This window comes from Xanthomonas sp. DAR 34887 (assembly GCF_041245805.1).
Lineage (GTDB): Bacteria > Pseudomonadota > Gammaproteobacteria > Xanthomonadales > Xanthomonadaceae > Xanthomonas_A > Xanthomonas_A tesorieronis.
Map to the genome: position 1 here is coordinate 112,149 of NZ_CP162490.1, position 56,648 is coordinate 168,796.

A 56,648-nucleotide genomic window follows, 5' to 3' on the forward strand; every position below is an offset into this window, starting at 1 on the left:
CCACGACCGGAGGTCATGCAGACCGACGCATGCGGCGGCCCGGGCGAACGCGCCGCCCGCTACCAGCGCAGCAGGCGCGGGCCCAGCGCGGCCCCCAGCGCGGTCGGCAGCGCCATCCCCAGCACGTACCAGAGCGCCCAGAACGGCACCGCCATTTCCGGGCAATGGATGCAATAGGCCATGGTCGCCAGGGCGCCGCCGAGCAGCCCGCCGCTGGCCCCGGCCGCGCGCAGGCGGGTCGGTGCCAGCCCGCGCAAGACCCAGAACACGCTGGCGAAGGTCGGAATCGACAACAGCGCGATATTGAACGGGCAGCTGCGCCAACTCTGGCCCAGCAGCAACGGCAGGCGCAGTTCCGCCGGCGCCGTCCACAGCGCGGCGATGGCCGCGATCCACACTGCCGCGAGCGGAACGCCGATCGCGATGGCGGCTGCGCCGACCCGCCGCCCCGGCGTGGCCAGGCGCCAGGTCGCCAGGCCGGCGCCGGCGGCCATGCAGGCGGCGAAACCGAGCTTCGCCCAGAATGCCGGATCGGCGGCCGCCGCGGCCAGATCCGGGCGCACACCGAACACCGCCGCCGCCAGCAGCAGCGCCCCCAGCATCCCGCACGGCAGCGCCAACGCGAACCGCCGGGCGGGGACATGCCGATCCACGCGCAACGGTTCCTGCGCCAGCAGCGCGATCAGCTCATCTGTCTTCATGCCGTACTCCCGATCTTCCGTGCCAGTGCCTTGAGCCCGCGATGCACGCCGATCTTGACCGCCGATTCGGACATGCCGGTCAGCCTGGCGGTCTCGCTGACCGACAGGCCTTGCAGCTTCACGTGCACGATCGGCAGGCGGTGCCGGTCCGGCAATTGCTCGAGCAGTCGGCCGATGTCATGGCGGGCGTGCGCCGGCGCGTCGTCGGCATGCGCGAACAGATCGTCGGCGGCATCCAGCGGCAACGGCGGCGGGCCCTTGCGCGCGTGCGCGCGGTAGAAATCCAATAGCTTGTAGCGGGCAACCGCATACACCCACGCGGTCAGCGGTTCGTCGCGGCGGTAGGTATGGCGGCTGTTGTGGATGGCCAGCAGGGTCTCTTGCAAGATGTCCTCCACGTCATCGGGTGCGTGGTGCAGGCGGCGGCGCAGGAAACCGCGCAAGTGCGCGCCGAGTTCCTCCAGGAACGCGCGGTAGTCGCGCGCTCCGCCGTCCAGGCCGGCCAAGAACAACAGGCGCAGCCGCACTTCCACCGCCTGCAGCGCATCCAGGCGGCTCATCGCGCCACGCGGCCCAGGGTCTGGGGACAGGCGCGGCGGAAACGGCGGACGGGCATGCGGCGCTCTCCAGGGCGGCCCGACGGACGCCGGACCGGCAGGATACGACGGCGCCGGCCCGTCATCGCCGCCAACTTGCAGCGCCGCGCGCCGCAGCCCGCCGTGCCGCACAGCCGCCCGTGGCCGCGACGCATGTCATCGCAGGCACAGCCCACCCCCACGGCCGCCACCGGCGTCTGATTGCTCACGATCGCGTTCCCGTCTGTCGACATGTCGGCGGTAGTTCGACGTATCCGCCAGGGCGGTTACAGCCCAGGGCGAAGTATTTTTCGCCCGCAGCGGCGATCGGCTGTAACCGCTGCGGCGTTCACCGCGAATGCAGAACGGTGCCGGCCGCAACGTGCTTGCGGCTGGTGCGTCCCTTCCCTTTTCCGCAGGAGCATTCCCATGAACGTACGCAATGCCGCAACGGCGGCCTTGACCCTGGCTGCCCTCGTCGCCGGCGCCGCGATGGCGCAGGGCGCCGATCCCTCCGCCCAGCCCAAGCCGATGGAGAAGTGCTACGGCATCGCCAAGGCCGGCCAGAACGATTGCAAGGCCGGCGCGGGCACGAGTTGCGCGGGCACGTCGAAGCGCGACTATCAAGGCAATGCCTGGAAGAACGTGCCGGCCGGCACCTGCGTCGGCATCAAGACGCCGAAGGGCCACGGCACGCTGACCCCGGTCGGCGCCTGAGCGCGGCGCCGCGGCCATGCAGCTCGGCGCCGGCATCGGCCTGAAGCCGCAGCACTACGCGCAGGCGCTGGACTGCACTGCGCCAGGGCTGTGGTTCGAGGTGCACCCCGAGAACTACCTGGTGCAGGGCGGGCCGCGGCTCGCCTGGCTGGAGGCGATCGCCGGGCGCCACCCGCTGTCGCTGCATGGCGTGTCGCTGTCGCTGGCGGCCGATGCCGATCCGGACCCGCGGCACCTGCGCCGTCTGGCCGCCCTCGCCGAGCGCGTCCAGCCGTGGCAGGTGTCCGAGCACCTGGCCTGGTCGGCCTGGCGCGGCCGCTACCATCCGGAACTGTTGCCGGTACCGCGCAGCGCCGCGGCGCTGGCGCGCGTGGAGAGCAATGTGCAGCGGGCGCAGGAGGCGCTAGGTCGCACCGTGGCGATCGAGAACCCGAGTCACTACCTGGCGCTGCCCGGACATGCGTGGAGCGAGCCGGATTTCCTGTCCGAACTGGTGCGGCGCAGCGGTTGCCGGCTGCTGCTGGACCTCAACAATGTCCATGTCAGCGCGCACAACCTGGGTTTCGATGCCTATGCCTACCTGCACGCCTTCCCTGCCGACGCGGTGGTGGAAGTCCATCTGGCCGGCTATGCCACGGACGCCGCGGATGCCGGGGACGCACGGACGCTGCTGATCGATTCGCACGACGCGCCGGTGGACGATGCCGTCTGGGACATGTACGCGCATTTCCTGGACATCGCCGGGCCGCGGCCCACCTTGATCGAGCGCGATGGCGCCATTCCGGATTTCGACTCGCTGCTGCTGGAACGCGATCGCGCGCAGCGGCTGCTGGAGCGGGCCGCGGCGTGCCGGCGCCAGGCGGCATGAGCGCGTTGGCGCAGTTCCAGGACGGGTTCGCGCTTGCGCTGTACGGCGATGGCGACGCCGGCGGGCTGACCGCGCAGCCGGGATTTCGCGTCTATCGCAACACCGTGCTGCGCGCCTGCATCGACGCGTTGCAAGCGAATTTTCCAAGCGTGCAGCGGCTGGTGGGAGAGGCCTGGTTCGAGGAAGTGGCGCGTGCCTATGTCCAGCGTCACCCACCGGAGGATGTGCGTCTGCTGCACTACGGCGCCGACTTCGATGCGTTCCTGGCCGCGCTTCCCGAGGCAGGGCAATGGCCCTACCTGCCGGGCGTGGCGCAGCTGGATCGCAGCTGGCGCGAAGCGCATGTCGCCGCCGATGCCGCCATCCTCGATCCGCGGGACGTGGCGGCATTGCCCCCCGAACGACTGGCGCGCCTGCGCGTGACCGTGCATCCGAGCGTGCGCTGGCATTGGTTCGAGGCGTTGCCGGTGTATTCGATCTGGTGCGCGCAGCGCGATGCGGCGCCCCTGTCCGAGCTTGCGTGGAATGGCGAAGGCGTCGTGCTGCTGCGGCGCGCCGGCCAGGTGTCCTGGCATGCGCTGGGCGTGGGCGGTTGCGCGCTGCTGGAGGCGTGCCGCGGCGGCGCCACCTTGCATGCCGCGGCAGAGCAGGCGCAGCAGGCCGAGCCCACGCTGGCGCTGGCGGACACGTTCGCGATGCTGCTGGGCGCCGGCGCCTTTTCTTCCCTCGACCTTTCTTCTGAGCAAGGAATTCCATGACCTCCACCCCCGCTTCCCCAGACCTGCGCACCGCGTGGAATCGTCTCGCCACCGCGCTATCGCAGCGGGTCGGCCACTCCGCGCTGGCACTGATGTTCCGGTTGTCGATCGCCGCGATCTTCTTCCTGTCCGGACGCACCAAGGTCACCGGTGTGCTGACCATCAGCGACAGCACCTACGCGCTGTTTCGCGAAGACTACCGCGTGCCGCTGCTTGCGCCGGATCTGGCCGCGCACCTTGCCACGTATTCGGAGCACCTGTTCCCGCTGCTGTTGGTGCTGGGCCTGTGCACGCGGCTGTCGGCGCTTGCGTTGCTGGGCATGACCGCGGTGATCGAGATCTTCGTTTATCCCGATGCTTGGCCCACGCACCTGAGCTGGGCCGCGCTGCTGTCGTACCTGCTGGTGCGCGGCGCGGGCGCGCTGTCGCTGGACCGGCTATTGCGCATCGCGTGACCAGTGCAGCGAGGTGTAACCGTGGCGACGCTGGCGGCGAAGTACCTGCCGCCATTTCGGCATTTGTCCACTCCTAGGAACGTCCATGATCGCTACCCGCACCGCTACCGGTTTCGCCGCCACCGCCGCCCTGCTCGCCATCGCCGCCGCCAGCGTTCCGGCCACCGCCAGCGCCGCCGCCAAGGGCGATGCCAAGCTCGTCGCCTGCTACGGCATCAACAGCTGCAAGGGCCAGTCCGATTGCAAATCCGGCAGTCACGAATGCAAGGGTCAGAACGCCTGCAAGGGCCAGGGCTTCAAGGATGTGACCGTGAAGCAATGCAAGTCGGCCGGCGGCTCGCTGACCGCCCCTGCCGCCTGAGGCGATGCCCCGTTCCGGCCGGCGCCGCGCGCCGGCCGGGACGCCGAACGAGACCTTGTGCCACATGGACACGATCGCGCCTTTCCACGGCTTCGGGCTGGGCCTGCGCCCGCCGCACTATCCGCTGTATCTCGAGGACCCGCCCGCGCTGGATTTCGTCGAGGCGATTTCGGAAAACTTCATGGTGTCCGGCGGCCGGCCGCTGTACGTGCTGGATCGCGTGCGCGAACGCTATCCGGTGGCGCTGCATGGCGTCTCCCTGTCGGTGGGCTCGGCCGATGGCCTTGATCGCGCGTATCTGCTGCGGCTCAAGCGCCTCGCGCAGCGCGTGCGTCCGCTGTGGGTTTCCGACCATCTGAGCTGGAGCGCGGTCGCAGGATTCAACGCCCACGATCTGTTGCCCTTGCCTTACGACGACGAAGCGCTGGACGTGGTCTGCGCCAACATCGCCCACGCCCAGGACGTGCTGGAGCGGCCACTGCTGCTCGAAAATCCTTCCACCTATCTGGCCTTCGCGGGCGCCACCATGAGCGAAGCCGCCTTCCTGCGCGAGGTATGCGCGCGCACCGGCTGCTATCTGCTGCTCGACGTCAACAACGTCTACGTCAGCGCGGTCAACCACGGCGCCGATCCGCATACCTATCTGGACGCGCTGCCGTGGGAGCGCGTCCGTCAGGTGCATCTGGCCGGACATAGCCAGGGCCGCGAGCTGCTGATCGATACCCACGACCAACCGGTCTGCGATCCGGTGTGGGCGCTGTACGCGCGGGTGTGCCGGCGCATCGGCGCGGTGGCGACCATGATCGAGCGCGACGACCGGATTCCGCCGCTGCCGGCGTTGCTGGACGAGCTGCAGATCGCGCGGCGTATCGCCGCCGACGCGGCCCGCATGGCGGCATGAGCCTGCTGTCGCTGCAGCGCCGCTTCTCTGGCTGGTTGCGCGACCCTGCGGCCGATGCGGACGCCTGTCTGGACGCGGAGCAGCGTCCGGGTCTGCGCGTCTATCGGCATGCCTACCGCGCGCAGCTCGGCGACGCCTTGCGCGACACCTACGCCACCACCCTGGCCTGGCTGGGCGAAGCGGCGTTCGACGCGGCTGCGGCCGGCTACGTGACGCAGCATCCGCCCTCGGCCTGGAACCTCGGCGCCTACGGCGACCGGTTCGGCGCCTACCTGGCCGCGCGCCATCCCGCGCGGCCGGAACTGGCGGACCTGGCCTGGCTCGACCTGGCCCTGCGCCGCGCCTTCGATGGCACCGATGCGGCACCGGTGACGCTGGCGGCCTTGGCCGGCGTGGACTGGGAGCAGGCACGCCTGCGCTTCGTGCCGACCTTGCGCCGCCGCCGCATGCGCAGCAACGCCGCCGCGATCTGGTCGGCGCTGTCGGAAGGGCATGCGCCGGCTGTGGCAGTGCGCCTGCCCGGGGTGGCGATCCGGGTCTGGCGCAAGGGCTTGTCGCCCTATTTCCAGAGCATGTCGCCGCTGGAAGCGCGCATGCTGCACCAGGCGCTCGCCGGCATGCCCTTCGGCGAGGTGTGCCGGCGCGCGCCCGGCGCCGATCCGGCGGCGATCGGGCGGGTGCTGGAGCAGTGGTTGCGCGACGAACTGCTGGAAGCCATCGCGCCAGCGTGAGCGGTGCACGCTGGCGCCGGCGCGACCTCAGAAGTTGTTGTCGCCGTCCAGCATCCGGCCCAGGCCGCCGAGCACCGAGCCTTCGCCGCGGTTCTGCCCGCCGCCCTGCGGCGCGGCGGCGAACATGCGCCCGGCCAGGCGCGAGAACGGCAGCGACTGCAGCCACACCTTGCCCGGGCCGGTCAGCGTGGCCAGGAACATGCCTTCGCCGCCGAAGAACATGCTCTTGATGCCGCTGACCGGGCGCACGTCCATGTCCACCGTGGAATGGAACGCGACCACGCAGCCGGTGTCCACGTCCAGGCGTTCGCCGGCGGCCAGCTCGCGTTCGACCACGCAGCCGCCGGCATGCACGAACACCCAGCCGTCGCCTTCCAGCTTCTGCATGATGAAGCCCTCGCCGCCGAACAGGCCGGTCATGATCTTGCGCTGGAAGTGGATGCCCAGCGACACGCCGCGCGCGCCGGCCAGGAAGCTGTCCTTCTGGCAGATCAGGCGGCCGCCGTGCTGGTCCAGTTTCATCGCCAGCACCGTGCCGGGATACGGCGCGGCGAAGGCGACCTTGGCCTTGCCCTGGCCCTGATGGGTGAACACGGTGGTGAACAGGCTCTCGCCGGTGACCAGGCGCTTGCCGGCCGAGAACAGCTTGCCCATCAGGCCGCCGCCCTGGCTGTTGGAGCCGTCGCCGAACACGGTGTCCATCTGCACCACGGCGTCCTTGAACATCAGCGCGCCGGCCTCGGCGACCGCGCTCTCGCCCGGATCCAGCTCGATCTCCACGAACTGCATCTCGTGGCCGACGATGCGGAAATCGATGTCGTCGGCGCGGCCGCCGCCGCCCGGCGGGGGCGGCAGGCCCGGCGGCAGGCTGGTCGCGCTCGCGCCGCGCAGCTCGTCGATCTGGTTGGCCGGCCTCCAGCCGCTCTGGCCCTGGCGCCAGGCCATGGCGCTGGGATTGTTGCGGGCGAAGGCGATGGCGTCGGCATCGTCGAACGGGCCGGAGCGGGTTTGTTCGCCGCCGGTGAGGAAGTACCACTGGGTCATGGCGAAGCTCCTGATGGACCTGATGGGCAAAAATCCTTGCCGAGTCTAGCCCGTGCGCCGGGGGCGTCCGCATCTGTCTCAAGCCATGGACGGCCTTTGGAGGCCGGCCGCCTCAGGGACCATGGCCTGGCTCGATCGACCCTACGCGCAAGGCGACGTCGCCCACGAACGGCGCGTGGCCGCCCGCGCCCGGGGTAGGCATTCAGGCAGGGCGTGGAGAACGAAAACCGGTGGCGAGCACGTCGATGCCTTTGCCCAGTACGGGGCGCGACATGAAGCGCACGGATTCCGCCGGCCACAGCAAGCATCGATTCAATCGCTTGGATCGTTCCAAACACGAATTGCATCACATTTATCATTTGTTTATCTGACGTATGTTCGCCGCGGGGGATCGACGACACACGGCTGACATCTCGCACCTCGAGCGAACGCGGCAATCGGGGTGGAGCTGCCCAGCGTGTCGGACCGTTTAGGCCTTTCAACGTCGGAGGGGACACATGCATCACTCAACACTCCATCGCAACGCCATGGCGAGCGCGCTCGCACTGGCGTTGTCTTCGCCGCTGGCCGCGCTGGCGCAGGACGCGCCGCCGCCGCCCACGGAACGGACCGACCCGTCCGCCACAGCCGGGACCAACGAAAAGGCGAAGACGCTGGACTCGGTCATGGTCACCGGCTCGCGCATCAAGCGCGCGGAGGTCGAAGGCCCGGCGCCGGTCACGGTCATCACCGGCGCGCAGATCATGAAGGAAGGCTTCACCACGGTGTACGAAGCGCTCGGCTCGCTCACCGAGGTCACCGGCAACGTGCAGAACGACTACGACTGGGGCCAAAGTTCGGTCAACGCCAGCCCGCTCAACCTGCGCAATCTCGGCCCCGGCCGCAGCCTGTTGCTGATCAACGGCCACCGCGTGGCCGATTACCCGATGCCGTACCAGGGCAAGAGCAACTTCGCCAACTACAACAACATTCCCACCGGCATCGTCGATCGCATCGAGGTGCTGTCCACCGGCGCCTCGGCGATCTACGGCTCCGATGCGGTGGCCGGCGTGGTCAACGTCATCCTGAAGAAGGACATCGACGGCGATACCCTGCGCGCGCGCTACGGCACCACCACCGAGGGCGGGCGCGACGTCCGCGATGTCTCCTGGTCCGGTGGCCGTCACGGCGAGGACTGGAGCGTCGCGTACACGATGCAGTACTTCGACCGCAAACCGTTGTGGTCGCATGAACGCCCCTTCATGGACGAGGAGTCCGATTCGCCCCGCCGCAACTGGAGCTATGGCGGCGTGCGGCAAAACACCGCGACCAATACCCCCCAATCCGGCATCCGTCTCTACGACGTGACCAACGATGTCCGGATCAGGCCGCCGACCGGCGCCTGCGACCGGTTCGGCGGCGAGTTCTACGAGCACAACCGCATTCTGTACAACGACTTCAGCGGCGCGCAGACCGATACCGGCTGGCAATGCGCCAATCGCTCCGTGTTCCAGCACTGGACGCTGCGCAATGGCAGCAAGGACCTTTCGCTCTACTTGTACGGCACCAAGCAGTTCGGCGACGTCGAAGCCTGGGCGACCTACGGCTACTGGGATTCGACCGGCAAGAGCAATACCTTCATGCCGGCCTGGGGCAGCCAGGATTACATCGACCGCGACAGCGGCCAGCGCCGCAGCCTGTTGCGCTACTTCACGCCCGGCGAGATCGGCGGCGAAGACCGCGCGCTGACCAAATCCAAGGAGAAGAACTGGGATTTCAGCGCCGGCCTGCGCGGCACCGTCTTCGGCGATCGCTTCGACTGGGAAGTGATGGGCGGCCGCGCCGAATACGAGATCCAGGAGCGCTTCCCGATCATCCACAACCCGCGTGCCACGGAGTTCTTCCTGGGCTCTTCACTGGGGACCGATGCGGCGAGCGGCCTGCAGATCTATGCGCCCGACTACGACCGGCTGTGGAACCCGGCTTCGCCCAGCGACTACGAAAGCATTCGCGCCGTCGGCGACAAGAAGGCGCGCACCTGGCTCAGCCAGGCCAGCGCCGTGCTCAGCGGCGATCTGTTCGAAGGCTGGGCTGGCCCGATTGGCTTTGCCGGCGTGCTGGAAGCCGCGGAGCAGGGCTACAAGCTCACGCCCGACCCCAACACCATGGGCCTCAATCCGGTGTACGAAACGCCGTTCGGCAACGTCGAGACCGGCGGCGGCGAGCGCAAGCGCTATGCGGCGGGTGTGGAATTCAAGATTCCCCTGCTCAAGAACCTGACCCTCTCGGCCGCCGGCCGCTACGATCGCTACGACGCGGTCGCTGACGATGCCGCCACCACCTACAACGCCGGCCTGGAGTGGCGTCCGTTCTCCACCTTGCTGCTGCGCGGCAGCTACGCCACCAGCTTCCGTGCGCCGGACATGCACTACGTCTATGCCGATCCCAGCGAGAGCGTGGCCGACCAGGTCGACTACCTGGCCTGCCTGACCGACCCCAATCGCCAGACCAGCAACTGCCCCGGTGGCGATGGCGACCCGTACCACATCGACAATCCCGTGATCGCCCGGCAGGGCTCGCAGGACCTGCTGTACGAAACCGGCGACTCGCTCACCTACGGCTTCGTCTGGGACGCGTTCGACGGCTTCTCGCTCAGTGTCGACTACTGGCGGATCAACATCGAGGATGCGATCGACGATGTCGGCGCCGACCAGGTGTTGCTGGACGAGGCGTACTGCATCACCGGGCAACAGCCGGCGGACAAGCCGGCGCGGACGCCACCCAGCCAGGCGCTGTGCGACCTGCAGCTCAGCCGCGTCACGCGCGACGCCAACGGCGTGGTGACCCGCGTGGAGATCGGCCCGATCAACCGCGCCAAGCAAAGCGTGAGCGGTGTCGATCTGGCCTCGCGCTACAGCGTGCAGACCGCACGCTGGGGCAATTTCGACTTCGCGCTCAACTACACCCGGCAGCTGACCTACAAGTACGCGCAGTTCGACGGCGATCTGTTCGAGAACACCCGCGACCGCGAGCGCCAGATCCGCTACCGCGGCCGCGCCAGCGCGACCTGGACCCTGGATCCGTGGACCGCGGTGCTGTACGTGGACTGGACCGCGGGGACCCGCAGCGACCGCTTCGGCGGCTGCACCGCGCTGCCCAATGGCTTCCGTCCGGACGTGGCCACCGATTGCACCGATCTGCGCACGAACGCGGCTGGCGAACGCAGCATCAGTTACGGGCAGAAGAGCGAACGGGTGGGCTACTACAACCAGGACAGGATCTACTGGAACGCCAGCCTCGGCTATCAGGCCACGGACGCGTTGCGCCTGAATGTCTACGTCAACAACATCCTCAACGATCACTATCAGGACAAGTGGTGCGGTGGTTTCGCCTACTGCGTGTCCAATCCGGTGGGACGCGAGGTGGCTGCGGAGGTCGTGTACCGGTTCGATTGAGGCAGTTGCTGGAGCAGCGCGACGAACAAAGAGCCCGGCTTAGCCGGGCTCTTTTTTTTCTGTCCAGCGGGTCGCATGGGTTTGTTCGACGCGTCGGGCTCTGGATCATGGCTGCGGCTGCTCGGTGGTACTGCGCTGCGCAGGTCGCTGCCGTGGAGGTTTCGCTCCCGCTCAAGGCACCGGACGATGGCCAGTGCGGATGTCGCGGCAGGAGCGATGTCTCAGTGGCACGTGTGCCGGGGACGAAGTGTCGCGGCTGAAGCCGCTCCTACAAGAGCGCGCGATGCGGCTTCTGTAGGAGCGGCTTCAGCCGCGACCGGACGCCAGGCACGCGCAACGGCAACGCCCTACAGCGCGCTAGCCGGCCGTACTTGCAGCGTCTGCGTCTGCGCCGCGCAGTCCTCGCCCGGCTTGGCGCCCTGCGCCTGCGCGCGGACGATCTCTTCGTGCGCCGCGGCCAGGTCGGCCTGGAATGCCGGGTCGGCATGCAGCCGGGCCACCGTGGCCGCGCCCATGAAGCGCCCGGCCAGCACGTCGCTCTGCCAGTGCACGTTGCATACCAGCCGGCTTTCGCCGTAGTTGCGGCCGCGGGCGATCAGGGCGTCGGCGCGATCGGGCGCGATCTCGCTGAGGATCAGCGCCCAAGCCCAGCCGATGGCGCTGTGGCCGGAGGGATAGGAGCCGCTGTGGCGCAGCCCGTCCTCGTCGTCCGGGGTGCAGACCGGCTGCTGGTTGAGCATGAACGGCCGCGGCCGCCGGTAGTGGTTCTTGGCCGCCTTGGTCGCGGCGCTGGCGTCGATGCGGCTGCGTTCCAGCAAGGTGTACAGGTGCGGTGTGCGCTGCGCGTCGATGGCCACGCCCAGCGCGCAGGCGAACTGGCCGGCGCCGGACGGGAAGCTGAGATCGGCGTCGCGCGCGGCCTGGTGCCAGCGCGCACTGCCGCGCAGTGCCAGCGCCTCGTGGTTCACTGCCTGGTCCAGCGCCTGCCCGGGCGAGTCCTCGGCCGGCGGAGCCGGCAGCAGCTGCAGGCTGGCCGGAACCGCGGCAGGCGCGAGGTAGCCGATCGCCTTGCCCGGCTCGGCTTCGGCCATCGCCTGCGCCGCTGTCGGCGCACGGGCGGGTGAGGTGCTGCACGCGGCGAGCGCGAGCGCCAGCAGGGCGAGGGCGGCAGAACGGAAAGGGAAGCCAGGGATTGAGGGCATGCAATCTCGGTCGGGCGACGAGGGATCGGCCAGTGTACGGCCGCTGCCGCGGCGCGGCAGGTCGCCTTGGCGCAGTCGCGGGTCTGGAGCGGACTGCCCGCAGCCTGGTCGCTGTGTCCAGCGTACGTGTGCGGCATCGCTGGGCCGGGACGGCAGGAATCATGCCGAGCACGCGGCGAACCTGTGGGAGCAACTTCAGTCGCGACGGGCCTTACCGGCAATGCGTCGCGACGGAAGGGTTCCTCCAATAACCCCCAAAAGCATGTCGATGCACTTGCGAGACGCCGACACGCCCAGCCTGCAGGTTCCGGCATCGATGCGTTACAGATGCCATGGAGTGGCAAAGACGCATTGGCGTAGCCGGTGGCGTTGCGGCCGCGTTTTTCATGGACGCCTTGGCATCACGGCCATTTCGTCCTCCTGTCGCGGCTGAAGCCGCTTGTGTCTGGAAGTTGGTCTACAGTTTGAGTGGAGAGCGATGTGCGGCACGCCGACAGGCCGCAGTGTTCGAGCACGTGTAGGAGCCAGGGCGGCCGCACATCGACCTCGTTGCCTAGCCCGAACAGTTGAACGAGCGCTCGCTCGAACTTCACAAGCGTGGGCAGCCACGAGGCAGCTCTCTCCTGCCCCTCAGTCTACCTAACGCTTATGTCTCTTTGGATTGGTCTGGATGTGGCCAAGGACACCTTGGCCGTTCACGTGCTTCCCCTGAACCAGTTGCTGTCCTTTCCCAATACCGCCCAGGGCCACCAGCGCCTGTGTGACCAGCTTGCCGGGCAGTGCGTCGGCAACGTGCTGCTGGAGGCCACCGGCGGCTACGAACGAGCGGTCATGAACGCCCTGGCCACGGCAGGCCTCCCGGTGACCCGGATCAATCCGCGCCGCGCGCGCGCGTTTGCCACGGCCTTGGGCACCATTGCCAAGACCGATCCGCTGGATGCGGCCTTGCTCGCGCGCATGGCCCAGCTGGTGCAAGCGCCCGCGCCGCCTCCTGATCCCTTGCGCGAGCAACTGCGCATGCTGGTCCAGCGCCGCGAACAACTGGTCCAGCAGCGCGACGACGAGCGCCGTCGGTTGCATCAGGCGACCCTGGCCGTGGTGCGTGAGTGTCTGATCCAACAGATCGGCGACTTGCGTCGCCGTCTCCAGCGGATGAACCAGGCGATCAAGCAGGTGCAGCACCAGCTCGACGATGCACTGGCGCGCTCGCTGAGCGCGGTCCCTGGCATCGGCGAGGTCACCACGGCCAGCCTGATCGCCTACCTGCCCGAGTTGGGCACCCTGGACCGCCGCCAGATCGCGGCTCTGGTCGGCGTGGCGCCCTACAACGTGGACAGCGGCAAGCACCGTGGCAAACGCCGCATCCGCGGCGGGCGGGCCCCGATCCGACGGGTGCTCTACATGGCCTGTTGGAGCGTCGTGCGCACCCAAGCCTCCTTCAAGGAGCGCTATCACCAGCTACGGGCACGCGGCAAGCCCGCCAAGGTGGCCATCACCGCGTGCATGCGCGTGCTGCTGATCCGCCTCAACGCCATGGCGCGTGATCGCACACCATGGCAAGAGGCAACCGGGTGAGAAGACAGTTGCTCCTACAACATGCGCGCCGTGCTCTTGTAGGAGCGGCTTCAGCCGCGACAGAAAAAAGGAACACGCCATCGCCACGCGCAGCGTGCAGCTTCAGGAATGGAGTTATTAGAGGTGCCCCGAAGTCGCTCCCAAAATACCCACGCCACCCGCCAACCGCCAACACTTGAGCGCATGCCCCAGCAATGCGCTTCCCACGACGAAGCGCGGCAGGTGGAACGCTGCTGTCGTGTGTCGTGTGTCGTGTGCCGCAGCGCGGAGCCACTACGCCCGCGGCAGAAGCTTCAGCCTTCGTCGCGCTCCTGCCGCGGCGGGAAGCGCAGCACCACGCCGCGCGTCGGCGGCGCCGGCTGCCACAGCACCGGCACCTGCGCGGGCGGCGGTGGCTCCAGTTCCTGGTCCAGCGGCGCCAGCGTTTCCTCGTCTTCGTCTTCCCAGCTGTAGCGCTTGCGCGGCGGCAGCGGGTCGCGGTGGCGCAGCAGCAGGGCCGCGACCGCGCCGCCCAGCGCGCCGCCCAGGTGCGACTGCCAGGACACGCCGGCCTCGTGCGGCAGCACCGTCACCAGCATGCCGCCGTAGAACAGGAACGCGATCATGCTGGCGGCGATCGCGGCGCGGTCGCGGCGCAGCAGTCCCAGCACGAACACCAGAAACAGCAGGCCGTGGGTGACGCCGCTGGCGCCCAGATGGTGGCTGCCGGGTTCGCCGAGCAGCCACGCGCCCAGGCCCGAGCCCAGCCACATCAGTGGAAGCGCGGCCAGGGTGGCGCGCGGGTACACGCTGCCAGCCAGGGTGCCCAGGATCAACAGCGCGCCGGCGTTGGCGGCCAGGTGTTCCAGCGACCCGTGCAGCAAGGGCGCGGTCAGCAGCCCGAGCAGGCCGCTGGCCTGCTGCGGCCCCACCGACCACGGTCGCCAGTCGAACAGGCCCTGGCTGGCGAACACCGCCACCAGCACGGCGACCAGGGCGAGGCTGGCGTTGAAGGCGCGCAGGATCCGTGCCCGGTCGAAGCGGTCCTGCGCCTGCGCATCGTCGGCAGGCGGGGACGGGGAGAGCGGAGAAGTGTCCATGCTTCCTGGATGGCGGCGCCCATCGCCCAAGGCAAGGCGCCGCCGGTGGGAGGGACTGGCCGCGGCCGCGGGACAATCCCGCGGCCGCGGCGCGCCTCAGTGCGCCGGCTTGGCCGGGCGCAGCAGGCTCAGCACCACCGTCGCGCCGATCACCACCGCCACCGCCAGCAGCGAGACCAGCACCGGGATCTTGTACAGGTCGATGATCAGCATCTTGGTGCCGATGAACACCAGCACGATCGCCAGCCCGTACGGCAGCAGGTGGAAGCGGTCGGCCATGCCCGCCAGCAGGAAGAACATCGCGCGCAGGCCCAGCACCGCGAACACGTTGGAGGTCAGCACCAGGAACGGATCGGTGGTGATCGCGAAGATCGCCGGGATGCTGTCCACCGCGAAGATCACGTCGGTGATGGCGATCAGCATCAGCACCGCGAACAGCGGGGTGAACCAGCGCTTGCCTTCCCGGGTCACGCTCAGCGCGTTGCCGTGGTACTGCGGGGTCAGGCGCAGGTGCTTGCGCATGAAGCGCAGCACCGGATTGGCCTCCAGGTCCGGCTCCTTGCCCGCCGAGAACCACATCTTGATGCCGGTCAGCAGCAGGAACGCGCCGAACACGTACAGCAGCCAGTGGAACTTGGTCAGCAGCACCGAGCCGGCGAAGATCATGACCGCGCGCAGCACGATCGCGCCGAGCACGCCGATCACCAGCACGCGCTGGCGCTGCTCCTCCGGCACCGCGAAGTAGCTCATGATCATCAGGAACACGAAGATGTTGTCGACCGCCAGCGACTTCTCCACCAGGTAGCCGGTCAGGAACTCCAGCCCGTACTGATTGCCGGTGGCCACGTCGATGGTCTCGCGCAGGTACCACCACAGCCCGGCGTTGAACGCCAGCGCCAGGGCGATCCAGCCCACGCTCCACCACAGCGCTTCCTTGAAGGTGACCTTGTGCGGACCGCCGTGGCGCATCAGCACCAGATCCGCCAGCAGCGCCGCGATCACCACGATCGCGAAACCGCTCCACAACCACACGTTGCCTATCGTTTGCATGGGGAATTCCCGTCAGTGAAGGTTGAACCTCGGGCCGCGGCGGCGAGGGTCCTGGACGGAAACGATGGGGTTCGTTCCAGGGAATGCCTTCGCCACTGCGGCGAAGGTCTCGCTCGCAGCCGATGCTCTGGCTGCCGTTGCACCGGAGCCTGCTGGCTCGAATTGACGGCGACAACGTTGGGAGCTACTCCCCTTCTGCGCCCATTCTTGCGGCTGGCGGCGGTGGCGTCAATCGGGGCGGATACAATGGCGTTCATGAATACTCCCCTGCCCGTAGTCCGCCTCAAGAACGCCTGGCGCTCCAGCCATCCATGGATCTTCCAGAAACTGGTCGAAAAACCTGCCGCCAAGCCCAAGCCGGGCAGCCTCGTCGACGTGGTCGGGGTGGACGGGGAGTGGATCGGCCGCGGTTTCTACAATGGCCATTCGCGCATCGCCGTGCGCATCCTCGAGACCGATCCCGAGATCGCGGTCGACGAAACCTGGTTCGCGCGCAAGATCGCCGAGGCGGTGTCGCTGCGCCGTGACGTGCTCAAGCTGGACGCGGTGTCCGACGCCTGGCGCGTGGTGCATGCCGAAGGCGATGGCCTGTCCGGGCTGGTCGTGGACCGCTATGGCGATCTGCTGGTGGTGGAGTTCTTCAGTGCCGGCATGTTCCGCTACCGCGAGTGGATCTACGCCGCGCTGCGCGCCCAGTTCCCCGGCGCGCGCTTCTACAGCTTCGCCGAGGAGCACGTGCAGAAGCAGGAGAGCTTCGACTACCGCCCGGTGTCCAGCAGCGGCGAGCGTCCGGAGCCAGCGATCATCAGCGAATACGGCGTGCGTTTCCGCGCCGATCCGGCCGGCGCGCACAAGACCGGCTTCTTCGCCGACCAGCGCGAGAACCGCCAGTGGCTGAGCCAGCAGGTGGAAGGCAAGCGCGTGCTCGACCTGTGCTGCAACACCGGCGGCTTCGCCGTCTACGCCAAGGTGCGCGGTGCCGAGGAGGTGGTCGGCGTGGACATCGACGAGGACGTGATCGAGATCGCCAAGGGCAACGCCAAGCTCAACGACGTGCGGCTCAAGTTCGTGCAGGCCGACATCTTCCCCTACCTGCGCGATGCAGCGGTGCGCGGCGACCGCTACGACGTGGTGATCCTGGACCCGGCCAAGATGACACGCGACCGCGATCAGGTGATCCCGGCGCTGAAGAAGTACCTGGACATGAACAAGCTGGCGCTGGGCGTGGTCGCCCCGGGCGGCCTGTTCGCCACCTTCTCCTGCACCGGCCTGGTCGCCGAGCACGAGTTCCTGGACATGCTGCGCCGCGCCGCGTATTTCTCCGGCCGCACCATCCAGATCCTGAAGGTGGCCGGCGCCGGCGCCGACCACCCGTTCATGGCCCACGTGCAGGAATCGCGCTATCTGAAGGCGGTGTTCTGCCGCGTACTGAACTGACTGGGCGCAGTTTTCGGGTTCGACCGGCCGTTGTCGCCGATTGGCGGCAACGATCGCTTCGCCGCGATCGCCGGCTGGAAGATGGGGCCAGCGCACAGGTGGCGTTGACCTTCGCCGGCGGTGATCCGTTGCGCGCCGGATGATGCGGCGCTCAAGGACCGGCTGCTGCCGCGGCCGCTACTGCCGGGCTGAGGCGCGCGCTGTCGCGCGCCAGCACGGCCGCCTCCTTGCCCAGAACGGCCGTGCGCTTCGGCAGGACCGCGTTGCCACGATGCTGCAGCGGCATTCCTTGCTCGTGGTCGCAGAACTAAAGCGTCGCTCCGCACCCGCCACCCACGCCTATGTGGACGCACATCGCCGCTGCCTGGTGCCGCGGCCGACGACGTTGCATGACGCTCCGGGCGCCACGGTGGCCACTGTCGTGCAGCGCCGCCGAGTCGGACATCGTCGCTGCGCTGCATGCATGCGACACGTCGCGCCATCGCCCGCCGGACACCACGCCGGTTGCGCAGCGTTCTTCACTGATAACGCTTACATCGTGGTCTGCATCCCAGCCGATGTACGCACAACTTAGCTTTGTTGCGGCGCACGGTGACAAACGTTGCCACACGGGATTAGGTTTGCGCCGTCGGGTGATAGCGCTATCACTCTCGGCCCTGCGCCGGGAGCTGCGGTTGTCGCCTCTCGTTTGCCGCGGCGGCAGCGCCGCATCGATTTCGATTCTGGTTTGAGTATCGGCATTCGCTGTAGCGGACGGCTTGGCCGGCGTCCGGGTTGGAAACGGGCATGCGATGGCGCCCGGCGCCCTTCGGGGGAAGGCGCGATCCATCCATCGTCGAGACGTAGGGGATCACATGCAGGCATGCAGCGATGCGTGTCACGTACCAGGGACCGCTTCGACGTCGGCATTGGCCGCGTCGTACGCCGCGGACGGCGATGTCCGTCCGACTCCAGCACCGAGGACATTCTGATGCGTCAGCAGTTGAAGAAGTTCCGCTCCAAGGCCATGTTCACCTTCGTCGGCGGGGTGCTGGTGATCAATCCGGCGTTCGCCCAGCAGGCGCCGCAGACCCAGGCGCAGACCCAGACCAGCCAGCAGTCCTCGGCCGACGCCACCACCCTGGACACGGTCAGCGTCACCGGCATCCGCAACAGCCTCAACCAGTCGATGGGGATCAAGCGCGACAACGCCGGCGTGGTCGATGCGATCAGCGCCGAAGACATCGGCAAGTTTCCCGACACCAACCTGGCCGAGTCGCTGCAGCGCATCACCGGCATCTCGATCGAGCGCCGCGACGGCGAAGGCGCGCAGGTCACCGCGCGCGGTTTCGGCCCGCAGTTCAATGCGGTCACCCTCAACGGCCGGGTGATCCCCGGCGCCGACGCGTTCGGCGCGCCGGGTGCGGTACCGATCGGCGGCGTCGACGGCGGCACCCGCGCGTTCAACTTCGCGCAGCTGGCCTCCGAGGCGATCACCGGCCTGGAGGTGTACAAGACCAGCCGCGCCAACGCGCCCAGCGGCGGCATCGGCGCCACCATCAACATCCTCACCGACCGCCCGTTCAATCACAAAGGCCTGGTGGCCAGCGGCGGCGTCAAGGCCGCGTACGACGACTCGCAGCCGTTCGACAACAAGGTCACGCCGGAAGTGTCCGGCATCTTCAGCTACACCAACCCGGACAAGACCTGGGGCATCGGCCTGAGCGGCAGCTACCAGAAGCGCCGCGGCGGTTCGGTGCAGGCGACCGAGAACGCCTGGAACATCCAGCGCTGGACCGGCACCGATCCGGCGCTGCGCCCGGACGCCAACGTGCAGAACGCGCCGGCGATCGGCCAGCTGTACGGCATGCCCAACGACCTGCGCTACGCCTTCGCCGATTTCGAACGCGAGCGGCTCAACGGCCAGGCGGTGGTGCAGTTCGCGCCGACCGACAGCCTGACCCTGACCCTGGACTACACCTATTCGAGCAACGAGATCCGCGAGGACCGCGGCGAGCAGGGCATCTGGCTGCAGCGCGCCAACAGCTTCACCGACCTGGTGTTCGACACCGGGCAGGCGGTGGCCACGCCGGTGTACCTGCGCGACGTGCCCAACGGCGCCAAGGACTTCGGCATGGAGCAGCAGCGCAACATGCAGAAGTACAAGCTCGGCTCGCTCGGCTTCAATGCCGACTGGCAGGCCACCGATCGCCTGCGCCTGACCTTCGATGCGCACGACTCCAAGACCCAGAGCCTGCCCAACGATCCGCTCACCGGCGGCAGCGCCACCTACTTCAGCTTCGCCGGCACCAACAACTGCACCGGCGGCACCCAGTGCGGCGGCCAGTGGGCGCAGGAACTGTTCTTCAACAACAGCCTGCCGATCGGCGCGCGCACCTGGTATCCGACCGCGGCCGATTCCATCGCCGGGACCAACGGCCTGCTCAACCAGGACTTCAGCCCGGCCGAACTCGGCTCGCAGGTCCTGCGCATCTATTACCAGAGCCAGGTCACGGAGGTGAAGGAAGGGCGCGTCGACGGCCAGTTCGACTTCGACAATGGGCGCTTCCAGTTCGGCGTGGACAGCGCCAAGACCACCATGCACCGGCGCACCAGCGACACCTATTCGACGCTGGGCGACTGGGGTGTGGCCAATGCCGGCAACGAGCCGGGCATGCAGGCGCTGCTGCAGCCGGTCGGCATCACCGGCATGTTCAACGACTTCAACGCCTCCGGTGCGGCGCCGCATGCCTGGCGCGGCAACGCCGACCAGCTTGCGCAGTGGGCCGGCGACACCTACGGCGCGACCACGCGCTACAACCCGCTGTTCAGCGCCGACAACCAGGTCGAGGAAAAGACCCGCGCCGCGTACATGCAGCTGGAATTCGATGGCACGCTCGGCAGCATGACCACCAACACCCGCATCGGCGTGCGCTACGAGAAGACCGACGTGGTTTCCACCTCGCAGGTCGCGACCCCGACCGCGCTGGAGTGGCAGGCCAACAACGACTTCCAGTTGCTGCGTTCCGACGAAGTGCAGCCGTTCAGCGAGAAGCACAGCTACAGCTACGTGCTGCCGAACCTGGATTTCAGCATCAACCTCACCGACGAACTGAAGGCCCGCGCCTCGTTCGGGCAGAGCATCGCGCGCGCGCCGTACAGCAACCTGCTTGCCGGACCGACGCCGGGCACGCCGAGCGGCTCGATCCTGATCAATCCCTCCACGCGCGCATCCGGCAGTGCCCAGAATCCGAGTCTGGATCCGCTGGAATCCAACAACCTGGACCTGGCGCTGGAGTGGTACTTCGCCGATGCCAGTTACGTGTCGGTGACGTTCTGGGACAAGCGCGTATCCAACTTCATCGGCACCAGCGTCACCCGCGAAAACCTCTACGGCCTGCGCGATCCCACCTCCGGGCCGGACGCGCAGGCGGCGCTGGCGTTCCTGCAGAGCGGCGCCTGCGCCGCGCAGGTCGCCGCCGCCGGCAACGACGTGGCGGCGGCCTGCTCGGCCAACGACACCTCGCTGTTCTCGGCGGTGGCGATGCTGCGCAACGCCGCGGCCACCGGCGGACTGGGCGCGTACAACGGCAGTTCGGCGCAGAGCCTGGCGCTGGAGAACGCCTACGACCTGGTCGGCGAGGCGGACGATCCGCTGTACGAATTCGATGTGTCGCGCCCGGTCAACCAGAACAAGGCCAAGATCCACGGCTGGGAGCTGGGCGGGCAGTACTTCTTCGGCGACACCGGGTTCGGCATCTATGCCAACTACACCATCGTCAAGGGCGACGTCGGCTTCGACAACACCGTGCTGGACCGCGACCAGTTCGCGCTGCTCGGCCTCAGCGACACCGCCAACGCGATGCTGATGTATGAGAAGTACGGCTGGAGCGCGCGCCTGGCCTGGAACTGGCGCGACGAGTACCTGATCGCGGCCAACCAGGACGGGTCCAACCGCAACCCGTACTACGTCGAGCCGTACCAGCAGCTGGACCTGAGCGTGAGCTATGCGATCACCGACAACCTGTCGATCGGCTTCGAGGCGATCAACATCACCAGCGAGGACGTGCGCTGGCACGGGCGCTCGAAGAAGCAGGTGATCAAGGTGCTGGACCAGAGCCCGCGCTACACGTTGGGCGTGCGCTACAACTTCTGAGCCCGGCGGGCCGCGCGCGGCGATGGCCGCGTGCGGCAGCGGTCACCGCGCCGCAGCGCGTCTTGCGGCCGCGGCGCTTTGCTGCAATGGTCGCGTGGCAACCACCCAGTTCCGCCACCGATCCGCTGGAGTCCAGATGGCCCGATACGAATTGCTCAACAACGTGGCCCACCAGGACCTGCGCGTGATCCTGCGGTTCGGCCCGGAGTTCGGCGACGCCGCCGGCGTGGTACAGGCGTTCCCGACCGAATACGCCGAGTTGCAGCGCGAATATCCGATCCTGTTGCGCAAGGACCCGGGCGGACGCTTCGAGTCGGTCGCGCTGCTGGGCTTCGAGCAGCAGGAAAACCTGTTCCTGCAGGGCGCGCACTGGAATGCGGCGTACCTGCCCGGCATCGTCGCCAAGGGTCCGTTCCTGATCGGATTCCAGGAGCAGCACGAGGACGGCGTGCTGCGCCGCGAACCGGTGATCCACGTCGATCTGGACCACCCGCGGGTCAGCTTCAGCGAAGGCGAGCGGGTGTTCCTGCCGCAGGGCGGGCACAGCCCCTACCTGGAGCACATCATCACCGTGCTGCGCGGCATCCGCGACGGCGTGGAGGGCAGCGAGGCCATGTTCGCCGCCTTCGATGCGCTGGGCCTGATCCAGCCGCTGCGCATCGACGTGCAGCTCGGGCACGCGCACAACGTGCATCTGGCCGGGCTGTACGGGATCGACCGCGAACGGCTGGCCGCGCTCGATGCGCCGTCGCTGCATGGGCTGCACCGCGCCGGCTATCTGGAAGGCGCCTATCTGCTGCTGGCGTCGCTGCACAACATGCGCCGGCTGATGGCCGAGAAGCAGCGCCGCCTGCAGCAGGTGGGCGTGGACGCGGTCGCCTCCGGGCAGGCCGCCTGAACGGGGTGGACGCGTTGGCGGCGATTGCCGAGCGCAACGATTGCCGGGGCGGCACCTTGCCGCTGGCCGACCTGCTCGCCGCCGGCGAACCGGTGGTGCTGCGTGGCGTGGCGCGCGACTGGACACTGGTGCAGGCTGGCCTGCGCGGCACGCGCGAGGCGATGGACCTGTTGCGCGGGCACAGCAACGGCCGCCCGCTGCAGTACTCCTACGGCGCGCCGGAGATCGCCGGCCGGCCGTTCTACAACGACGACTTCACCGCGCTGAACTTCGACGTGCGGCGCAGCGACCTGCACGGCCTGCTGGAGGCGATCGCCGCGCATCTGGACGATCCGCGGCCGCCGGCCTACTACCTGGCCTCGCTGCCGGTGGACGACAGCCTGCCGGGCTTCCGCGACGGCAACGATGTGGACTTCGCCGCGCACGGCGTGCAGGTGCGGCCGAGCATCTGGATCGGCAACCGCACCACCGCGTCCTGCCACTACGATGCGCCGAACAACCTGGCCTGCTGCGCGGTCGGCCGGCGCCGTTTCACCGTGTTCCCGCCGGAGCAGATCGGCAATCTCTATCCCGGCCCGCTGGAGCCGACCCCGGGCGGACAGGCGATCAGCGTGGTGGATTTCGCCGCGCCGGACTTCGCCCGCTATCCGCGCTTCGGCGAGGCGCTGGCGCATGGCCGCAGCGCGGTGCTGGAACCGGGCGACGCGCTGTTCCTGCCCAGCCTGTGGTGGCATCACGTGGAAGGGCTGGAGCCGTTCAACGTGCTGGTCAACTACTGGTGGAGCAGCGCGCCGGCCCATCTGCCGGCGCCGATGCAGGCGCTGTATCACGCGCTGTGGGCGATTCGCGACCGGCCCGAGGCGGAGAAGGCGGCGTGGCGGGAGATCTTCGACTACTACGTGTTCGGCCCGGCCGCGCGCGCCGGCGCGCATCTGCCGGCGCCGGCGCGGCACCTGCTCGGGCCGATCGACGACACCCAGGCGCGGCAGCTGCGCGCGATGCTGCTGGCCAAGCTCAACCGCTGAGCACGGACCCTCAAGGCCGCGCGCCGCCGCGCGCCACCCATCCATCACCGCAGGAGAGACGACGCAATGGCCCAGATACGCAAGGTGGTGATCGCAGGCGGCGGCACGGCAGGCTGGATCGCCGGTTGCGCGCTGGCGCACCAGTTCCGCGACCTGCTGGACATCACCCTGATCGAATCCGAGCAGATCGGCACGGTCGGCGTCGGCGAATCCACGGTGCCGCCGATCCGCAGCTTCCATCGCTTCCTTCAGATCGACGAGCAGGAGTTCCTGCGTGCCGTGGCCGGCACCTTCAAGCTCTCCATCTCCTTCGAGAACTGGCCACGCCACGGCGAGCGCTACATCCACCCGTTCGGCATCACCGGGCAAAGCACCCTGGTCTGCGCGTTCCACCATTTCTGGCTGGAGGCGCAGCGGCGCGGGATGGTTTCCGAGCTGGGCGACTACTGCCTGGAAACGGTGGCCTCGCGCGTGGACCGCTTCGCGCCGCAGCAGTCGCCGCCGGTCAACTACGCCTACCACCTGGACGCCGGGCTGTACGCGCGCCTGCTGCGCGGCCACGCCGAGCGCCACGGCCTCAAGCGCGTGGAGGGCAAGATCCAGCAGGTGCGGCAGCACGCCGAGAGCGGCTTCGTCGAGGCGCTGCTGCTGGAAGACGGCACGCTGATCGAAGGCGACCTGTTCATCGACTGCACCGGTTTCCGCGGCCTGCTGATCGAGCAGACCCTGCACACCGGCTACGAAGACTGGAAGCAGTGGCTGCCCTGCGATCGCGCGGTGGCGGTGCAGACCGAGGCGGTGGCGGCGCCGGTACCGTACACCCGTGCGATCGCCCATGCCGCCGGCTGGCGCTGGCATATCCCGTTGCAGCACCGCGTCGGCTGCGGGCTGGTGTTTTCCAGCGCGCACCTGTCCGACGACGAAGCGCGCGCCAAGCTGCTGCACGACGCCGCCGCGCCGCCGATCAAGGACCCGTGGCTGGTGCCGTTCCGCACCGGCCGGCGGTGCAAGGCCTGGAACAAGAACGTGGTGTCGTTGGGCCTGGCCAGCGGCTTCATCGAACCGCTGGAATCCACCAGCATCCACCTGACCATCGCCGCGGTGATGCGGCTGATCACCCTGTTCCCGACCGATGGCATCGCGCCGTCGATGGCGGAGATCTACAACGCCGTCAGCCGCGCCGAGATGGAGCACGTGCGCGATTTCATCATCCTGCACTACCACGCCAACCAGCGCGATGAACCGATGTGGCGGGCCTGCCGCGAGATGACGTTGCCCGATTCGCTGCAGCAGCGGCTACAGGCCTGGCGCGAGCGCGCGCATGCCTGGCAGGGCGCCGACGAACTGTTCCGGGTGGATTCGTGGATCCACGTGCTGCTCGGCCAGGGCATCGTGCCGGCGCAGCACCACCTGCTGGCGCGCGCGCTGCCGGATCAGCAACTGCAGCAGTTGCTCGACACGATCCGCCAGCCCATCGACCGCGCGGTGGCGCAGATGCCGTCGCAACAGGATTTCATCGCGCGCTATTGCCAGGCCGGGCCGGAGGTATGGGCAGGGCGGACGCCGGTTGCGGCGTCGGTATCGGCATGACGCGCAATGGTGTGGAGACCGGCGCGCAGGCCGCGGCGCTTGCGCCAGGCTGCGCGGGACCGATCGGTAGCCCCGTAAGCGTTGCCTGATCTTTCCGCGGTGCACTCGCGCCGTGCCCGCGGACTGGTTCGCGCGACCGGGGCGCTACCCTTCGGCGTGCGCGGCCGGCATAGCGTCCCGAGCGCCTGTCCACGCACTGTTCTCCGCAGCGACGATCCCCGGGAGGCTGCCGTGCACACGCCAACGACAAACGCCTGCCCGGATCCGGCAGCGCCGTCGCGCTACCCGTCCGGCTATCCGCCGACCGGCGGGCGCGCGCGATTCTTCATCGGCGTCAGGTGGCTCGGCCCGGACCTGTCGTTCTTCGGGCGACTCGGCGCCCAGCAGCAAGCGCGCAGCGCCGCGTCGCTGGATCTGTGGGGCGGCGGAGCGCGGCAGCAGGCGGCGCGCGTGACCGGCGCGATCCTGGCGCGCCGCCTGCGCTGGCCCGGCCCCTGTTTTCTGCCCGACGACGCGTTCGCCGTCGTCTGCGACGGACCGCGCTTCGGCGTGCTGGACATCGACTACGACGTCGAAGACGCGATCGGCGAAATCCAGGAGCAGCTCGGGATCGCGATGCCGGCCTGCTTCTGGGAGGGGACCGCGACGCAGACCCTGGGCGAGGTGGTCGACGCGCTGCTGGCGGCGGGGGCGTGCGCTGGCGAAGCCTGCACGCCGCAGGCGTCGGGCTGAGCGGCATCAGGCGCAACGGCCGGGACCGAGCGAAGCGGACGGCGGGCGTTGCCACCCCGATGCGCGCACCTACCCGCCGTGGCGGGTCGCCGCAGGCGTGGCATGGCTATCATCGAACCGCCGCTCTTTCCGGGAATTCCTGCGCATGAACCTGCACGCCCTTGCTCTTTCCCTGTCGCTGGCGCTGGCCGCGGCGTTGCCGGCACACGCCGTCGAGTTCACCAAAGCGGAATTGGCGCGCGCCACCGCGCTGCAACAGCGCCTGCTGACGCTGGATTCGCATCTGGATACGCCGGCCAATTTCGAGCGCGGCGATTTCGACATGATGGCCGCGCATGCCGGCAATCGCCTGGCGCAGGTGGACTATCCGCGCATGGTGGCCGGCGCGCTGGACGGCGGCTTCTGGGCCATCTACACCGGCCAGGGCGACCGCAGCGCGCAGGCGCACCTGGACGATCGCGACGCGGGGCTGCAGCGCCTGATGGCGATCCACGCGTTGCTCGCGGCTCATCCGGAGCAGTTCGGCATGGCCACCACGCCGGCCGATGCGGCGCGGATCAAGGCGGCCGGCAAGCGCGTGGTCTACCTGAGCATGGAGAACGCCAGCCCGCTGGTCGCCGATCCCACGCTGCTGCGCTTCTACTATGCGCAAGGCCTGCGGCTGATGAGCACGGCGCATTTCCTCAACAACGAGTTCGCCGATTCGGCCACCGATCCGAAGGGGCCGGAATGGCAGGGCCTGAGTCCCGCCGGGCGGGCGCTGGTGCAGCAGGCGCAGAAGCTGGGCATCGTCATCGATCAGTCGCATGCCTCCGACGCGGTGTTCGACCAGTTGATCGCGCTGTCGCCGGTGCCGATCCTGCTCTCGCACAGCGGCGCGCGCGCGGTGCACGCGCATCCGCGCAACATCGACGATGCGCGGCTGAAGGTGCTGGCCGCGCATGGCGGGGTGATCCAGATGAATTCCTACGGCGGTTATCTGATCGACAACGGCGCCAGCCCCGAGCGCAAGGCGGCCGAGCAGGCGTTGCTCGCCCGATACGGCGGCTGGGAGCATCTGCAACTGGCCGACGGGCTCAAGCTCGGCGAAGAGATGAAGGCGCTGGACGCTAAGTATCCGGTGCGGCAGGCGACGCTGGACGACTTCTTCGCGCATCTGGAGCATGTGTTGACGCTGATCGGTCCCGAGCACGTGGGCATCGGCATGGACTGGGATGGCGGCGGCGGCGTAGTCGGCATGGAGGATGTGTCCGACCTGCCCAAGATCACCGCGTGGTTGCTGCGCAAGGGCTATAGCGAGCAGCAGATCGCCGCCATCTGGGGCGGCAACGTGCTGCGGGTGATGCAGCAGGCGCAGGACTGGGCGGCGGCGCAGAAGCGCGCCGGAGCGTCCTGAGGCCGGCGCCGGCGCGGCGGCCGTTTCGCGCGATCGCGCCTGAGAACGGCGCGCGCGATCCGGCGCCCGTCGATGGCCCAGGACCAGCGCGGCCCCAGTGTCGGCATGCGTGGCGCCGCACGTGCCGAACCGGCACCGTCGCATCGGCTAGCATCGGGCGACCATGAAGATCGTCATCGCTCCCGATTCGTTCAAGGAAAGCCTGTCCGCGCTGGAGGTGGCCACGCAGATCGAGGCGGGGTTTCGCCAGGTATTTCCGGCGTGGACCTACGTCAAGGTGCCGCTCGCCGACGGCGGCGAGGGCACGGTCGCGGCGCTGGTCGCGGCCACCGGCGGGCGCATCGTCGGCCGCACGGTGACCGGGCCGCTGGGCGTGCCGGTCGAGGCCTTCTTCGGCATCACCGGCGATGGCCGCACCGCCATCGTCGAAATGGCCGCGGCGAGCGGGCTGGCGCTGGTGCCGCAGGCGCGGCGCGACCCGTTGGCCGCCACCAGCTACGGCGTCGGCGAGCTGATCCTGGCGGCGCTGGATGCCGGCGCGCGCACGCTCATCGTCGGTGTCGGCGGCAGCGCCAGCAACGACGGCGGCGCCGGCATGGCGCAGGCGCTGGGCGTGCGCCTGCTCGACGCGCAGGGCCATGCGCTGGATCCCGGCGCGGGCGGCGCTGCGCTGGCGCGGCTGGCGCGCATCGACGCCAGCGGCCTGGACCTACGTTTGCGACAGTGCGCGATCGAGGTCGCCTGCGATGTCGACACTCCACTGACCGGGCCGGCGGGCGCCTCGGCGGTGTTCGGTCCGCAGAAGGGCGCCACGCCGGCGCTGGTGGCCGAACTCGACGCCAACCTGCAGCACTACGCCGCGGTGATCGAAGCCGACCTGGGGGTCGCGGTCGCCGGGGTGCCGGGCGGCGGCGCCGGCGGCGGTCTGGGCGCTGCGCTGGTCGCGTTTCTGGGCGCGCAGCTGCGGCCAGGCGTGGACATCGTCGCCGACGCGCTGGGGCTGGACGCGCTGGTGGCCGCTGCCGACCTGGTGATCACCGGCGAGGGCCGCCTCGACGGCCAGAGCGTCCACGGCAAGACGCCGCTCGGCGTGGCCCGCATCGCCAGGCGCCACGGCAAGCCGGTGGTCGCGATCGCCGGCGCTCTGGGGACCGGGGCCGAGCTCGCGCATGCGCACGGCATCGACGCGATGTTCGGCGCGGTGCAGCGCGCCTGCCCGCTGCAGCAGGCGCTGGCCGAGGCCGCGGCGAACCTGCGGCTGGCAGCCAGGAACGTGGCCGAGGCGATCAGGATCGGACGCGACCTGGGCCGCTGACCGGATCGCGGCGCCGCCCCCGCAAGCGACGCGCGCATGTGGGCGTCTGCAGCGTCAGCAAGCTGTTCCGCAAGCCCCTCTCCCACCGGGAGAGGGGTTGGGGTGAGGGTACGGCGCGAAAGCGACCCGCGAAGTCCGATTCCTACACAACCCACAGCCGAGACCATGCGCACCAGTTTGGTGCCAGCCCGGTCAAGCATGGTGCGCAGCCGCCCCATTCAGCTACAATGTAAACGATTACAAAAAGGAATTGCCTCTCCATGAGTACCCAGAATCTTCCCGAGCGCGCGCCGCTCAGCCCGAAGTGGCAGTTCCGCTTCGACTTCTTCGACCGCCACGGCGGGCCGGCCTCGCCCGGTTTCAAGCCGGCGTTCAAGGCGCTGCCGTCGTTCGGCGACCGCCTGAAGATCAACATGAATTTCTTCGCGTTCTTCTTCGGCTGGATCTACTTCTTCATCCTCGGCCTGTGGCGCAAGGCGATCGTGCTAATCGGCATCTCGGTGCTGATCGGCGTGCTGTCGTTCTTCCTGCCGAAGATGTTCGTCAACGGCCTGGGCGTGGCGTATTCGGTGCTGGTCGGCATGATCGCCAACTACGCCTACTACCTGGAAGTGCGGAAGGGCAGCACCAGCTGGAACCCCTTCGAAGGCATGCGCTGGTGGTAATCCGCCGGTCGCGCCGCGCCGGCTGAGTCCGCGCGGCGCGATCAGCGCCGTCATCCATTCCCGCGGCGATCCGCTCGGGAGTGACGCATGTCCCCGCCACGACGCAACGCTGTGTCGTGGCGCGACGGCTTGAGTCCACCGGCCTTGGCGCCTACCGTGGCGCCTTCGCTGCCAGGCTCCCCCATGTCCCCACACGCTCCCCAGGCCGATGCGGCACCCGCCGGCCTGTCCTCCGGTCTGATCGCGCTGTTCGCCGCCGCGTGCGGCCTGGCGGTGGCCAACATCTATTTCTCGCAGCCGCTGATCGGCATCATCGCGCCGGAACTGCGCCTGCATGCGGGCCTGGCCGGGCTGATCGTGGCGCTGACCCAGCTCGGCTACGGCGCCGGTCTGCTGCTGCTGGTGCCGCTGGCCGATGTGGCCGAGAACCGGCGCCTGGCAATCCTGCTGCTGGGCGGGGTGGTGCTGGGCCTGCTCGGCATCGGCCTGTCGCAGTCGGCGGCCGGCTTCCTGATCGGCTCGTTCGTGGTCGGTGTGTGCGCGGTGGCCACGCAGATCCTGGTGCCGTTCGCCTCGCACCTGGCGCCGGAGGCCAGCCGCGGCCGCGTGGTCGGCACGGTGATGGGCGGGCTGCTGGCCGGGATCATGCTGGCGCGGCCGTTCTCCAGCTTCGTCGCCGCCACCCTGGGCTGGCGCGCGGTGTTCTTCCTATCCGCCGGCATGATGCTGTTGCTGATGGCGGTGCTGCGCTGGCGCCTGCCGCAGCGCAGGCCCGCGCAGCGCGCGTCCTACGCCGCGGTGCTGGCCTCGCTGCCGCGCCTGTATGCCGACACGCCGTTGCTGCGCCGGCGCGCGTTCTACCAGGGCATGATGTTCGCCGCGTTCAACGTGTTCTGGACCGGCTCGCCGCTGTTGCTGGCGCAGTCCTTCGGCATGGACCAGCGGCACATCGCGCTGTTCGCGCTGGCCGGCGCCGCCGGTGCGCTGGTCGCGCCGCTGGCCGGACGCATGGCCGACCGCGGCTGGACCCGCCCGGCCACCGGCTGGGCGCTGGCCGCCGCGGCGCTGTCGTTCGGCATCGGCGCCTGGGCCGCGCACGCGCATGCGCTGCTGTGGCTGGTGGTCGCCGCGCTGGTCCTGGATGCGGCGGTGCAGGTGTGCCAGGTGCTGAGCCTGCGCAGCATCTACATGCTGGCGCCGGAACAGCGCGGCCGCCTCAACGGCCTGTTCATGACCTCGGTATTCGTGTGCGGCGCCGCCGGGTCGTTGCTGGCCGCGGCGGTCTTCGCCTATGCCGGCTGGCCCGGGCTGTCGCTGCTCGGCGCCGGTTTCGGCATGGCCGCGCTGCTGTTCTATTTCAGCGAGTTCCGGCGGGCGGCGGTGCCGGCGCGTTGAGCGTTGCAGGAATGGCTCTCGCCGACGACCGACGGCGATGTTTCAGTCTTGGCCATCTGCCCCTCCCCGTTGCCCGCGATGTAACGGCGCTAGGTATGACGAGGTATATACTTTTTCAGTACCTCAGGCAGGAGATCGGCCATGTCGAAACAAGCCGTGTTCACCATGAAGCTGGAGTCCGAATTGCGCGACGAATTCGTCGCCGAGGCCGAGGCCGTGCATCGTCCGGCATCGCAGGTGATGCGGGAATTGATGCGTGAGTTCGTCCAGCGTCAGCGCGAAGCGCGCGAGTACGACGCGTTCCTGCAGCGCAAAGTGGAAGCCGGTCGCGCCTCGATGCATGCCGGCCAGGGGCGACCGAACGACGAGGTCGAGGCCGAGTTCGCCGCGCGGCGGGCCAGCGTGACGCGCAGCGGATGAGGGTCGTCTGGACGCCCGAGGCGCAACAGGACCGTGTCGATATCTGGGAATATGTTGCGGCGGATAACCCGGCGGCGGCCATCAGGTTGGACGAATCATTCAGCGAGGCGGCGCTGACCTTGGAGCGTTATTCCATGCTCGGTCGAGCGGGAAGGATCGCGGGCACGCGCGAACTGATCCCGCACGAGCATTATTGCCTGGTCTACGAGATAGATGGCGAAACGGTGTGGATACTGGCGTTGATCCACACTGCGCGCCTGTGGCCACCCTTACCGAATTGAGCCACGGATTGGGAGGTGCGGGCGCAGCCTCGTACCCAAACCCAGCGAGACGCTTCGCGCCGTGCAATGCGTGTTGCCGCGTGGCTCCTCAGCGTTGGGGCCTCCAAGAGCCCGCTTAATGGCCTTCCCTCACCCTCACTGCATCGCACGCCGGATAGCCCTGCCTGGCTCTCCCCCGTCGCGCCTCCTGATATCTGAACAACGAACGTCACTAGGTGCTTTCATATTGACAACACATTTCCATCATGGAAACATGTTGTCAATAGAGGAGTTCAAGCATGGGTAGCAAGAAGGCGGAACAATTGACGGACATCGTCCTGGCTATTTTCCAGTTGAACGGCGTACTCGCCGATTGGGGCGACAACTTCGTTTCCGCCGATGGTCTGACAAGTGCCAAGTGGCAGATGCTGGGCGCAGTGGCTCTATCGGATCACCCGCTCACCGCACCGCAGGTTGGAATGGCGATGGGTGTTACCCGGCAGGGAGCGCAGAAGCAGCTAAACGTGCTTGTTAGCGAAGGACTGCTGGAGACAAGGCCCAATCCGATGCACAAGCGATCATCGCACTACTACCTGACTCAAGTGGGGCGGGCCAAGTACGAAGCGATCGAAAAGCGATGGAACAGCCATGCACAGCGGGTGTCCAGCTCCTTCAGTAGCTCAGACCTGGCAGTGGCAGAGAGTCTGCTGCGCAAAATGACACGTATCTATGCGGATCCGAGCGTGCACCATGAAGCTAAAGCCTAGGCTTCACGCCATCGGAGCCGCAACCACGGCGGTCCTTCTTGCAGGCTTTTGGTCTGCGACTGCGATCTCAGAGCTGTTCTTGTCGCTGGAAGCGGTTGCGCTGGTCAAGCAGGTCGTTGCCTTTGCAGTATTTGGACTGGCTTTGTCCATGGCCACCACCGCCATCACTGGCATTTCCATGGCACGGAAAGGCAGTCTTCCCCTCTTGCAGAAGAAGCGCCAGCGCATGCCCTTCATCGCCTTCAATGGCGTTGCGATTCTCATACCTTCGGCCATCTTCCTGAGCCTGAGAGCCACGGCCGATCGCTTCGACACATGGTTCTACATCGTCCAGGGCATCGAACTTGTGGTTGGAGCGATCAACATCACCCTCATCGCATTGAACATTCGTGATGGCCTGCGACTGCGCGAACGCCGTACAGCGGCCACGGCCCATCTTCACCCTTCCAAGAGAACATGACATGCGCGCAGCTATCGTCAAAGAGGTTGGTTCAGCCCCTGTGCTTGGCGACTTCCCCGATCCGGTTCCCTCGCAAGGTGAAGAGGTAATCCAGGTACTGGCCGCTCCCCTCAGCCCGATCGTCAAGAAGCTGGCTGCAGGCGAGCACTACGCTAGCAACGCCAGAGCCGGATTTGTGCCTGGTATCGACGGAGTCGGCATCAACGGAGTCGGTGAGCGGGTCTACTTCCTGTTTCCCAAGCCACCCTATGGATCCATGGCGGAGAAGGCTCTGGTCGCTTCGACGTCGATGGTTCCGGTGCCAGAAGGGGTATCGAGCGAGTTGGCGGCCGCCGTGGTGACCGCAGGTCTCTCTTCATGGATCGCGCTGAACCTTCGAGCAGGGTTTCAGCCCGGTGAAACCGTACTGATCAATGGTGCCACCGGATCTGCAGGTGGCTTGGCGGTGCAGATCGCCGTAAGCCTTGGGGCACGAAAGATCTTTGCCACCGGGCGCAACCTTGCCAAGTTGGACGCTCTGCCTGCCGGGGTGACCAAGATTGCCTTGGATGGCAGCGCTGACGACGCTCTTCGATCAGCATTCGACAGGGGCGTGGATGTGGTCTTGGACTACCTGTGGGGCGAACCTGCCGCCCGCATCATCGCTGCTGCCACTTCCGGCCGAGGCTCCCGCGCTGGTGAGCCGCGCCTTCGCTTCGTTCAGCTGGGCTCGATGGCAGGTGATTCCATTCCACTGTCGGCGCATGCTTTCCGTAGTTCTGGTCTCGAAATCCTGGGTAGCGGCATCGGAAGCGTCTCGATGACCGACCTTGTGCAGGGTGCACGAGAGCTGCTGGCGGCAACGCCGGCAGGTGGATTTGACACGCCCGTCCAGAGGCGCCCACTCGCATCCATTCATGACGCCTGGCTTGACCAAGCTGACAATGGCAGGCTCGTGTTCTGTCCCTGACTGATCGCAAGCACGGTCGCGCCTCGCCCGCCCAAAGCAGCGCACGATGCCTGGCGCGCTTCTAGTCCAAGCGCGCATCGAGGGGCAACCAGGAACACAATCCGGCGTGGGGACGGTATCGGTCGCGATGGCACGGCAACTGCGCCGAGCCGACATGCAATTCCTTGCCGACGCCGTGCCGTCTTACGCAGCAGGGTCGCGGCGCAGCAGGCTGTGGCGCTGCCCGTACAGCAGGTAGGCGACCACGCCGATGCCGTTCCACAGCGCGAACCATTTCTGCGTGGTGTGCGGCAGGCTCCAGAACAGGTACAGGCAGCCGCCGATTGCCAGCGGCGCGACCACCCACGCCAGCGGCGTGCGGAACTTGCGCTCGCGGTTGGGCTCGCGCACGCGCAGCACCAGCAGGCATGCGGCCACCGCGATGAACGCGGCCAGGGTGCCAGCGTTGGCCAGCGCGGCGATTTCGTCCAGCCGCGCCACGCCGGCCAGCGCCGCCACCAGCAGCGCGGTGAACAGCGTGGTCGCCACCGGCGTGCCGGTGCGCGCGCTGACCTTGGACAGGCCGCGCGGCAGCAGGCCGTCGCGCGACATCACGAAGAAGATCCGGCTCTGTCCGTACAGGAACGCCAGCAGCACCGTCGGCAATGCGATCACCGCGGCCGCGGCGATCAGCGTCGCCGCCTTGCCCCGGCCGAGCTCGCGCAGGATCAGCGCCAGCGGTTCGGCGCTCTGCCCGAACACCGTGTAGCTCATCGCGCCCACCGCAGCCAGCGCCACCAGCACGTAGATCAGGGTGCAGCCGACCATCGAGCCGAGGATGCCGATCGCCAGGTCGCGCTCGGGCTTCTTGGTTTCCTCGGCCGCGGTGGAGATCGCGTCGAAGCCGTAGAAGGCGAAGAAGATGATCGCGGCGGCGGCCATCACCCCGCGCTCGACGCCGTCGGCGCCCATCGACTTGGCGAAGCCGAACGGCATGAACGGCTCCATCCGCGCGCTGTCGAAATGCGGCAGCGCGATCGCCACGAACACGGTCAGGGCGACGATCTTCACCGCCACCAGCACCGCATTGACCGTCGCGCTGGCCTGGGTGCCGAGCATCAGCATGCCGGCGACGACGAAGGTGATCAGCACCGCCGGCAGGTTAACCACGCCGCCGGCGTGCGGCCCGGCGGTCAGCCACAGCGGCAGGTCCACGCCCACGCCCTTGAGGAAGCCGACCGCATAGCCCGACCAGCCGACCGCCACCGTGCTGACCACCAGCGAGTACTCCAAGATCAGGCTCCAGCCGACCACCCAGGCGATGCTCTCGCCGAGCGCGATGTAACTGTAGGTGTAGGCGCTGCCGGCGGCCGGCATCATCGTCGCCATCTCCGCGTAGGCCAGCGCGGCGCAGGCGCAGATCGCCCCGGCCACCGCGAACGACAGCAGCACCGCCGGTCCGGCCAGGTGCGCGCCGACCCCGATCAGGGTGTAGATGCCGGTGCCGACGATCGCGCCGATGCCCAGCGCCACCAGGTGCGGCCAGCTCAGCGTGGGCACCAGCCGGCGCCCGGCTTCGTGGACGGTGACCAGATCGAGCGACTTGCGCCGGAACAGGAACGACATGCGGGCCTCGGGGAACGATAGGACAAGCCCGCGAGTGTCGCCGAATGCGGTGCAGCAATGCTATGGGCGGCCCGGTGCGGTCATCGCGGCAGCCTGCCCGGGCGATCGAACCGGCTGCGGCAGCAGGCCCGGACTAGGCGCCGTTCGATCCGGAATGCCGGCCGGCGGTGGCAGGTGCGTGCCCGTTGCGACCTGCGTCGCGCCACGCGTCACGGCAGGCCGTTGCGCCCGTGCGCCAGGAAGCCGGGACGCGTCGACAAGCGTTCGTAGTACGCCGCCACCGCCGGCAGCGGTGGCCGCGGCATCGGCGTGGCCATCCAGCGCTGGGTGGACAGGCCGAGCACGATGTCGGCCAGGGTGAAGTCCGCGCCGGCCGCATAGGCGCCGGTGCGTTGCAGCTGCGCGTCGAGCATGCCCATGTGCCGGTGCCAGCCGGCGATGCCCTGCGCCAGCGCCTGCGCATCGCGATGCGCGGGGCTGTCGCGGACCAAGGCCATGAACGCGTAGCGCCACGCGTTGTTGAGTTCGGTGCCCTGCCAGTCCATCCACTGCTCGACCGTTGCCCGCGCCTGCGGCGCGGTCGGCAGTAGGTCCGCGCGCTGCTGGCGCGCCGCCAGGTAGCGGCAGATGCTGTTGGATTCCCACAGCACGAAGTCGCCGTCGCGCAGCACCGGTACCAGCGCGTTGGGATTGAGCGCGCGCAAGCCGGGGATGTCCGCCGCGGCGATGCCGGCGGCGTGGTGCTGCTGGTCGATCGCCAGGTCCAGCTCCGCGCACAGCCACAGCACCTTGCGCACGTTGATCGAGGACGACTTGCCGTAGAGGGTGAGCATGCGAACGCCATGCAGAATGGAGTGCCGAGCGTGCCTCGGCGCACCGTCGCCTGCAAGGCGGCGACCGCGCAGGCCATCCGCGTCGCACGTCGCCGAGCTACGTGCGGCGCGCATTGTTCGCCCGGCATCGCCGCTAGGTTTGGCAGCGTTGGCCAGCGCTGCCGACCTGGCGCGATCGCTGGCGCAGCGCCTGAGACGCGGCCGGCTACACTGGCGGCATGCAAACCGATCCCCATTTCCTGATCCTGGCCGGCCTGCTGTGCGCCGTGCTCGTGCTGCTGCTGGCCGTGCTGCTGCGCCGGACCAACCACACCGCGCTGGAGCAGGCCCTGCGCGAGGAATCGCGCAATGGCCGCGGCGAGCTGCGCGAGCAGCTCGACAGCCTGGCGCGCCAGCAGGACGCGCGCAGCGAGGGCTTCGCCCGCCATCTCGCCGACCTGTCCACGCGCACCGATCAGCGCCTGGACCTGCTGCGCGAAGCGCTGACCGAGGACGCGCGGCGCGGCCGGGTCGAGGCCGGCGAGGCGCAGCTGCGCGTGGCCGAACTGCTCAACCAGCGCCTGGTCGAGATGCGCGGCCAGCTCGATGCGTTCGGCCAGCAGCAGGACGCGCGCATGCTGCAGTTCGGCCAGCAGCAGAGCGCGCTGATCGCGCGCATCGACGCGCACCTCACCGCGCTGCGCGAGACCCTGGTCGAAGACGCGCGCAAGGGCCGCCTGGAAGGCGCCGAGTCGCAGCAGCGCTTCGCCGACGCGCTCGGGCAGCGGCTCAACGAACTGATCCAGCGCAACGAGCAGCGCATCGGCGAGATGCGCAGCACCCTGGAAGAACGCCTGAAGGAACTGCAGGCCGACAACGCGGCCAAGCTCGAGCAGATGCGCGGCACCGTCGACGAAAAGCTGCAGACCACCCTCAACACGCGCCTGGATGCCTCGTTCAAGCTGGTCTCCGAGCGATTGGAACAGGTCCAGCGCGGGCTGGGCGAGATGCAGCAGCTGGCCACCGGCGTCGGCGATCTCAAGCGCGTGCTGAGCAACGTCAAGAACCGTGGTGGCTGGGGCGAAGTGCAGCTGGAGAACATCCTGGAGCAGACCCTGACCCAGGAGCAGTACGCGCGCGGCGTGCGGGTGCGCCCGGAGCGCAACGAGGCGGTCGACTTCGCGGTGCGCCTGCCCGGCCGCGGCCACGAGGACACGCCGGTGTGGCTGCCGATCGATGCCAAGTTCCCGCGCGAGGATTACGAGCGGCTGCTCGACGCGCAGGAGCAGGGCGATGCCGAACTGGTGCTGGCGATGGGCGCGCAGCTGGAGCGCGCGATCCGGGTGCAGGCCAGGTCGATCAGCGACAAGTACATCGCGCCGCCGCACACCACCGATTTCGCGGTGATGTTCCTGCCGACCGAAGGCCTGTACGCCGAGACCCTGCGCCGGCCCGGCCTGGCCGACCTGCTGCAGCGCGAGCACCGCATCGTCATCGCCGGCCCCACCACCGTCACCGCGCTGCTCAACAGCCTGCAGATGGGCTTCCGCACGCTGGCCATCGAAAAGCGCTCCAGCGAAGTGTGGGGCGTGCTGGCCGCGGTCAAGAGCGAGTTCGGCAAGTTCGCCGGCATTCTGGAACGGGCCGAGAAGCAGATCGGCACCGTCGGCAAGAGCCTGGGCGATGCCAGCCGCAAGACCCGCACCATCGAGCGGCGCCTGCGCGGGGTGGAGACGCTGGCCGAGGCGCAGTTCACGCCGCTGCTCGATCTCGAGTTGCCCCTCGCCGATGCCGAGGCGGACGAGGATCCGGCGCGCGACGAGCAGGAGTAGGCGGTACTGGCGCTCCATGCGTCTTGCTGCGCCGGGCGGCGAGGTTGGTCGACGCGCAGCCCGTGCCGCGTTGAGCTGCCCTCTCGCGATGCCGGCACGACGAATGCGCGCGAGGGCCGAGTAAGCGGCATCGCGCACGCCCATCCACCTCGTGGTGACAGGCGCATTTGCGATACTGCGCGCCGGAACCGGTCGGATGGAGTGCTTATGTCGATGCGATGGTGCATGCCCCTGTTGTCCTGCCTGCTGCTGGTTGCCTGCAGCAGCGGTCCACGCCCGCAGGCGGGTCCCGCCGCATCCGCGCCCCAGGCGGGCGCCAATGGCGCGGCTACGACCGACGCCGCGGCATGCGCGGCACAAGGCGGCAGCCTGCGTCCGCTCGGCCGGCGCGGACTGCTCAAGTGCGTGATCCCGTTCGCCGATGCCGGCAAGGCCTGCAGCGACAAGAGCCAGTGCCACGGTGATTGCCTTGCGGCCGCGCTGGTGCCCGCCGGCACTGCCGCGCAGGGCGTCTGCCAGCGCGACATCAGCGAAAACTACGGCTGCCGGCAGACCGTGCAAGGTGGTGTGGGCGGATCGCAGATCTGCATCGACTGAGCGCCGCGCGATAGCCGCTACGCGGCCATGCGCCTATGCTGGCGCTCCGTCCCTGTTGCAGGAGTTGCCGTGAGCCAATCGATCTACGACATCCTGTTGACCACCATCGACGGCCAGCCCGCTTCGCTGGCCGCGCATCGCGGCAAGGTGCTGCTGGTCGTCAACGTCGCCTCCAAGTGCGGCCTGACCAAGCAGTACGAGGGGCTGGAAGCGCTGTACCGCGAAAAGCAGCCCGCCGGGCTGGACGTGCTCGGTTTCCCGGCCAACGACTTCAAGGGCCAGGAGCCGGGCACTGAGGCGGAGATCCAACAGTTCTGCCAGCTTACCTACGATGTGACGTTTCCGATGTTCGCCAAGATCGCGGTCACCGGCGAGGGGACGCATCCGCTGTACCGTGCGCTGATCGACGCGCAGCCGCACACCGAGGGCGAAGGCCCGATGCGCGAGAAGCTGGTCGGCTACGGCATCGAACCCAATCCCGCACCGGGTGTGCTGTGGAACTTCGAGAAGTTCCTGGTCGGCCGCGACGGCCAGGTGCTGGGCCGTTTCGCCCCGGACGTGACCGCAGAGGACCCGCGTCTGCGCGCGGCGATCGAGACCGCGCTGGCCTGACGGCGCGCGGCGGTCGATGCGAGCCGATGCCTGGCGATCCGGCTGCGCTGTTCCGGCTTCGGTTCGCCATCGGACCCCAACGGCCATCGAAGCCGTTGCGCGTCCGGCTCCGCTCGTCGCGGCTGAAGCCGCTCCTACAAAAGCCGCGTAGCTGACGGACCTGCTGGAGGCCGCCACCCTGCTGCGAGGGCGTTTGCTGGTTGCCGTAATTGCGCGTAGAGCGCCGCGATCTTCGGTCTCTCCGTCACCGGTGCCGTTGCCGTTGCTGTTGCTGTTGCTGTGGTTGTTGCTGTAGCTGGTGCCGTTGCTGTTGCTTTTGACTTACCGGGTTCCCTTCCGCAGCGGCGGAGGGACCGGGGAAAAACCCCGAAGGGGCGGCGCACATGGATGTGCGCCGTTCGCGGTAGGGGCAGGATGCCCCTTCCGCGAATCCCCGGTGTCTCCGCGGACCCGGAGCGCGCAGCGCGGAGGGCGCAAGGCAGGGCGCGCTTTCTTTTGGTTACTTTTCTTTGCGCGAGCAAAGAAAAGTGACTCGCCGCAAGGCGAAAGCTTTGTCTTTGCTTTTGCTTTGTCTTGAAGCTTCAAAACAACAGCACATAGCACATAGCACACAGCGAACAGCAACAGCAAACAGCAACAGCAAACAGCAAACAGCAAAAGCTTCCGCTGGCGCGGGTCACTTTTCTTTGCTTGTGCAAAGAAAAGTAACCAAAAGAAAGCACACCCCGCAGCGCGCCCTCCGCGCTGCGCGCTCCGGGTCCGCAGCCCCAACGGGCATTTTTCGATGGCACATCCATGTGCCAACGAAAAACGGCGCACATCCTGTGCGCCGCCCTTCGGGTATTCGCCCGCCGGGTCTGCCGCGCTGAGGGGACCCGTAGATCAAAAGCAAAGCAACAGCACAAGCAAAGCAACAGCAAGGCAACAACAAGGCTCGCTGAAGACATCGCGGCCATCGACACTACGCGCCCCGGCGTGCGCAATCCCATTTGAGATCGCGATGCTCCTGCCGTGGACGTGGCAAGGAGAATCCAGCCCTAAAAAAAACCCGGCCGAAGCCGGGTCTTTTTTAGGTGCTGCCGAAACGCGCGCGCCTCAGCGGTTGCCGCCGCGCCACTCCGGGATCGGCATCGCGTCCACCGGAACCGTCGGATTGGTCTCTTCCTCGCGCAGATAGTCCGGCAGATCGTTGTCCTGGCGCTTGTTGTGGCTGCGCAGATCGCCTTCGATCTGATAGGTGCGGCGCTGCATCCATGCGTCGCGGGTCAGCTGGTACTCGTCCGGCGCGTTGTCGCGCATGCTGTCCAGCGACAGCAACTGCGCGCGCGTATCCACCAGCTGCAGGCCCTGCAGGCCGATGCGCACCGTGTCCTCCTCGATCTGCCGCAGCGGCGACAGCGGCGCGTCGCCGGCCAGGCCGAATACATCGCGTACGGTGCGCGGCCCGAACAGCGGCAGCTCCACGTAGCGCGAGCGGCGCCAGCCCCAGGCGCCCAGGGTCTGGCCGAAGTCCTCGCTGCGCCGCGGCAGCTTGGCGTCGCTGGCCGGATCGAAGATGCCGGCGATGCCCAGCGTGCTGTTCATCAGGAACCGGCCCAGGGTCTGCCCGGCCTGCAGCGGACGGCCCTGCAGCAACTGGTTGACCATGGTCAGCGGCGAGCTGAGGTTGTCGAAGAAGTTGGTCACGCCCAGTCGCACCGGCCGCGGCACCACGTTGACGTAGGCGCGCGCCAGCGGCCGCGCCACGGTGCGATCGACCACGTTGTTGAACGTGTGCACCTTGCGGTTGAACTTCTCCCACGGATCGTAGCTCTGCGGCACGGCGACGCCGGCCGGCAGGGTCGGATCGGCCACCGGGTTGTACGGGTCGCTACCGTACAGCGCGGCGTAGTCGTCTTCGGCGGCGATCGCCGCGCCACCGGTCGGCGGCACGCTTGCCGGGGCGGCCGTCGTGTCCCCGGCGGTGGGGGCGGGCACGGCGGCCTGCGCATCGGCGGCTGGCGGCGCTGCATCCATGGCACCGCTATCGGCCACCGCCGTGTCGGCGGGCGTCGGCTGCACCGTGGTCGCGGCTGGCGGCGGCGGGGTGCGCTTGGGGGCGCCGGCGCACGCGCCCAGGGCGGCGGCCAGTGCCAGGGAAGTGAGGATACGCAGCACGTTCATGGGGTCAGCTCGCCGCCGGGGGAGATTGGAAATCCAGGGTCGGCGCCAGCCGGTAGGCGGCGCTTAGTTCGGTCAGGCCGGCCGGGGCGCCATGGATGGCGACCTCGGCCTGGCCCTGCGCACGCAGGCGTGCGGTGAGTTCGGCGAGCAGCGCCAGGCCGGCGCTGTCCACCTGGGCGACCTCGCGCAGATCCAGCGCCTTCGCGCCGGCCAGCAGCGGCAGTGCCGCCGGCCACAGCGCGGTGGCCGCGGCACGGTCGAGCACGCCGCTCAGCGCGAGCGTGTCGCCGTCGCGGCGCAGGCGTGGCTCACTTGCCACTGTTGCTCGCCGGCGCCACTTGCATCGAGCCGTTGCGCAGCTCGGCCGCGACCTGCGCGATCGACTTGGTGCGCAGCGGCGTGTCGAACTGATTGCGGAAGGTCTGCACGTAGGACACGCCTTCCACCATCACGTCGAAGATCTTCCAGCTGCCGCCGACGTTGCGCACCAGGTAGTCGACCGGGATCGGGTCGCCGCCGCTGCGCAGCAGCTCGGTGGAAACCTTGGCGCCGCGGCCGCCCGGCAGCGGGGTTTCCGACTTGATCCGCACCTGCGGCTTGCCTTCGAAGGTCAGCAGCGAGCTGCCGTAGCGCTGCATCAGGTTATCGGCCATCGCATCGGCGAACAGCTTGACGTCGGCATCGGAGGCGCCGCGGCCGTGCACGCCGAGCACCAGGCGCGCGGCGTAGTCGCGGTCGAAGGACTTGTCCATCTCGCTGTTGATGAACTGCTTGAGCGCGGCGTTGTTGCTCTTGAACTCGGCGCGGCGCTGTTCCAGCGTGGTCAGGATGCGGGTGCTGTTGTCGAGCACGACCTTGCTGGCCGAACCCTGCTGGGCGGCGGCCGCGGCAGGCGCGGCCTGGGCCAGCGCGATGGCGGGTGCGGCGGCGGCCAGGGCGGCGGCGAGCGCGGCGGAAAGCAGTTTGTTGGTCATGGCTTGGGTTCCGTTTCCGTAGAGGGAGTGGCGGGGTTCGCTGAGGCTGCCGCATCGGGTGTTGCGTTCTTGTCGCCGCTGCCGCTGCCGCCGCCGAACATGTACTTGCCGACCAGCTGGATCAGGTCCACCGCCGGCTGGGTGAAGGCGATTTCCTGGCCGGGCTTGAGCGTATCCGGGTCGCCGCCGGGCTGCAGGCCGACGTAGCTTTCGCCGAGCAGGCCGCTGGTCAGGATGCCGGCCGAGGTGTCCGCCGGCAGGTCCTTGTAGCGGTCGTCGATGGCCAGGGTCACCACCGAGTCGAACTTGGCCGGATCCAGCTCGATCTTCGCCACCTGGCCGATGATCACCCCGCCGATCTTCACCGGCGCCTGCTGGCGCAGCTGACCGATCTGCGAGAAGCGTGCGGTCAGCTCGTAGCGACCGCCGCCGAAGCCCCACTGGCGGTTGGTGGAGGCGAGCGCCAGCACCAGCAGCGAGGCTAGGCCCAGCAGCAGGAAGGCGCCGACGGCGAACTCGAGACGGGGACCACGGATAGCCATAACGTGTCTACCTTGTTGATTCATCTAAGCCACGGCGACAGTGCCGCGGCCGGTGTTGCAGCAGTGCCCGCCGGCCAGGGCGGGCGTTGGCGCGCAGTTCCTTACTGGAACAGCAGCGCCGACAGGACGAAATTGAACATCAGCACCAGCAGCGAGGCGTTCACCACCGCACGGGTGGTGGCCACCGAGGTGCCTTCGATGGTCGGCTCGGCGTGGAAGCCCACATACGAGGCCACCAGCGCCGCAGTGCCGCCGAACACCGCCGACTTCAGCATCGCCACGCCGAAGTCGTCCCAGAAATCCACGCTGCTCGACAGCGCCGACCAGAACGTGCCCTTGTCCAGGCCCAGCACGTGCACCGCTTCGAAGTAGCTGGCGCTGATCGCCAGCGAGCAGAAGATGCCGGTCAGCAGCGGCACGGTCAGCACCGCCGCCCAGAAACGCGGCGCCACCGCCTTGGCCACCGGGTCGATCGCCATCAGCTCCAGCGCCTTGATCTGGTCGGTGGCGCGCATCAGCCCCAGTTCGGCGGCGATCGAGCTGCCGGCGCGGCCGATGAACAGCAGCGCGGTCAGCACCGGCGCCAGTTCGCGGTACAGCGACAGCCCCAGCAGCGTGGACAGCGCATCGGAGGCGCCGTAGGTCTGCAGCGTGCGGTAGCCCTGCAGGGTCAGCACCAGGCCGACGAAGGCGCCGCCGACGGCGATGATCGGCAGCGAGCGCGCGCCGACCTTGTAGATCTCGCGGACCAGTTCGGCCAGGAAATCGCGGGTCGGCAGCGAGCCGCGCAGCACGGTGATCGAGAACAGCCCGGCGCGGCCCAGCGCGCGGATCGAGGCGACGGCGCCCATCAGGCGGCGCTCCGCGCGCGCGCCGGCGCATCGAACGGGATCGGGCCGTCCGGGCGGCCGTGCAGGAACTGCTGCAGCAGCGGATCGGTGCTGGCCTGCAGGTCCTGCGGGGTGCCGGCGAAGACCACGCCGCCATTGGCGATGGCCACTGCCTGGTCGCAGATCGGCAGGGTTTCGTGGACGTGGTGGCTGACGATGATGCTGGTCAGGCCCAGGGTGTCGTTGAGGCGCTGGATCAGGCTCATGATCACCCCGGAGGCGATCGGGTCCAGGCCGGTCAGCGGTTCGTCGTAGATCATCAGCGGCGGGTCCAGGGCCAGCGCGCGGGCCAGCGCCACGCGCCGCGCCATGCCGCCGGACAGCTCGCGCGGCCAGGCGTCGGCGGCGGCGAGCAGGCCCACGGCGTGCAGCTTCAGCGCCACCAGCCGTTGCAGCACCGGCTCGGGCAGGCGGGTATGCGCGCGCAGCGGCAGCGCCACGTTCTCGGCCACGCTCAGGTCGGTCAGCAGGCCATTGCCCTGCAGCAGCACGCCGATGCTCTTGCGCGTCTCGCGCAGCGCGCGGCTGCCGCGCGGCAAGGGCTGGCCGAACACCTCGACCGTGCCCGCGACCGGCACCAGCTCGCCGGTCAGCGCCGCCAACAGGGTCGATTTGCCGCTGCCGGACGGGCCGAGCACGGCGGTGATGCTGCCGCGCGGCACCGCCAGCGACACGTCGCGCAGGATCGCGCGGCCGCCGCGGTCGATGCGCACGCCGGACAGCTGCACCAAGTTGGATTCGGGAGACGCCATCGCGGCCTTTAACGAAAAATCAACACAGGATTGAGCCAGTCGGCTGAACTTAACCGAACTGGGCCGTGCAGTATTGTCGCACCCGCGGCGCCTGCGTGCCCATAGGCCGCGCGACGCCGTACATGCAACAGCGTGTATCGAGCCGCGTCGCGGCGGCGGCGCCCGGCCATCGGGCGGGCGACCGCACCGCCTCGGCGCTATCGACATACGGCCATGCGCGCCGCTGAGCCGCGCACGGGCGCCGGGGCGTGGGGGACGTGATGGATTGCGATCGGCAAATGCGCAAGTGTATGGCGAAGCCGGCACGCTGGCGTGGTTGCAGCCGACAGGCGCTGCTGCAGGAGGCTAGGGCGCCGCTGTCGGCAATGCAGTCGTGGCGTGAACGACAGCGGGCGATGCGTTACCCCGATTGGCATGCAGCGGTGCGCGCGCCCGTCCCGATTCGGCGCACGCGTGCTGCCGTGCGCTGCGCCGATGTGGACAGTTGCGCGCGCACGCTTGTGCCGGGCGCGATGGAACGCGAGGATGCATTGTGGCAATCGTGCCGCCGACAGGGAGGAGTGGATGGAGCTGCTGACGCTGGAGCATTTCGCCGGAAGCGTGAACGAGACTTTCGCGGCGGAATTGAACGAGGGCGAGGTTCCCTTCGTGCTGGTCGAGGCGCGGCCGCTGCCGGTCAAGCCGAACATGCATCGCGCGCCCTTCTCGCTGCTGTTTCGCAACACATCCTCGTTCCTGTTCCCGCAGCAGACCTATCGCATGCGCCATCCTCGCCTGGGCGAACTGGGGATCTTCTTGGTGCCGGTGGCACGCGAGCGCGAGGGTTTCCTCTACCAGGCCGTGTTCAACTGAGTGCCGGCGCCGCGCTCGCGGCGCGCCAGTGCATCTCCAGGTGAGTGTCGCTGGCGTCGCCGGCGACGAAGCCCAGCCGCGCGTACAGCCGACGCGCTTCGGGATTGGCATGCAGCACGTGCAGCGACAGCGCACACCCGGCCGCGCCCGCCAACGCCTGCGCATGCGCGATCAGCGCGGTGCCGACGCCTTGCCCGCGCCAGTCCGGCAGCAGGCTGATGTCGACCAGTACATGCGGCGCCTTACTGCGATCCAGGTAGAGCCGGCCCAGCGGCGCCTGCGCGGTTTCCACGATCAGGAAATCGGCGCCGGCGAAGTGCCGCAGGTAGTGCGCATGCTGCAGCGCGAACTGCTGGTCGAGGAAGGCGCGCTTGGCCGTTTCCGGCCATGGCACTGCCGCGAGTTCGGTACTGCGCGTGCTGGCGTACAGCGCGCGCAGCCAGTCCAGATCCTTCGTCGCCGCCGCCCGCAGGCCGATGCCGTGCGGGCGCAGCGCGGCGGGCGCGGCGATCCCGGCGTCCCGCTCCGGAAAGCTTGGTAGCGTGCCGGCCGCGATCATCCCCGCCTCAGTCGAAGACCGGGTAGTCGCCCTGCAGTGCGATGCAGAAGTTCACTGCCAGGTAGGGTTGCCGATTCTCGTGCGCCTGGCCGTTGCCGGTGGGCAGCAGCGCGGTCGGCGAGAACTGGGTCTCCGGCTGTTGTACCGTCGCGAAGGGGCGCGCCGTGGTGCTGCCCAGCGAGGACAGCGCCGCGCCATTGGCGGGCGTGCCGCTCTTCTTGGACTGATCCGATTGCGAGAACGCGGTGATGCTGTGCTGGTGCGGCGGAATCTGTGTGCTCAGCAGGCTGACCCCCACGCTGCCGAAGGCGTCGCCGCGCTGCCGGTTGGTCAACCCGGCGCCCTGGCCCTGCTCGCAGCCGGCACGCGCGCAGAAATTCGGCAGCTGGAACGTGCTGGATCCGTTGCCGCCGTAGGCCACGCCGAGCAGCGAGTACAGCACCGTGTTCTGCGTGATCGGCAGCGTGGCGCCATTGCAAAATGCCCAGCCGACGGGATTGAAATCGAAGCCGAACAGTTGGATCTCGCCGATGTAGGGTTCGGTCATGGATGCATTCCTCCGGTAGAACAGGCAGGCGCCGCGATCAGCGCGGCGGCGTGGCGAATGGGATCAGCTCTGCTGCGGGAAGATGCCGGTGGTGGCGATGCAGTACTGCACCGTCAACGTGGGCATGGTGTTCTCGTGCGGTTGGCCACCGCCGGTGATCGTGGTCGATTGCGTGGCCATTGGCACCGCGGTGGCGCCGGCGGTGTTGGTCACGTAGAACACGTCGCCGCTGACCGTGGCGGGCAACAGCCCGGACGGTGCGGTCGCCGTCGCCGCGGCGGTTGTGGCGGCCAGCGTGTGGGTGTGCGCCGGAAGCTGCAATTCGGTCAGCGTGACCGTCTCGGTGCCTGAGAGCTGGGCGAGGACATAGTTGCTCAGGCCCGGCCCCTGCCCCTGGTGGATCGGCAGGCGGCCGCGCAGGTCAGGCACCGCGAACGTGGTCGTGCCATTGCCGCCGTAGGCGGTACCGATGAGTACGTACAACGGTTCGTATTCGGAGATCTGCAGCAGCGAGCCGTCGCAGGCCTGCCAGCCCTGCGGGGTGCGGCCGAAGCCGAACAAGCGGATTTCGCCGATGAATGGAGTGGCCATGGTGTCCTTCCTGGTCGGTGGTGCGCCGCGCGCCGCCGGCGCGCCTCGCGTGAATGCGTTTGCCTAACTGCGCGAGGGGAAGATGCCGGACAGCGCGATGCAGAAATTGATCGTGGTGTAAGGCTGCAGATTCGGATGCGGCTGGCTGCCGCCCGCATTGCCCACGGTCGCCGCATTCATCGCCACCAGCGATCCCGGCGCCGCATACAGCGCGGCCGGACCGGTCGTGCTGGTGTTGTTGGCGAACGAGCGGCCGGCAGGATTGCGATTGTTGCCAGCGGTGTTGGTGCATTCCAGCAAATGACTGTGCGCCGGCAGATTGCTGGGCAACAGCGAGACGTTCTCCGCGCCGCCGCTCTGGCCCAACGGCGGCGGCGAAGGCTGCCAGGCGGGATCAGCCGAGGGCGCGTAGCCGACCGGCGTGCGCCCCCGCATGTCGGGCAGCGCGAAATTGGTACTGCCATTGCCGCCGAAACGGGTCCCGAGCAGGGTAAACAGTGCCTGGTTCTGGTTGACCGGCAGCAGCTGGCCGTTGCATTGCGCAAAATACTTGGGCGCAAAAACGAAACCGGTCAGCATGATCTGACCGACGAAGAATTCGCTCATGCGGATACTCCCCCCCGGATTGTTGGCGACAGACATGATGTCTGGCGGCGCCTACTTAATCACGACTTTTGTTCCATGCAAGTCTTGATAATGCTGAATCAGACAGTGTCGTTGCATTTGTTGCTTTACCAAAGTGTGAACTTCCTGTTCAAATGCGACCGCAGCGCGGAGGGGAACGCCTTGTCAGGCTTGTATCCGTGCTGTCTGGGGCACCAGGATCGTTGCCGGCGCCAACGGGATGGCGTGATCTTTCGGGGAATATGAATATGTCTACGAATTGCACCAATTCGCGCGAGCGCGTGCGTGTCGGTTGGCGTTGGCCGCTGGCTTTTGCGCTGCTGCTGTTGGCGCTGCTCTGTCCCGGGCTGGCCGCAGCGGCGGTCTCGCCATGCCCGACCTTGAGTGCGACCGTTCTCCAGGGCGGCTCCGTGGTCATCGACGTTTCCAACTGCGATGGCCCGAACAACTTCGGCATCGGCTGGAACGGCGTGCAACCAGCGCACGGCACGATCTCGATCAGTGCGCAGAGCGGATCGGGCACGCAGACCGTCACCTATACCCACAACGGCGATTCGGCCACCAGCGACACCTTTCCGCTGGAAGACGAGGATGGCAACAACATCACCGTCAACATCACCATCACCCCGGCGATCACCGCCAGCATCTCGGTGAGCCCGGCCAGCCGCAACGAAGACAGCGGCGCATCGTTCACGTACACGGTGACCCTGAGCCAGACCAGCAGCTCGGCGATCACGGTGAACCTCAACCGCGCCGGCACCGCCACCAACGGCGTGGACTACACCGGCGCGGTGAACAGCGTCGTGGTGCCCGCCAACACCCTTTCGGCCAGCTTCGCCATCACCCCGGTCGCCGACACCACGGTGGAGGCCGACGAGACGGTCATTATCAACGTGGCCAGCGGCTCCAGCTACGCGGTCGGCAGCCCGGCCAGTGCCACCGCCACCATCCTCAACGACGATCTGCCCACCGCATCGATCGCGGTGTCTCCCGCCAGCGTGGCCGAGGACGGTGCCACCAATCTGGTCTACACCGTCACGCTCGACCAGGCGCCAGTGAGCGCAGTGTCGGTCGCCTACAGCGTCGGCGGCACCGCGACCTCCGGCACCGATTACGCGGCCGTGAGTTCGCCGCTGGTGATCGCCGCCGGCCAGACCAGTGGCACCATCACCATCAACCCGACCCCGGACAGCACCGTCGAACCCGACGAGACCGTCGTCATCAGCCTGAGCGCGGGCAGCGGCTACACCGTCGGTTCGCCGAACAGCGCCACCGGCACCATCCTCAACGACGATCAGCCGTCGCTGTCGATCAACGACGTCTCCGTCAACGAGGGCAACGCCGGCACCACCAACGCCACCTTCACCGTGTCGCTGAGCCAGCCGGCCGGCGCCGGCGGTGTCGGCTTCGACATCGCCACCGCCGACGGCACCGCGACGGCCGGCGTCGATTACGTCGCATCGAGCCTGACCGGGCAGACCATTCCCGCCGGCAGCAGCAGCGCCACCTTCACCGTGCTGGTCAACGGCGACACCCTCAACGAACCCAACGAGACCTTCTTCGTCAACGTCAGCAACGTCACCGGCGCGTCCGTCGCCGATGCGCAGGGCCAGGGCACCATCGTCAACGACGATGCGCCGCCGGCGCTGTCGATCGACGATGTCAGTGTCAACGAAGGCAACAGCGGCACCACTACGGCGACCTTCACGGTGAGCCTGAGCGCGGCCAGCGGCCAGACCGTCTCGGTCAACTACGCCACCGCCGACGGCACCGCCACCGCCGGCAGCGATTATGTGGCGCGCTCCGGCACGCTGACCTTCGCGCCGGGCGTCACCGCGCAGGGCGTGGCCATCACCGTCAACGGCGACACCACGGTCGAGCCCAACGAGACCTTCACCGTCGGCCTGTCCGGCGCCAGCAACGCGAGCATCGCGCGCGCCACCGGCACCGGCACCATCCTCAACGACGACGCCGTGGTCACGGTCGCGCCGGCATCGCTGCCGGCGGCGACCGCAGGCAGCGCCTACAGCCAGACGCTGAGCGCCAGCGGCGGCACCGCGCCGTACACCTTCACTGTCACCGCCGGTGCGTTGCCGGCCGGGCTGACGTTGAGCACGGGCGGCGTGCTGTCCGGCACCCCGACGGCCAGCGGCAGCTTCAACTTCACCGCGAGCGCCACCGACAGCGGCGCGCCCACCACCGGCAGCCGTGCCTACACCTTGACCGTGGCGGCCCCCACGTTGACGTTGCCGGCGACCGCCTTGTCCAACGGCACCGCCGGGCAGGCCTACAGCGCGGCGATTACCCCGGCCAGCGGCGGCATCGCGCCCTACACCTATGCGCTCAGCGCCGGCGCGTTGCCGGCCGGCGTCACGGTCAACAGCGCGACCGGCGCGCTCGGCGGCACGCCCACCGTGGCGGGCAGCTTCGCCTTCACCCTGACCGCGACCGACAGCACCAGCGGCACCGCCGGACAGGCCAGCCAGAGCTACAGCCTGAGCATCGTGTCGCCGACGCTGACCATCGCGCCGCCGACCTTGCCGGCCGGCGCCATCGGCACGGCCTACAGCCAGACCCTGAGCACCAGCGGCGGCACCGCGCCGTACAGCTACGCGCTCAGTGCCGGCGCCTTGCCGGCCGGCCTGACCCTGACCACGGGCGGTGTGCTGTCGGGCAGCCCGACCGTGGCCGGCAGCTTCGCCTTCACCGTCAGCGTCACCGACGCGCACGGCTTCGGCGCCGCGCAGGCCTATACGCTGGCGATCGCCTCGCCGACGCTGACCATCGCGCCGCCGACCTTGCCGGCCGGCGCCATCGGCACCGCCTACAGCCAGGCCCTGAGCGCCAGCGGCGGCACCGCGCCGTATAGCTACGCGCTCAGCGCCGGCGCGCTGCCGACGGGGATGACCCTGACCGCGGGCGGCGCGCTGTCCGGCACGCCGACCGTGGCCGGCAGCTTCGCCTTCACCGTGACCGCGACCGACAGCACGGCCGGCGTGGCCGCGCAGGCGAGCCACAGTTACACGCTGAGCATCGCCTCGCCGACGCTGACCATCGCGCCGCCGACGTTGCCCGCCGGCATCGCCGGCACCGCGTACAGCCAGACCCTGAGCGCCAGCGGCGGCACCGCGCCGTACAGCTACGCGATCAGTGCCGGCGCGCTGCCGGCCGGGCTGACCCTGACCACGGGCGGGGTGCTGTCCGGCACGCCGACCGTGGCCGGCAGTTTCGCCTTCACCGTGACCGCGACCGACAGCACCGCCGGGGTGGCCGCGCAGGTGAGCTATGCCTACACCTTGAGCATCGCCGCGCCGACGCTGGTCATCGCGCCGCCGACGCTGCCCGCCGGCACCGTGGGGACCGGCTACAGCCAGACCCTGAGCGCCAGTGGCGGCACCGCGCCGTACAGCTATGCGGTCAGTGCCGGCACTTTGCCGGCTGGTCTCACCCTGACCGCCGCTGGCGTGCTCGCGGGCACGCCGACCGCCGCCGGCAACGCCGCCTTCACCGTCAGCGTGACCGACGCGCATGGCTTCGGCGCCGCGCAGGCCTACACCGTGGCGATCGCCGCGGCGGTGCCCGCACCGGTGGCGGTGAACGACACCGGCGCCACGCTGGTCGAGACCGCGCTGACCCTGGCGGTGACCGGCAACGACACCGGCAGCATCGACACGATCGCGGTGACCGCGGCGCCGACCCACGGCACCGCGGTGGTGAACGGCCTGCAGCTGGTGTACACGCCGGCGGCCGGCTATGTCGGCGCCGACACCCTGAGCTATACCGCCACCGGCGCAGGCGGCACCTCGGCGCCGGCCACGGTCACCATCACCGTCAATGCGCGCCCGGTGGCGGCGTCGGCGACGGCGGCCGCAGTGCCCGGCGAAGCGCAGACGGTGGACCTGACCCGCAATGCGACCGGCGGGCCGTTCGTGGCCGCCGCGCTGGTGGCGATCCTGCCGGCCAATGCCGGTACCGCGACCATCACCCGCAGCGGCGGCGCATCTGCCGCCGGCACCGGCACGCCGACCGCGGCCGCGGCCGATGGGCCGAGCTTCATCATGACCTTCACGCCGAACCCGGCGTTCTCCGGCCAGGCCACGGTGCGCTTCACCCTGTCCAACGCGGTGGCGACCTCGGTGCCCGCCGACATCGTGTTCGTGGTCGCACCGCGTGCCGATCCGAGCCTGGATGCGGAAGTGCGCGGGCTGATCGACGCGCAGGCCGAGTCGACCCGGCGCTTCGCCAAGGCGCAGATCGACAACTTCCAGCGCCGGCTGGAAGCGACCCATCGCGGCGATCGCAGCTTCGACAACAGCCTGAGCTTCCAGTCCACCTCGCGTTCGCATTGCCGTGAAGCCGAGCGTGGCGTGGCCGCGCAGCCGTGCAGCGAGGCCACCTGGGACAAGGACGCCAATCCGGACGCCGACGACGCGGCGGCGACGCCGACCGCCCGCACCGCAGTCAATGGCGACCTCGGCCTGTGGGTGGGCGGTGCGATCCGCTCCGGCAGCCTGGACAAGCAGTCCCAGCGTGCCGGCGTGGACTTCCAGACCGACGGCCTGAGCCTGGGCGCCGACTACCGCGCTTCGGACGCGCTGGCGCTGGGCGCCGGCGTGGGTTGGGGCCGCGACGACAGCGATGTCGGCCGCAACGGCAGCCACAGCAAGGCCACCGCCTATACGCTGGCGGTGTACGCGAGCTTCCACCCGGGGCGGCATTTCTTCTTCGACACCCTGGTCGGTTACCAGCTGCTGTCCTACGACCTGCGCCGCTACGTGACCGGCAACGGCGAACTGGCCGAAGGCCGCCGCGACGGCAGCCAGTGGATCGCATCGGTGTCCAGCGGTGCCGACCTGCAGCACGGCGACTGGCAAATCACGCCGTACGCCCGCGTGGACATGGCCCGCGCCACGCTGGATGCGTACAGCGAAGCGGCGATGGTGCCGTACGCGCTGCACTACGCGGACATGGACGTGTCCACCACCACCGGCAACCTCGGCCTGCGTTTGGAATGGCGCCGCGAGATGAGCTGGGGCCAGTTCACCCCGCAACTGCGCGTGGAATACCAGCGCGACTTCCAGGGCCGCGGCGACGCCACGCTGAGCTATGCCGACCTGGTCGACGGCGGCCCGCTGTACCGCACCGGGCTGAGCGTGTTCGACCGCAACCGGCTGATGCTGGGGCTGGGCGCGGTGTTCACCACCGAGCAGGGCCTGTCCACCCGCGTCGAATACCGCGGCGTGACCGACGGCGACAGCGGCAACGACCAGACCTGGATGTTCAACGTCGAGAAGAAGTACTGACGCATCAAGCCCCTCTCCCGCCGGGAGAGGGGTTGGGGTGAGGGTGCGGCGCGAAAGCGTCTCGCAGAGTTTGGTTCACGAGGCTGCGCCCGTACCCTCATCCGCCCCTTCGGGGCACCTTCTCCCGCTGGGAGAAGGAAAAGCCGTAGCCCCTCTCCCATCGGGAGACCTGATTAGCGTCGAATCTCAGCTGCTGATGCGTGACAGGTGCACCCTTGCTGCCGGTTCTCTTGGAGAGGCAGTCATGGCGATGAATCGTGTGCAGTTCCAGCGGGGGATGTCCTTACCGCAGTTCCTGCAGCATTACGGCACTGAGGAGCAGTGCGTGTCCGCGCTGCTGCGCAACCGCTGGCCTGACGGTTTCGTCTGTCCGCGCTGTGGCCAGCGGGCGGCCAGTCAGTTCCAGCGCGGGCACCAGCGGCTGTGGCAATGCCGGCAGTGCCGCGCCCAGACCAGCCTGACGGCGGGCACCGTGCTGGCCGACACCAAATTGCCGCTGCGTCTGTGGTGGATGGCGATGTATCTGCTGAGCCAGGCCAAGAACGGGATTTCGGCCCTGGAGCTGATGCGCCACCTGGACGTGTGCTACCGCACGGCTTGGCGCATCAAGCACAAGCTGATGGCGGCTATGGCTGAGCGGGAAGGCCAACGTCAGTTGGCCGGCTGGGTGCAGATCGACGATGCCTATCTAGGTGGGGAGCGCGCGCGCGGCAGCGGTGCCGAACAGTGGACCAACAAGATCCCGTTCATTGCCGCCGTGGAGACGCGACAAGGTCGGCCGGGATGCGTCCGGTTTGACTGGGTCGGCAGCTTCTGCCGCGATGCTGTCCATCGCTGGGCCCAGCAAGCCCTGGCGCCGGGAACCCACGTTCTCAGCGATGGGCTGACCGCCTTCACCGCCGTCACCTGGGCCGGTATGAGCCATGAGCCGATCGTGACCGGCACCGGGCGCAAATCGGTACAACAGCCCGCTCTGAAATGGGTCAACACGATCCTGGGGAATCTCAAGACCGCCCTTGGCGGCACCCACCATGCCATCGCCTTCGGCAAATACGGTCTGCGCTACCTGCGCGCGCACCAATATCAGGTCAACCGGCGCTTCAACTTGGCCGCGATCCTTGACCAACTCGGCTTGGCTTCCATGGCCACTCATGCCATCCCGGAGCGCGCTCTGCGCGCTCCGGCTGAGATTCGACGCTAATCAGGATCGGGAGAGGGGTTGGGGTGAGGGTCCGGGCGCGAAGCGCCTCGTTACGTCCGAGCGCACCAAGCTGCGCGCAGTCACCGCTTACGCACGCGCAACAGCCACCGATCACCCTCGCGCAGCGACGCCATCCCGCGCATCCGGCACAATGCCGCACGCATGCACGCCCCTTCCGCGCCCGATTTTCGTCTGTATCCGTCCAACGCGCTGGATACCCTGGCCGCCCTGCTCGCCGAAGAGCTGCGCCGGCCGGTGCCGGGGCAGCCCCTGCTGGCGCCGGAGGTGGTGCTGATCCCGCAGGTGGCGATGCGGCGCTGGCTGCAGTCCACGCTGGCGGCGGCGCACGGCGTCGCCGCGAATCTGGAATTTCTCACCCCCGGCGAGTTCGTCGCGCGCGCGCTGGACGCCAACCTTGGCCCGGCCGACGACGATCTGGACATGGCCACCACGCAGTGGCGGCTGTACGCGGCGTTGCAGGCCGATCTCGGCCACGACGCCGCCCTCGCCCCGCTGGCCGGCTACCTGGCCGACGGCGACACGCTCAAGCCCTGGGCGCTGGCCGGCGAACTGAGCACTGTGTTCGAGAAATACCAGGCCTGGCGCCGCGACTGGCTGCTGCGCTGGGAGGGCGGCGCCGACGCCGACGACCCGCAGGCGCGCTTGTGGCGCCGGATCGCCAGCGGCCGTCAGTACCGCGCGCGCCGCATCGGCCAATACCTGGACCGCTACGCGCGCGCCGACGGCCCGCTGCCGCAAGGCCTGCCGAAGCGGCTGTTCGCCTTCGCCATCCTCAACATCTCGCCCGACGTGCTGCGCGTCCTCGCCACGCAGGCGCGCGTGGGCACGCTGCATTTCTACCTGCCCACGCCGACCCAGGGCTATTGGGGCGACCTGCAGACGCTGTGGCAGCGCCGCCGCGAGGACGGCGCGATCGACCTGTTCGCCGCGCAGGTGCAGGAAAACCCGCTGCTGCAGGCCTGGGGCGCGGCCGGGCGCGACTTCATGGCGCTGGTCGGCGACTACGAAGTGGTGCATCCGCTGGCCGAGATCGCGGTCTACGCCGACCCGCTGGCCTCCGGGCAGCGTCCGCTGGCCGACGGCGGTCTCGGCGACAGCCTGCTGCGGCGCATGCAGAGCGACCTGTTCCATCGCCGCGCGCCGGCCGCGCCGCCGCCGTTGCCGCAGGTGAACCTGGCCGATCCCAGCCTGCAGGTGCACGCCTGCCACACCCGCCTGCGCGAGCTGCAGGTGCTGCACGACCAGCTGCGCGCGCTGCTCGACGACCCGCGTTTCGATCCGCCGCTGCAACCGCGCGAGATCGCGGTGCTGTCGCCGGACATCGATCCCTACGTGCCATACCTGGACGCGGTGTTCGGCGGCCACGGCCGCGACGACGCGCTGCCCTACGCGCTGGCCGACGCCAGCCCGCTGGCCAGCGAGCCGTTGGCCGACGTGTTCCTGACCCTGCTCAGCCTGCCGCTGTCGCGCTTCGGCCTGCACGAAATCCTCGATCTGCTGGCCAGCGCGCCGATCGCCGAGGCCGCCGGGCTGGACGAGGCCGGGCTGGAACGCCTGCGCGGCTGGCTGCATGCCGCCGGCGCGCGCTGGGGCCTGGACGCGGCGCACCGGCACCGGCACCAGGCGCCGGTCGACGATGCCTATACCTGGCGCTTCGCGCTGGACCGGCTGCTGCTCGGCCACGCCAGCGGCGCCGAGGACGATATCGCCGGCGTCGCGCCATGGCCGCAACTGGAAGGCAGCGCACTGCTGGCGCTGGACACGCTGCTGCGGCTATTGCGCGTGCTCGACCGTCACCAGGCCATGCTGGCCGAGCCGATGACGCCTGCCGACTGGCGCGAATGCCTGCTCGGGCTGCTCGATGCACTGCTCCCGCAAGCGCCGTCGGCACCGCGTGCGCAACGCGCACTGGAGCGGCTGCGCAGTGTGATCGACCAGTTCGCCCGCGACGCCGCACGCGCCGAGTACGCCGGCAAGGTTCCGGCCGACGTGGTGCGCGCGCATTTCGCCGCGGTGCTGGGCGAATCGGACACGCGCGCGCCGCTGCTCACCGGCGGCATCAGCTTCGGCCGCATGGTGCCGATGCGCCTGCTGCCGTTCCGGGTCATCTGCCTGCTCGGCATGAACGACGGCGAGTTCCCGCGCCGCGATCCGGCCGCCGGCCTCAACCGCCTCACCGCCGAGCTGGGCAGCGCGCGCCGCCGCCACGGCGACCGCTCCACCCGCGAGGACGACCGCTTCCTGTTCCTGCAGCTGTTCGCCTCGGCGCAGGACGCGTTCTACCTCAGTTATCTCGGTGCCGATGCGCGCGACGGCACGGTGCGCGAGGCGTCGGTGCTGGTCAGCGAACTGCTGGCCAGCGCGGCGCAGTACCACGCCGATCCGAAGGCCATCGAAAACCTCGTGGTGCGCCACCCGCTGCAACCGTTCGCCGCCGCCGCGTTCGGTGCGCTCGGCGAAGACGGCGCCGATCCGCGCCGCTTCAGCTACCGCCGGCAGTGGCGGCCAGCGGTGGACAGTCTTGCCGGACAGCGCCAGGCGCTGCTGCCGTGGGTCGCGTCCACATTGCCCGCCGACGCTGCGGCAGTGCAGCCAAGCGTGTCGATCGACGACCTGCGCCGCCTGTTCGCCGATCCGGCCGGGCAGTTCCTGCGCCATCGCCTGGGGATGCGCCTGCCCGATCCGGCCAGCGAGGACAGCGACCTGGAGCCGCTGCTGGCGCCGGGCAGCGGGCTGGAACAGCACGACTTGCAGCAACAGGTGCTGGAGGCGGTGCTGGGCGGCGCCACCGACGCGCTGTATGCGCGACTGCGCGCACGCGCGCTGCTGCCGTCGGGGCCGCTGGGCCGGCGCCTGCTCGACGAACGCCTGCGCCAGCTGCGCCCGTACGCGCAAGCGTTCGCGCAGTGGCGCGGCGACGCGCCGGCACAGTCGCAACGCCTGCAGGTGCACCTCGATGGCGTCGATCTGCATGGCCGCCTGCCCGGCTGGTACGCGAACGGCGTGGGCCGGGTGCAGGTCGGCGCGCCCAGCGGCCGTGCGGCGATCCGCCACGGCCTGGAATGGCTGCTGCTGCGCGCCGCCGGCGAACGCACGGACTACGTGCGCTTCTTCGAAGACGAAGACGGACTCGGCCCGCATCCCATGCATGGCGATGCGATCGAACCGCTGCCGCAGGCGCAGGCGCAGGCGGCGCTGGCCGCGCTGCTGCGACTTTACCGGCAAGGCCTGCAGGCACCGCTGGCGTTCGCCCCGTACAGCGGCTGGAAGTATTAC

General features: G+C 68.8%; 50 protein-coding genes (1 of these 50 only partly in view). 31 read left to right on the top strand and 19 right to left on the bottom strand.

Annotated elements, in window-relative coordinates; genetic code table 11:
- Nucleotides 1–59 precede the first annotated feature (59 nt).
- A complete protein-coding gene (locus AB3X08_RS00535) occupies nt 60–701 on the bottom strand; it encodes a DUF1109 domain-containing protein (protein WP_369935465.1) in 642 nt (213 codons plus the stop codon).
- Nucleotides 698–1,261, bottom strand: coding sequence for a sigma-70 family RNA polymerase sigma factor (locus AB3X08_RS00540; protein WP_369935467.1), 564 nt, complete (start codon nt 1,259–1,261; stop codon nt 698–700). Before AB3X08_RS00540 ends, AB3X08_RS00535 begins: the two co-directional genes overlap by 4 nt.
- 444 nt (nt 1,262–1,705) lie before the next feature.
- Here AB3X08_RS00540 and AB3X08_RS00545 point away from each other — a divergent pair, with 444 nt between their 5' ends.
- The 7 genes from AB3X08_RS00545 (at nt 1,706) to AB3X08_RS00575 (ending at nt 6,067) form a co-directional block, all read left to right on the top strand.
- Nucleotides 1,706–1,993, top strand: a complete 288-nt coding sequence (locus tag AB3X08_RS00545) for a DUF2282 domain-containing protein (RefSeq protein WP_369935469.1) — start codon at nt 1,706–1,708, stop codon at nt 1,991–1,993.
- 16 nt (nt 1,994–2,009) lie between these two features.
- Nucleotides 2,010–2,861: a DUF692 domain-containing protein gene (locus AB3X08_RS00550; RefSeq protein WP_369935471.1), complete on the top strand. Its 852-nt coding sequence runs from the start codon at nt 2,010–2,012 to the stop codon at nt 2,859–2,861.
- Nucleotides 2,858–3,619, top strand: a complete 762-nt coding sequence (locus tag AB3X08_RS00555; protein WP_369935472.1) for a putative DNA-binding domain-containing protein — start codon at nt 2,858–2,860, stop codon at nt 3,617–3,619. The genes AB3X08_RS00550 and AB3X08_RS00555 overlap by 4 nt, the downstream gene beginning before the upstream one ends.
- Nucleotides 3,616–4,074: a DoxX family protein gene (locus tag AB3X08_RS00560; protein ID WP_369935474.1), complete on the top strand. Its 459-nt coding sequence runs from the start codon at nt 3,616–3,618 to the stop codon at nt 4,072–4,074. Before AB3X08_RS00555 ends, AB3X08_RS00560 begins: the two co-directional genes overlap by 4 nt.
- Nucleotides 4,075–4,159: 85 nt before the next feature.
- Nucleotides 4,160–4,435, top strand: coding sequence for a hypothetical protein (locus AB3X08_RS00565; protein ID WP_369935475.1), 276 nt, complete (start codon nt 4,160–4,162; stop codon nt 4,433–4,435).
- 4 nt (nt 4,436–4,439) lie between these two features.
- Nucleotides 4,440–5,336, top strand: a complete 897-nt coding sequence (locus AB3X08_RS00570) for a DUF692 domain-containing protein (protein WP_369935477.1) — start codon at nt 4,440–4,442, stop codon at nt 5,334–5,336.
- On the top strand, nt 5,333–6,067 hold the full coding sequence (locus AB3X08_RS00575) for a putative DNA-binding domain-containing protein (protein ID WP_369935479.1): 735 nt from the start codon (nt 5,333–5,335) through the stop codon (nt 6,065–6,067). The genes AB3X08_RS00570 and AB3X08_RS00575 overlap by 4 nt, the downstream gene beginning before the upstream one ends.
- A 27-nt stretch (nt 6,068–6,094) precedes the next feature.
- On the opposite strand, the gene AB3X08_RS00580 is transcribed toward AB3X08_RS00575, so the two are convergent.
- A complete protein-coding gene (locus AB3X08_RS00580) occupies nt 6,095–7,111 on the bottom strand; it encodes a TIGR00266 family protein (RefSeq protein ID WP_369935480.1) in 1,017 nt (338 codons plus the stop codon).
- A 527-nt stretch (nt 7,112–7,638) separates the two neighbouring features.
- On the opposite strand from AB3X08_RS00580, the gene AB3X08_RS00585 reads away from it, so the two are divergent.
- A complete protein-coding gene (locus tag AB3X08_RS00585) occupies nt 7,639–10,545 on the top strand; it encodes a TonB-dependent receptor plug domain-containing protein (protein WP_369935482.1) in 2,907 nt (968 codons plus the stop codon).
- Between the two features lie 347 nt (nt 10,546–10,892).
- On the opposite strand, the gene AB3X08_RS00590 is transcribed toward AB3X08_RS00585, so the two are convergent.
- A complete protein-coding gene (locus AB3X08_RS00590; protein ID WP_369935483.1) occupies nt 10,893–11,747 on the bottom strand; it encodes an acid phosphatase in 855 nt (284 codons plus the stop codon).
- A gap of 672 nt (nt 11,748–12,419) precedes the next feature.
- Between AB3X08_RS00590 and AB3X08_RS00595 the strand changes: the two genes are divergently transcribed.
- On the top strand, nt 12,420–13,322 hold the full coding sequence (locus AB3X08_RS00595) for an IS110 family transposase (RefSeq protein WP_369935484.1): 903 nt from the start codon (nt 12,420–12,422) through the stop codon (nt 13,320–13,322).
- Between the two features lie 293 nt (nt 13,323–13,615).
- Here AB3X08_RS00595 and AB3X08_RS00600 read toward each other — a convergent pair whose 3' ends face one another.
- Complete coding sequence (locus AB3X08_RS00600; protein ID WP_369935485.1) at nt 13,616–14,401, bottom strand: rhomboid family intramembrane serine protease; 786 nt, start codon at nt 14,399–14,401, stop codon at nt 13,616–13,618.
- A gap of 96 nt (nt 14,402–14,497) precedes the next feature.
- On the bottom strand, nt 14,498–15,451 hold the full coding sequence (locus AB3X08_RS00605) for a TerC family protein (RefSeq protein WP_369935487.1): 954 nt from the start codon (nt 15,449–15,451) through the stop codon (nt 14,498–14,500).
- A 255-nt stretch (nt 15,452–15,706) separates the two neighbouring features.
- Between AB3X08_RS00605 and AB3X08_RS00610 the strand changes: the two genes are divergently transcribed.
- A complete protein-coding gene (locus tag AB3X08_RS00610; protein WP_369935488.1) occupies nt 15,707–16,888 on the top strand; it encodes a class I SAM-dependent rRNA methyltransferase in 1,182 nt (393 codons plus the stop codon).
- A gap of 151 nt (nt 16,889–17,039) precedes the next feature.
- On the opposite strand, the gene AB3X08_RS00615 is transcribed toward AB3X08_RS00610, so the two are convergent.
- Nucleotides 17,040–17,174, bottom strand: coding sequence for a hypothetical protein (locus AB3X08_RS00615; protein ID WP_369935489.1), 135 nt, complete (start codon nt 17,172–17,174; stop codon nt 17,040–17,042).
- A gap of 684 nt (nt 17,175–17,858) precedes the next feature.
- Here AB3X08_RS00615 and AB3X08_RS00620 point away from each other — a divergent pair.
- The 14 genes from AB3X08_RS00620 to AB3X08_RS00685 all read left to right on the top strand — a co-directional run bounded on the left by AB3X08_RS00620 (nt 17,859) and on the right by AB3X08_RS00685 (nt 32,895).
- On the top strand, nt 17,859–21,023 hold the full coding sequence (locus AB3X08_RS00620) for a TonB-dependent receptor (RefSeq protein WP_369935491.1): 3,165 nt from the start codon (nt 17,859–17,861) through the stop codon (nt 21,021–21,023).
- Nucleotides 21,024–21,159: 136 nt separating this feature from the next.
- Entirely contained in the window at nt 21,160–21,921 is a 762-nt protein-coding gene (locus AB3X08_RS00625) for a SapC family protein (protein WP_369935492.1), read from the top strand.
- Nucleotides 21,922–21,926: 5 nt separating this feature from the next.
- On the top strand, nt 21,927–22,946 hold the full coding sequence (locus AB3X08_RS00630; RefSeq protein WP_369935494.1) for a cupin-like domain-containing protein: 1,020 nt from the start codon (nt 21,927–21,929) through the stop codon (nt 22,944–22,946).
- Between the two features lie 66 nt (nt 22,947–23,012).
- On the top strand, nt 23,013–24,536 hold the full coding sequence (locus AB3X08_RS00635; protein ID WP_369935496.1) for a tryptophan halogenase family protein: 1,524 nt from the start codon (nt 23,013–23,015) through the stop codon (nt 24,534–24,536).
- An 81-nt stretch (nt 24,537–24,617) separates the two neighbouring features.
- Nucleotides 24,618–25,268: a hypothetical protein gene (locus tag AB3X08_RS00640; protein WP_369935498.1), complete on the top strand. Its 651-nt coding sequence runs from the start codon at nt 24,618–24,620 to the stop codon at nt 25,266–25,268.
- Between the two features lie 145 nt (nt 25,269–25,413).
- Nucleotides 25,414–26,664 carry a dipeptidase gene (locus AB3X08_RS00645; protein WP_369935499.1) on the top strand — a complete coding sequence of 417 codons (1,251 nt, stop codon included), beginning with the start codon at nt 25,414–25,416 and terminating at the stop codon, nt 26,662–26,664.
- Nucleotides 26,665–26,827: 163 nt separating this feature from the next.
- Nucleotides 26,828–27,979 (top strand): glycerate kinase, encoded by a 1,152-nt coding sequence (locus AB3X08_RS00650; RefSeq protein WP_369935500.1) that lies wholly within the window; start codon nt 26,828–26,830, stop codon nt 27,977–27,979.
- A 260-nt stretch (nt 27,980–28,239) separates the two neighbouring features.
- A complete protein-coding gene (locus AB3X08_RS00655; RefSeq protein WP_369935501.1) occupies nt 28,240–28,644 on the top strand; it encodes a DUF2628 domain-containing protein in 405 nt (134 codons plus the stop codon).
- Nucleotides 28,645–28,827: 183 nt separating this feature from the next.
- A complete protein-coding gene (locus AB3X08_RS00660) occupies nt 28,828–30,039 on the top strand; it encodes an MFS transporter (RefSeq protein WP_369935502.1) in 1,212 nt (403 codons plus the stop codon).
- Between the two features lie 165 nt (nt 30,040–30,204).
- Nucleotides 30,205–30,459 (top strand): antitoxin of toxin-antitoxin stability system, encoded by a 255-nt coding sequence (locus AB3X08_RS00665; RefSeq protein ID WP_369938629.1) that lies wholly within the window; start codon nt 30,205–30,207, stop codon nt 30,457–30,459.
- On the top strand, nt 30,456–30,740 hold the full coding sequence (locus tag AB3X08_RS00670; RefSeq protein ID WP_369935504.1) for a type II toxin-antitoxin system RelE/ParE family toxin: 285 nt from the start codon (nt 30,456–30,458) through the stop codon (nt 30,738–30,740). Before AB3X08_RS00665 ends, AB3X08_RS00670 begins: the two co-directional genes overlap by 4 nt.
- Before the next feature lie 278 nt (nt 30,741–31,018).
- On the top strand, nt 31,019–31,486 hold the full coding sequence (locus tag AB3X08_RS00675; RefSeq protein ID WP_369935506.1) for a MarR family winged helix-turn-helix transcriptional regulator: 468 nt from the start codon (nt 31,019–31,021) through the stop codon (nt 31,484–31,486).
- Nucleotides 31,470–31,946 (top strand): hypothetical protein, encoded by a 477-nt coding sequence (locus AB3X08_RS00680; RefSeq protein ID WP_369935508.1) that lies wholly within the window; start codon nt 31,470–31,472, stop codon nt 31,944–31,946. Before AB3X08_RS00675 ends, AB3X08_RS00680 begins: the two co-directional genes overlap by 17 nt.
- A gap of 1 nt (nt 31,947) precedes the next feature.
- Entirely contained in the window at nt 31,948–32,895 is a 948-nt protein-coding gene (locus AB3X08_RS00685) for a quinone oxidoreductase family protein (protein ID WP_369935509.1), read from the top strand.
- 183 nt (nt 32,896–33,078) lie between these two features.
- Here AB3X08_RS00685 and AB3X08_RS00690 read toward each other — a convergent pair whose 3' ends face one another.
- A complete protein-coding gene (locus AB3X08_RS00690; protein ID WP_369935511.1) occupies nt 33,079–34,500 on the bottom strand; it encodes an amino acid permease in 1,422 nt (473 codons plus the stop codon).
- A gap of 209 nt (nt 34,501–34,709) precedes the next feature.
- The gene (locus tag AB3X08_RS00695) at nt 34,710–35,333 is read right to left on the bottom strand and encodes a glutathione S-transferase family protein (RefSeq protein ID WP_369935513.1); all 624 of its coding nucleotides are present in this window, start codon (nt 35,331–35,333) and stop codon (nt 34,710–34,712) included.
- A gap of 218 nt (nt 35,334–35,551) precedes the next feature.
- On the opposite strand from AB3X08_RS00695, the gene rmuC reads away from it, so the two are divergent.
- The 3 genes from rmuC (at nt 35,552) to AB3X08_RS00710 (ending at nt 38,353) form a co-directional block, all read left to right on the top strand.
- A complete protein-coding gene (rmuC, locus tag AB3X08_RS00700; RefSeq protein WP_369935514.1) occupies nt 35,552–37,144 on the top strand; it encodes a DNA recombination protein RmuC in 1,593 nt (530 codons plus the stop codon).
- A gap of 207 nt (nt 37,145–37,351) precedes the next feature.
- Nucleotides 37,352–37,741 carry a hypothetical protein gene (locus tag AB3X08_RS00705; RefSeq protein ID WP_369935515.1) on the top strand — a complete coding sequence of 130 codons (390 nt, stop codon included), beginning with the start codon at nt 37,352–37,354 and terminating at the stop codon, nt 37,739–37,741.
- 69 nt (nt 37,742–37,810) lie between these two features.
- Entirely contained in the window at nt 37,811–38,353 is a 543-nt protein-coding gene (locus AB3X08_RS00710; protein WP_369935516.1) for a glutathione peroxidase, read from the top strand.
- 1,095 nt (nt 38,354–39,448) lie between these two features.
- Here AB3X08_RS00710 and AB3X08_RS00715 read toward each other — a convergent pair.
- The 6 genes from AB3X08_RS00715 to AB3X08_RS00740 form a co-directional block, all read right to left on the bottom strand.
- Nucleotides 39,449–40,516, bottom strand: a complete 1,068-nt coding sequence (locus AB3X08_RS00715; RefSeq protein WP_369935518.1) for a VacJ family lipoprotein — start codon at nt 40,514–40,516, stop codon at nt 39,449–39,451.
- A gap of 4 nt (nt 40,517–40,520) precedes the next feature.
- Nucleotides 40,521–40,835: an STAS domain-containing protein gene (locus tag AB3X08_RS00720; RefSeq protein WP_369935520.1), complete on the bottom strand. Its 315-nt coding sequence runs from the start codon at nt 40,833–40,835 to the stop codon at nt 40,521–40,523.
- On the bottom strand, nt 40,825–41,490 hold the full coding sequence (locus AB3X08_RS00725) for an MlaC/ttg2D family ABC transporter substrate-binding protein (RefSeq protein ID WP_369935521.1): 666 nt from the start codon (nt 41,488–41,490) through the stop codon (nt 40,825–40,827). Before AB3X08_RS00725 ends, AB3X08_RS00720 begins: the two co-directional genes overlap by 11 nt.
- Nucleotides 41,487–42,032 (bottom strand): outer membrane lipid asymmetry maintenance protein MlaD, encoded by a 546-nt coding sequence (mlaD, locus tag AB3X08_RS00730; RefSeq protein ID WP_184414335.1) that lies wholly within the window; start codon nt 42,030–42,032, stop codon nt 41,487–41,489. Before mlaD ends, AB3X08_RS00725 begins: the two co-directional genes overlap by 4 nt.
- 101 nt (nt 42,033–42,133) lie before the next feature.
- Nucleotides 42,134–42,883, bottom strand: coding sequence for an MlaE family lipid ABC transporter permease subunit (locus AB3X08_RS00735; protein WP_003466288.1), 750 nt, complete (start codon nt 42,881–42,883; stop codon nt 42,134–42,136).
- Nucleotides 42,883–43,674 carry an ABC transporter ATP-binding protein gene (locus AB3X08_RS00740; RefSeq protein ID WP_369935523.1) on the bottom strand — a complete coding sequence of 264 codons (792 nt, stop codon included), beginning with the start codon at nt 43,672–43,674 and terminating at the stop codon, nt 42,883–42,885. The genes AB3X08_RS00735 and AB3X08_RS00740 overlap by 1 nt, the downstream gene beginning before the upstream one ends.
- A gap of 564 nt (nt 43,675–44,238) precedes the next feature.
- Here AB3X08_RS00740 and AB3X08_RS00745 point away from each other — a divergent pair.
- On the top strand, nt 44,239–44,526 hold the full coding sequence (locus AB3X08_RS00745; protein WP_369935525.1) for a DUF6916 family protein: 288 nt from the start codon (nt 44,239–44,241) through the stop codon (nt 44,524–44,526).
- On the opposite strand, the gene AB3X08_RS00750 is transcribed toward AB3X08_RS00745, so the two are convergent.
- The 4 genes from AB3X08_RS00750 to AB3X08_RS00765 form a co-directional block, all read right to left on the bottom strand.
- Nucleotides 44,519–45,085, bottom strand: coding sequence for a GNAT family N-acetyltransferase (locus AB3X08_RS00750; RefSeq protein ID WP_369935527.1), 567 nt, complete (start codon nt 45,083–45,085; stop codon nt 44,519–44,521). The two genes, AB3X08_RS00745 and AB3X08_RS00750, sit on opposite strands and share 8 nt — an antisense overlap.
- Nucleotides 45,086–45,092: 7 nt before the next feature.
- Nucleotides 45,093–45,632, bottom strand: a complete 540-nt coding sequence (locus AB3X08_RS00755) for a phage tail protein (RefSeq protein WP_369935529.1) — start codon at nt 45,630–45,632, stop codon at nt 45,093–45,095.
- A 63-nt stretch (nt 45,633–45,695) separates the two neighbouring features.
- Nucleotides 45,696–46,223, bottom strand: coding sequence for a phage tail protein (locus tag AB3X08_RS00760; protein ID WP_369935530.1), 528 nt, complete (start codon nt 46,221–46,223; stop codon nt 45,696–45,698).
- A gap of 63 nt (nt 46,224–46,286) precedes the next feature.
- Nucleotides 46,287–46,829, bottom strand: coding sequence for a phage tail protein (locus tag AB3X08_RS00765; RefSeq protein WP_369935531.1), 543 nt, complete (start codon nt 46,827–46,829; stop codon nt 46,287–46,289).
- A 266-nt stretch (nt 46,830–47,095) separates the two neighbouring features.
- Between AB3X08_RS00765 and AB3X08_RS22555 the strand changes: the two genes are divergently transcribed.
- From AB3X08_RS22555 to recC, 3 genes are all read left to right on the top strand, one after another.
- The gene (locus AB3X08_RS22555) at nt 47,096–52,150 is read left to right on the top strand and encodes a putative Ig domain-containing protein (protein ID WP_420018503.1); all 5,055 of its coding nucleotides are present in this window, start codon (nt 47,096–47,098) and stop codon (nt 52,148–52,150) included.
- Nucleotides 52,151–52,394: 244 nt separating this feature from the next.
- The gene (locus AB3X08_RS00780; RefSeq protein ID WP_369933329.1) at nt 52,395–53,351 is read left to right on the top strand and encodes an IS1595 family transposase; all 957 of its coding nucleotides are present in this window, start codon (nt 52,395–52,397) and stop codon (nt 53,349–53,351) included.
- 162 nt (nt 53,352–53,513) lie between these two features.
- Nucleotides 53,514–56,648, top strand: the 5' portion of a protein-coding gene (gene recC, locus AB3X08_RS00785; RefSeq protein WP_369935532.1) for an exodeoxyribonuclease V subunit gamma. 279 nt of this gene lie beyond the right edge of the window; 3,135 of the gene's 3,414 nt are visible here — the first part of the coding sequence; its start codon is at nt 53,514–53,516; the stop codon falls past the right edge of the window.

What these genes read in the sequence shown, in the direction of transcription:
- AB3X08_RS00535 (WP_369935465.1), bottom strand. Translation starts at nt 701, where the DNA reads ATGAAGACAGATGAGCTGATCGCGCTGCTGGCGCAGGAACCGTTGCGC.
- AB3X08_RS00540 (WP_369935467.1), bottom strand. Translation starts at nt 1,261, where the DNA reads ATGAGCCGCCTGGATGCGCTGCAGGCGGTGGAAGTGCGGCTGCGCCTG.
- AB3X08_RS00545 (WP_369935469.1), top strand. Translation starts at nt 1,706, where the DNA reads ATGAACGTACGCAATGCCGCAACGGCGGCCTTGACCCTGGCTGCCCTC.
- AB3X08_RS00550 (WP_369935471.1), top strand. Translation starts at nt 2,010, where the DNA reads ATGCAGCTCGGCGCCGGCATCGGCCTGAAGCCGCAGCACTACGCGCAG.
- AB3X08_RS00555 (WP_369935472.1), top strand. Translation starts at nt 2,858, where the DNA reads ATGAGCGCGTTGGCGCAGTTCCAGGACGGGTTCGCGCTTGCGCTGTAC.
- AB3X08_RS00560 (WP_369935474.1), top strand. Translation starts at nt 3,616, where the DNA reads ATGACCTCCACCCCCGCTTCCCCAGACCTGCGCACCGCGTGGAATCGT.
- AB3X08_RS00565 (WP_369935475.1), top strand. Translation starts at nt 4,160, where the DNA reads ATGATCGCTACCCGCACCGCTACCGGTTTCGCCGCCACCGCCGCCCTG.
- AB3X08_RS00570 (WP_369935477.1), top strand. Translation starts at nt 4,440, where the DNA reads ATGCCCCGTTCCGGCCGGCGCCGCGCGCCGGCCGGGACGCCGAACGAG.
- AB3X08_RS00575 (WP_369935479.1), top strand. Translation starts at nt 5,333, where the DNA reads ATGAGCCTGCTGTCGCTGCAGCGCCGCTTCTCTGGCTGGTTGCGCGAC.
- AB3X08_RS00580 (WP_369935480.1), bottom strand. Translation starts at nt 7,111, where the DNA reads ATGACCCAGTGGTACTTCCTCACCGGCGGCGAACAAACCCGCTCCGGC.
- AB3X08_RS00585 (WP_369935482.1), top strand. Translation starts at nt 7,639, where the DNA reads ATGGCGAGCGCGCTCGCACTGGCGTTGTCTTCGCCGCTGGCCGCGCTG.
- AB3X08_RS00590 (WP_369935483.1), bottom strand. Translation starts at nt 11,747, where the DNA reads ATGCCCTCAATCCCTGGCTTCCCTTTCCGTTCTGCCGCCCTCGCCCTG.
- AB3X08_RS00600 (WP_369935485.1), bottom strand. Translation starts at nt 14,401, where the DNA reads ATGGACACTTCTCCGCTCTCCCCGTCCCCGCCTGCCGACGATGCGCAG.
- AB3X08_RS00605 (WP_369935487.1), bottom strand. Translation starts at nt 15,451, where the DNA reads ATGCAAACGATAGGCAACGTGTGGTTGTGGAGCGGTTTCGCGATCGTG.
- AB3X08_RS00610 (WP_369935488.1), top strand. Translation starts at nt 15,707, where the DNA reads ATGAATACTCCCCTGCCCGTAGTCCGCCTCAAGAACGCCTGGCGCTCC.
- AB3X08_RS00615 (WP_369935489.1), bottom strand. Translation starts at nt 17,174, where the DNA reads ATGCCGCTGCAGCATCGTGGCAACGCGGTCCTGCCGAAGCGCACGGCC.
- AB3X08_RS00620 (WP_369935491.1), top strand. Translation starts at nt 17,859, where the DNA reads ATGCGTCAGCAGTTGAAGAAGTTCCGCTCCAAGGCCATGTTCACCTTC.
- AB3X08_RS00625 (WP_369935492.1), top strand. Translation starts at nt 21,160, where the DNA reads ATGGCCCGATACGAATTGCTCAACAACGTGGCCCACCAGGACCTGCGC.
- AB3X08_RS00635 (WP_369935496.1), top strand. Translation starts at nt 23,013, where the DNA reads ATGGCCCAGATACGCAAGGTGGTGATCGCAGGCGGCGGCACGGCAGGC.
- AB3X08_RS00645 (WP_369935499.1), top strand. Translation starts at nt 25,414, where the DNA reads ATGAACCTGCACGCCCTTGCTCTTTCCCTGTCGCTGGCGCTGGCCGCG.
- AB3X08_RS00650 (WP_369935500.1), top strand. Translation starts at nt 26,828, where the DNA reads ATGAAGATCGTCATCGCTCCCGATTCGTTCAAGGAAAGCCTGTCCGCG.
- AB3X08_RS00655 (WP_369935501.1), top strand. Translation starts at nt 28,240, where the DNA reads ATGAGTACCCAGAATCTTCCCGAGCGCGCGCCGCTCAGCCCGAAGTGG.
- AB3X08_RS00660 (WP_369935502.1), top strand. Translation starts at nt 28,828, where the DNA reads ATGTCCCCACACGCTCCCCAGGCCGATGCGGCACCCGCCGGCCTGTCC.
- AB3X08_RS00665 (WP_369938629.1), top strand. Translation starts at nt 30,205, where the DNA reads ATGAAGCTGGAGTCCGAATTGCGCGACGAATTCGTCGCCGAGGCCGAG.
- AB3X08_RS00670 (WP_369935504.1), top strand. Translation starts at nt 30,456, where the DNA reads ATGAGGGTCGTCTGGACGCCCGAGGCGCAACAGGACCGTGTCGATATC.
- AB3X08_RS00675 (WP_369935506.1), top strand. Translation starts at nt 31,019, where the DNA reads ATGGGTAGCAAGAAGGCGGAACAATTGACGGACATCGTCCTGGCTATT.
- AB3X08_RS00680 (WP_369935508.1), top strand. Translation starts at nt 31,470, where the DNA reads ATGAAGCTAAAGCCTAGGCTTCACGCCATCGGAGCCGCAACCACGGCG.
- AB3X08_RS00685 (WP_369935509.1), top strand. Translation starts at nt 31,948, where the DNA reads ATGCGCGCAGCTATCGTCAAAGAGGTTGGTTCAGCCCCTGTGCTTGGC.
- AB3X08_RS00690 (WP_369935511.1), bottom strand. Translation starts at nt 34,500, where the DNA reads ATGTCGTTCCTGTTCCGGCGCAAGTCGCTCGATCTGGTCACCGTCCAC.
- AB3X08_RS00695 (WP_369935513.1), bottom strand. Translation starts at nt 35,333, where the DNA reads ATGCTCACCCTCTACGGCAAGTCGTCCTCGATCAACGTGCGCAAGGTG.
- rmuC (WP_369935514.1), top strand. Translation starts at nt 35,552, where the DNA reads ATGCAAACCGATCCCCATTTCCTGATCCTGGCCGGCCTGCTGTGCGCC.
- AB3X08_RS00705 (WP_369935515.1), top strand. Translation starts at nt 37,352, where the DNA reads ATGTCGATGCGATGGTGCATGCCCCTGTTGTCCTGCCTGCTGCTGGTT.
- AB3X08_RS00715 (WP_369935518.1), bottom strand. Translation starts at nt 40,516, where the DNA reads ATGAACGTGCTGCGTATCCTCACTTCCCTGGCACTGGCCGCCGCCCTG.
- AB3X08_RS00725 (WP_369935521.1), bottom strand. Translation starts at nt 41,490, where the DNA reads ATGACCAACAAACTGCTTTCCGCCGCGCTCGCCGCCGCCCTGGCCGCC.
- mlaD (WP_184414335.1), bottom strand. Translation starts at nt 42,032, where the DNA reads ATGGCTATCCGTGGTCCCCGTCTCGAGTTCGCCGTCGGCGCCTTCCTG.
- AB3X08_RS00735 (WP_003466288.1), bottom strand. Translation starts at nt 42,883, where the DNA reads ATGGGCGCCGTCGCCTCGATCCGCGCGCTGGGCCGCGCCGGGCTGTTC.
- AB3X08_RS00740 (WP_369935523.1), bottom strand. Translation starts at nt 43,674, where the DNA reads ATGGCGTCTCCCGAATCCAACTTGGTGCAGCTGTCCGGCGTGCGCATC.
- AB3X08_RS00745 (WP_369935525.1), top strand. Translation starts at nt 44,239, where the DNA reads ATGGAGCTGCTGACGCTGGAGCATTTCGCCGGAAGCGTGAACGAGACT.
- AB3X08_RS00750 (WP_369935527.1), bottom strand. Translation starts at nt 45,085, where the DNA reads ATGATCGCGGCCGGCACGCTACCAAGCTTTCCGGAGCGGGACGCCGGG.
- AB3X08_RS00755 (WP_369935529.1), bottom strand. Translation starts at nt 45,632, where the DNA reads ATGACCGAACCCTACATCGGCGAGATCCAACTGTTCGGCTTCGATTTC.
- AB3X08_RS00760 (WP_369935530.1), bottom strand. Translation starts at nt 46,223, where the DNA reads ATGGCCACTCCATTCATCGGCGAAATCCGCTTGTTCGGCTTCGGCCGC.
- AB3X08_RS00765 (WP_369935531.1), bottom strand. Translation starts at nt 46,829, where the DNA reads ATGAGCGAATTCTTCGTCGGTCAGATCATGCTGACCGGTTTCGTTTTT.
- AB3X08_RS22555 (WP_420018503.1), top strand. Translation starts at nt 47,096, where the DNA reads ATGTCTACGAATTGCACCAATTCGCGCGAGCGCGTGCGTGTCGGTTGG.
- AB3X08_RS00780 (WP_369933329.1), top strand. Translation starts at nt 52,395, where the DNA reads ATGGCGATGAATCGTGTGCAGTTCCAGCGGGGGATGTCCTTACCGCAG.